General features: G+C 71.7%; 55 protein-coding genes and 3 riboswitches (2 of these 58 cut by a window edge). Of the genes, 15 read left to right on the top strand and 40 right to left on the bottom strand.

The window, feature by feature from the left end:
- Positions 1-1408, top strand: the 3' portion of a protein-coding gene (locus tag AB0N22_RS11210) for a cobyric acid synthase (RefSeq protein ID WP_364639740.1). Its footprint begins 77 nt before the window's first position; the window shows 1408 of its 1485 coding nt (coding positions 78-1485); its start codon lies off the left edge, out of view; it ends in the stop codon at positions 1406-1408.
- The gene (locus AB0N22_RS11205; protein WP_364639737.1) at positions 1405-2139 is read left to right on the top strand and encodes a cobalt-precorrin-6A reductase; all 735 of its coding nucleotides are present in this window, start codon (positions 1405-1407) and stop codon (positions 2137-2139) included. The genes AB0N22_RS11210 and AB0N22_RS11205 overlap by 4 nt, the downstream gene beginning before the upstream one ends.
- Positions 2140-2148: 9 nt before the next feature.
- Here the strand turns inward: AB0N22_RS11205 and AB0N22_RS11200 are convergent, their stop codons facing one another.
- On the bottom strand, positions 2149-3078 hold the full coding sequence (locus AB0N22_RS11200) for a cobalamin biosynthesis protein (RefSeq protein ID WP_364639734.1): 930 nt from the start codon (positions 3076-3078) through the stop codon (positions 2149-2151).
- Between the two features lie 59 nt (positions 3079-3137).
- Here AB0N22_RS11200 and cobU point away from each other — a divergent pair, with 59 nt between their 5' ends.
- Positions 3138-3668 (top strand): bifunctional adenosylcobinamide kinase/adenosylcobinamide-phosphate guanylyltransferase, encoded by a 531-nt coding sequence (gene cobU, locus AB0N22_RS11195; RefSeq protein ID WP_364639731.1) that lies wholly within the window; start codon positions 3138-3140, stop codon positions 3666-3668.
- A gap of 3 nt (positions 3669-3671) precedes the next feature.
- On the opposite strand, the gene AB0N22_RS11190 is transcribed toward cobU, so the two are convergent.
- From AB0N22_RS11190 to AB0N22_RS11145, 10 genes are all read right to left on the bottom strand, one after another.
- Positions 3672-4109, bottom strand: a complete 438-nt coding sequence (locus AB0N22_RS11190) for a GNAT family N-acetyltransferase (protein WP_364642734.1) — start codon at positions 4107-4109, stop codon at positions 3672-3674.
- A gap of 45 nt (positions 4110-4154) precedes the next feature.
- Complete coding sequence (locus AB0N22_RS11185; protein ID WP_364639728.1) at positions 4155-4910, bottom strand: adenosylcobinamide-GDP ribazoletransferase; 756 nt, start codon at positions 4908-4910, stop codon at positions 4155-4157.
- Positions 4907-5941, bottom strand: coding sequence for a nicotinate-nucleotide--dimethylbenzimidazole phosphoribosyltransferase (gene cobT, locus AB0N22_RS11180; protein WP_364639726.1), 1035 nt, complete (start codon positions 5939-5941; stop codon positions 4907-4909). Before cobT ends, AB0N22_RS11185 begins: the two co-directional genes overlap by 4 nt.
- Positions 5942-5952: 11 nt before the next feature.
- Positions 5953-6768: a CbtA family protein gene (locus AB0N22_RS11175; RefSeq protein WP_364639723.1), complete on the bottom strand. Its 816-nt coding sequence runs from the start codon at positions 6766-6768 to the stop codon at positions 5953-5955.
- A gap of 65 nt (positions 6769-6833) precedes the next feature.
- Complete coding sequence (locus tag AB0N22_RS11170; protein WP_364639720.1) at positions 6834-7046, bottom strand: CbtB domain-containing protein; 213 nt, start codon at positions 7044-7046, stop codon at positions 6834-6836.
- A gap of 44 nt (positions 7047-7090) precedes the next feature.
- Positions 7091-7174: riboswitch (adenosylcobalamin (AdoCbl) riboswitch) on the bottom strand.
- 10 nt (positions 7175-7184) lie between these two features.
- Positions 7185-7640 (bottom strand): phosphoglycerate mutase family protein, encoded by a 456-nt coding sequence (locus tag AB0N22_RS11165; RefSeq protein ID WP_364639717.1) that lies wholly within the window; start codon positions 7638-7640, stop codon positions 7185-7187.
- Entirely contained in the window at positions 7637-8626 is a 990-nt protein-coding gene (gene cobA, locus AB0N22_RS11160; RefSeq protein WP_364639714.1) for a uroporphyrinogen-III C-methyltransferase, read from the bottom strand. The genes AB0N22_RS11165 and cobA overlap by 4 nt, the downstream gene beginning before the upstream one ends.
- Positions 8617-11070: a cobyrinate a,c-diamide synthase gene (locus AB0N22_RS11155; RefSeq protein WP_364639711.1), complete on the bottom strand. Its 2454-nt coding sequence runs from the start codon at positions 11068-11070 to the stop codon at positions 8617-8619. Before AB0N22_RS11155 ends, cobA begins: the two co-directional genes overlap by 10 nt.
- Positions 11064-11678, bottom strand: a complete 615-nt coding sequence (gene cobO / locus AB0N22_RS11150) for a cob(I)yrinic acid a,c-diamide adenosyltransferase (protein WP_364639709.1) — start codon at positions 11676-11678, stop codon at positions 11064-11066. The genes AB0N22_RS11155 and cobO overlap by 7 nt, the downstream gene beginning before the upstream one ends.
- On the bottom strand, positions 11678-13735 hold the full coding sequence (locus tag AB0N22_RS11145) for a magnesium chelatase subunit D family protein (RefSeq protein WP_364639706.1): 2058 nt from the start codon (positions 13733-13735) through the stop codon (positions 11678-11680). The genes cobO and AB0N22_RS11145 overlap by 1 nt, the downstream gene beginning before the upstream one ends.
- Before the next feature lie 45 nt (positions 13736-13780).
- Positions 13781-13913, bottom strand: a riboswitch (cobalamin riboswitch).
- A 73-nt stretch (positions 13914-13986) separates the two neighbouring features.
- On the opposite strand from AB0N22_RS11145, the gene cbiE reads away from it, so the two are divergent.
- Positions 13987-15201 carry a precorrin-6y C5,15-methyltransferase (decarboxylating) subunit CbiE gene (gene cbiE, locus AB0N22_RS11140; RefSeq protein ID WP_364639704.1) on the top strand — a complete coding sequence of 405 codons (1215 nt, stop codon included), beginning with the start codon at positions 13987-13989 and terminating at the stop codon, positions 15199-15201.
- Complete coding sequence (cobM, locus tag AB0N22_RS11135; protein WP_364639702.1) at positions 15198-15956, top strand: precorrin-4 C(11)-methyltransferase; 759 nt, start codon at positions 15198-15200, stop codon at positions 15954-15956. The genes cbiE and cobM overlap by 4 nt, the downstream gene beginning before the upstream one ends.
- Here the strand turns inward: cobM and AB0N22_RS11130 are convergent.
- The 6 genes from AB0N22_RS11130 to AB0N22_RS11105 are packed head-to-tail and all read right to left on the bottom strand — an operon-like array spanning position 15917 to position 20530.
- The gene (locus tag AB0N22_RS11130) at positions 15917-16165 is read right to left on the bottom strand and encodes a hypothetical protein (RefSeq protein WP_364639700.1); all 249 of its coding nucleotides are present in this window, start codon (positions 16163-16165) and stop codon (positions 15917-15919) included. The two genes, cobM and AB0N22_RS11130, sit on opposite strands and share 40 nt — an antisense overlap.
- Positions 16166-16191: 26 nt before the next feature.
- Entirely contained in the window at positions 16192-17697 is a 1506-nt protein-coding gene (locus tag AB0N22_RS11125; RefSeq protein WP_364639698.1) for a precorrin-2 C(20)-methyltransferase, read from the bottom strand.
- Positions 17694-18344, bottom strand: coding sequence for a precorrin-8X methylmutase (locus AB0N22_RS11120; protein ID WP_364639696.1), 651 nt, complete (start codon positions 18342-18344; stop codon positions 17694-17696). Before AB0N22_RS11120 ends, AB0N22_RS11125 begins: the two co-directional genes overlap by 4 nt.
- On the bottom strand, positions 18341-19222 hold the full coding sequence (locus AB0N22_RS11115; RefSeq protein WP_364639694.1) for a nitrite reductase: 882 nt from the start codon (positions 19220-19222) through the stop codon (positions 18341-18343). The genes AB0N22_RS11120 and AB0N22_RS11115 overlap by 4 nt, the downstream gene beginning before the upstream one ends.
- A 43-nt stretch (positions 19223-19265) precedes the next feature.
- On the bottom strand, positions 19266-19988 hold the full coding sequence (locus AB0N22_RS11110) for a (2Fe-2S)-binding protein (protein ID WP_364639692.1): 723 nt from the start codon (positions 19986-19988) through the stop codon (positions 19266-19268).
- Entirely contained in the window at positions 19988-20530 is a 543-nt protein-coding gene (locus AB0N22_RS11105; protein WP_364639690.1) for a ribonuclease H, read from the bottom strand. The genes AB0N22_RS11110 and AB0N22_RS11105 overlap by 1 nt, the downstream gene beginning before the upstream one ends.
- Before the next feature lie 15 nt (positions 20531-20545).
- A riboswitch (cobalamin riboswitch) is annotated at positions 20546-20671 on the top strand.
- A gap of 25 nt (positions 20672-20696) precedes the next feature.
- Between AB0N22_RS11105 and cobN the strand changes: the two genes are divergently transcribed.
- Both cobN and cobF read left to right on the top strand, forming a co-directional pair.
- Positions 20697-24311, top strand: a complete 3615-nt coding sequence (gene cobN / locus AB0N22_RS11100; RefSeq protein WP_364639688.1) for a cobaltochelatase subunit CobN — start codon at positions 20697-20699, stop codon at positions 24309-24311.
- Positions 24308-25048: a precorrin-6A synthase (deacetylating) gene (gene cobF, locus AB0N22_RS11095; protein WP_364639685.1), complete on the top strand. Its 741-nt coding sequence runs from the start codon at positions 24308-24310 to the stop codon at positions 25046-25048. The genes cobN and cobF overlap by 4 nt, the downstream gene beginning before the upstream one ends.
- Positions 25049-25050: 2 nt before the next feature.
- Here cobF and ligD read toward each other — a convergent pair whose 3' ends face one another.
- The gene (ligD, locus tag AB0N22_RS11090; protein WP_364639684.1) at positions 25051-26016 is read right to left on the bottom strand and encodes a non-homologous end-joining DNA ligase; all 966 of its coding nucleotides are present in this window, start codon (positions 26014-26016) and stop codon (positions 25051-25053) included.
- 16 nt (positions 26017-26032) lie between these two features.
- A complete protein-coding gene (locus AB0N22_RS11085) occupies positions 26033-26869 on the bottom strand; it encodes a MarR family transcriptional regulator (protein WP_364639682.1) in 837 nt (278 codons plus the stop codon).
- A 50-nt stretch (positions 26870-26919) separates the two neighbouring features.
- Here AB0N22_RS11085 and AB0N22_RS11080 point away from each other — a divergent pair, with 50 nt between their 5' ends.
- Positions 26920-27957, top strand: a complete 1038-nt coding sequence (locus AB0N22_RS11080) for an NADP-dependent oxidoreductase (RefSeq protein WP_364639680.1) — start codon at positions 26920-26922, stop codon at positions 27955-27957.
- Here AB0N22_RS11080 and AB0N22_RS11075 read toward each other — a convergent pair.
- The 14 genes from AB0N22_RS11075 to AB0N22_RS11010 all read right to left on the bottom strand — a co-directional run bounded on the left by AB0N22_RS11075 (position 27954) and on the right by AB0N22_RS11010 (position 41695).
- Positions 27954-28406 carry a universal stress protein gene (locus AB0N22_RS11075; RefSeq protein WP_364639678.1) on the bottom strand — a complete coding sequence of 151 codons (453 nt, stop codon included), beginning with the start codon at positions 28404-28406 and terminating at the stop codon, positions 27954-27956. The two genes, AB0N22_RS11080 and AB0N22_RS11075, sit on opposite strands and share 4 nt — an antisense overlap.
- Before the next feature lie 20 nt (positions 28407-28426).
- Positions 28427-29806 (bottom strand): APC family permease, encoded by a 1380-nt coding sequence (locus AB0N22_RS11070; RefSeq protein ID WP_364639676.1) that lies wholly within the window; start codon positions 29804-29806, stop codon positions 28427-28429.
- A gap of 67 nt (positions 29807-29873) precedes the next feature.
- On the bottom strand, positions 29874-31088 hold the full coding sequence (locus tag AB0N22_RS11065; RefSeq protein WP_364639675.1) for a hypothetical protein: 1215 nt from the start codon (positions 31086-31088) through the stop codon (positions 29874-29876).
- A 106-nt stretch (positions 31089-31194) separates the two neighbouring features.
- Positions 31195-31557 carry a helix-turn-helix transcriptional regulator gene (locus AB0N22_RS11060; RefSeq protein ID WP_364642731.1) on the bottom strand — a complete coding sequence of 121 codons (363 nt, stop codon included), beginning with the start codon at positions 31555-31557 and terminating at the stop codon, positions 31195-31197.
- Positions 31558-31641: 84 nt separating this feature from the next.
- Complete coding sequence (locus AB0N22_RS11055) at positions 31642-32826, bottom strand: S8 family serine peptidase (RefSeq protein ID WP_364639672.1); 1185 nt, start codon at positions 32824-32826, stop codon at positions 31642-31644.
- Positions 32823-34229, bottom strand: a complete 1407-nt coding sequence (gene eccB / locus AB0N22_RS11050; RefSeq protein WP_364639669.1) for a type VII secretion protein EccB — start codon at positions 34227-34229, stop codon at positions 32823-32825. Before eccB ends, AB0N22_RS11055 begins: the two co-directional genes overlap by 4 nt.
- A 12-nt stretch (positions 34230-34241) precedes the next feature.
- Entirely contained in the window at positions 34242-34979 is a 738-nt protein-coding gene (locus tag AB0N22_RS11045; RefSeq protein ID WP_364639666.1) for a hypothetical protein, read from the bottom strand.
- A 53-nt stretch (positions 34980-35032) separates the two neighbouring features.
- Complete coding sequence (eccD, locus tag AB0N22_RS11040; RefSeq protein ID WP_364639663.1) at positions 35033-36382, bottom strand: type VII secretion integral membrane protein EccD; 1350 nt, start codon at positions 36380-36382, stop codon at positions 35033-35035.
- Complete coding sequence (locus AB0N22_RS11035; RefSeq protein ID WP_364639660.1) at positions 36379-37641, bottom strand: hypothetical protein; 1263 nt, start codon at positions 37639-37641, stop codon at positions 36379-36381. Before AB0N22_RS11035 ends, eccD begins: the two co-directional genes overlap by 4 nt.
- Positions 37638-38921, bottom strand: coding sequence for a S8/S53 family peptidase (locus AB0N22_RS11030; RefSeq protein ID WP_364639657.1), 1284 nt, complete (start codon positions 38919-38921; stop codon positions 37638-37640). Before AB0N22_RS11030 ends, AB0N22_RS11035 begins: the two co-directional genes overlap by 4 nt.
- Positions 38918-39460 (bottom strand): hypothetical protein, encoded by a 543-nt coding sequence (locus AB0N22_RS11025; RefSeq protein ID WP_364639654.1) that lies wholly within the window; start codon positions 39458-39460, stop codon positions 38918-38920. The genes AB0N22_RS11030 and AB0N22_RS11025 overlap by 4 nt, the downstream gene beginning before the upstream one ends.
- 84 nt (positions 39461-39544) lie before the next feature.
- Entirely contained in the window at positions 39545-39838 is a 294-nt protein-coding gene (locus tag AB0N22_RS11020) for a WXG100 family type VII secretion target (RefSeq protein ID WP_364639652.1), read from the bottom strand.
- Positions 39839-39862: 24 nt separating this feature from the next.
- The gene (locus tag AB0N22_RS11015) at positions 39863-40171 is read right to left on the bottom strand and encodes a WXG100 family type VII secretion target (protein ID WP_364639649.1); all 309 of its coding nucleotides are present in this window, start codon (positions 40169-40171) and stop codon (positions 39863-39865) included.
- A gap of 147 nt (positions 40172-40318) precedes the next feature.
- On the bottom strand, positions 40319-41695 hold the full coding sequence (locus AB0N22_RS11010) for a hypothetical protein (protein WP_364639646.1): 1377 nt from the start codon (positions 41693-41695) through the stop codon (positions 40319-40321).
- Positions 41696-41859: 164 nt separating this feature from the next.
- Between AB0N22_RS11010 and eccCa the strand changes: the two genes are divergently transcribed.
- Entirely contained in the window at positions 41860-45834 is a 3975-nt protein-coding gene (eccCa, locus tag AB0N22_RS11005) for a type VII secretion protein EccCa (RefSeq protein WP_364639643.1), read from the top strand.
- Between the two features lie 31 nt (positions 45835-45865).
- Positions 45866-46588 (top strand): hypothetical protein, encoded by a 723-nt coding sequence (locus AB0N22_RS11000; protein WP_364639640.1) that lies wholly within the window; start codon positions 45866-45868, stop codon positions 46586-46588.
- On the opposite strand, the gene AB0N22_RS10995 is transcribed toward AB0N22_RS11000, so the two are convergent.
- Genes AB0N22_RS10995 through AB0N22_RS10980 form a run of 4 tightly spaced genes read right to left on the bottom strand, consistent with a single transcriptional unit; the run spans position 46567 to position 49923 of the window.
- Positions 46567-47412: a hypothetical protein gene (locus AB0N22_RS10995; RefSeq protein ID WP_364639637.1), complete on the bottom strand. Its 846-nt coding sequence runs from the start codon at positions 47410-47412 to the stop codon at positions 46567-46569. The two genes, AB0N22_RS11000 and AB0N22_RS10995, sit on opposite strands and share 22 nt — an antisense overlap.
- Positions 47409-47807 (bottom strand): hypothetical protein, encoded by a 399-nt coding sequence (locus AB0N22_RS10990; RefSeq protein WP_364639635.1) that lies wholly within the window; start codon positions 47805-47807, stop codon positions 47409-47411. Before AB0N22_RS10990 ends, AB0N22_RS10995 begins: the two co-directional genes overlap by 4 nt.
- Positions 47804-49567 carry a WXG100 family type VII secretion target gene (locus AB0N22_RS10985; RefSeq protein ID WP_364639632.1) on the bottom strand — a complete coding sequence of 588 codons (1764 nt, stop codon included), beginning with the start codon at positions 49565-49567 and terminating at the stop codon, positions 47804-47806. The genes AB0N22_RS10990 and AB0N22_RS10985 overlap by 4 nt, the downstream gene beginning before the upstream one ends.
- 5 nt (positions 49568-49572) lie before the next feature.
- Positions 49573-49923 carry a hypothetical protein gene (locus tag AB0N22_RS10980; RefSeq protein ID WP_364639630.1) on the bottom strand — a complete coding sequence of 117 codons (351 nt, stop codon included), beginning with the start codon at positions 49921-49923 and terminating at the stop codon, positions 49573-49575.
- Positions 49924-50047: 124 nt separating this feature from the next.
- Between AB0N22_RS10980 and AB0N22_RS10975 the strand changes: the two genes are divergently transcribed.
- The 4 genes from AB0N22_RS10975 to AB0N22_RS10960 are packed head-to-tail and all read left to right on the top strand — an operon-like array spanning position 50048 to position 52091.
- On the top strand, positions 50048-50365 hold the full coding sequence (locus AB0N22_RS10975) for a hypothetical protein (protein WP_364639627.1): 318 nt from the start codon (positions 50048-50050) through the stop codon (positions 50363-50365).
- The gene (locus AB0N22_RS10970; RefSeq protein ID WP_364639624.1) at positions 50362-50661 is read left to right on the top strand and encodes a hypothetical protein; all 300 of its coding nucleotides are present in this window, start codon (positions 50362-50364) and stop codon (positions 50659-50661) included. The genes AB0N22_RS10975 and AB0N22_RS10970 overlap by 4 nt, the downstream gene beginning before the upstream one ends.
- A 60-nt stretch (positions 50662-50721) precedes the next feature.
- A complete protein-coding gene (locus AB0N22_RS10965) occupies positions 50722-51108 on the top strand; it encodes a MerR family transcriptional regulator (RefSeq protein WP_364639621.1) in 387 nt (128 codons plus the stop codon).
- Entirely contained in the window at positions 51105-52091 is a 987-nt protein-coding gene (locus AB0N22_RS10960; protein ID WP_364639619.1) for an aldo/keto reductase, read from the top strand. The genes AB0N22_RS10965 and AB0N22_RS10960 overlap by 4 nt, the downstream gene beginning before the upstream one ends.
- Before the next feature lie 25 nt (positions 52092-52116).
- Here AB0N22_RS10960 and AB0N22_RS10955 read toward each other — a convergent pair whose 3' ends face one another.
- Positions 52117-52752, bottom strand: coding sequence for a DUF2461 domain-containing protein (locus AB0N22_RS10955; protein WP_364639616.1), 636 nt, complete (start codon positions 52750-52752; stop codon positions 52117-52119).
- A 9-nt stretch (positions 52753-52761) separates the two neighbouring features.
- The gene (locus AB0N22_RS10950; protein WP_364639613.1) at positions 52762-53619 is read right to left on the bottom strand and encodes a helix-turn-helix transcriptional regulator; all 858 of its coding nucleotides are present in this window, start codon (positions 53617-53619) and stop codon (positions 52762-52764) included.
- 101 nt (positions 53620-53720) lie between these two features.
- Here AB0N22_RS10950 and AB0N22_RS10945 point away from each other — a divergent pair, with 101 nt between their 5' ends.
- Positions 53721-54728 (top strand): aldo/keto reductase, encoded by a 1008-nt coding sequence (locus AB0N22_RS10945; protein ID WP_364639610.1) that lies wholly within the window; start codon positions 53721-53723, stop codon positions 54726-54728.
- A 36-nt stretch (positions 54729-54764) separates the two neighbouring features.
- Here the strand turns inward: AB0N22_RS10945 and AB0N22_RS10940 are convergent, their stop codons facing one another.
- Positions 54765-55307 carry the 3' portion of an NADPH:quinone oxidoreductase family protein gene (locus tag AB0N22_RS10940; protein ID WP_364639607.1) on the bottom strand. Its footprint extends 420 nt past the window's final position, so the window shows 543 of its 963 coding nt (coding positions 421-963); the start codon falls outside the window, past its right edge — the gene reads right to left on this strand; it ends in the stop codon at positions 54765-54767.

Below are 55307 nucleotides of genomic sequence, written 5' to 3'. Positions count from 1 at the left end.
GTTCGCGCGACGCGGGATCAAGGTCGCGCCCTACAAGGCGCAGAACATGTCCAACAACTCGATGGTGTGCGGCGACGGCGCGGAGATCGGCCGGGCCCAGTGGATCCAGGCGCTCGCGGCCGGCGCCGTCCCTGAGGCAGCGATGAATCCGGTGCTCCTCAAGCCGGGCGGCGACCGCAAGAGCCACGTCGTGGTGATGGGCCGACCGGCCGGGGAGATCTCGTCCGCCGAGTTCATCGGCGGGCGGACGCATCTGGCAGCAGCGGCCCACGCGGCGTACGACGACCTGGCGGGTCGCTTCGACCTCGTGGTCAGCGAAGGCGCAGGCAGCCCGGCCGAGATCAACCTGCGGGCCGGCGACTACGTCAACATGGGCCTCGCCCGGCATGCCGGCATCCCGACGGTCGTCGTCGGCGACATCGACCGCGGCGGGGTGTTCGCGGCGATGTACGGCACCGTCGCGCTCCTCGGGCCCGACGACCAGCGGCTCGTCGCCGGGTTCGTGGTCAACAAGTTCCGAGGTGACGAGACGCTCCTGCGTCCCGGGCTCGACCGGCTCGAGTCGCTCACCGGCCGTCGTGTCTTCGGCGTCCTGCCATGGAGCCCCGATGTGTGGCTCGACTCCGAGGACGCCCTCGACCTCGAGGGGCGGCGGTCCGACGATCGCGACGCGACACTCCGGGTCGCGGTGGTCCGGATGCCGCGCATCAGCAACTTCACCGACGTCGACGCGCTGGGCCTGGAGCCCGGCGTCGACGTCGTGTTCGCCGGCAAGCCGCAGGACCTCAGTGGCGCCGATGTCATCGTGCTGCCCGGCACCCGCGCCACGATCTCCGATCTCGGCTGGCTGCGTTCCCGTGGCCTCGACCGGGCGATCCTGGCCCACGCGGCGGCAGGGCTGCCGGTCCTGGGCATCTGCGGTGGCTTCCAGATGCTCGGCCGCAGGATCGACGATCCCGACGGGGTCGAGGGCGAACCCGGTGCCTCGGTCGAGGGTCTGGGGCTGCTCGACGTCACGACGACCTTTCGCGCCGACAAGGTCCTGCGGCTGCCGTCCGGCACGGCGCTGGGCACCGAGGTCACGGGATACGAGATCCACCACGGACGCATCACGGCGGGAGCGGACGAGGCCTTCCTCGGCGGTGCGCGGTCGGCCCACGTGCTGGGCACGATGTGGCACGGCAGCCTCGAGTCCGACGCGTTCCGCGGTGCATTCCTGGCTGAGGCGGCAGCGCTGAGTGGTCAGGTCTACGAGCCATCGGACGTCAGCTTCGCTGCGAGCCGCGAACGGCGCCTCGACCTGCTGGGCGACCTCGTGGAGCGCCATCTCGACGTCGACGCCCTGCTCGCCATCGCCACCCAGGGCCCGCCCGTCGTGCCGGTCCTCCCGCCCGGGGCGACGGCGTGACGGTCCTGCTGCTGGGCGGCACGGCCGAGGCGCGCGAGCTGGCGGTGCTGCTCCAGGACGCGAACGTCCGGTTCGTGTCGTCGCTGGCCGGCCGGGTCGCCCGGCCGCGCCTGCCGGTCGGCGCCGTGCAGATCGGCGGGTTCGGAGGCGTGCCCGGCCTCCGGTCGTACCTCATGGAGATGCGGATCTCCGCCGTCGTCGACGCAACGCACCCGTTCGCCGAGGGAATGAGCGCGAATGCCCAGGCGGCGTGCCACGCCGATGGCGTGCCACTGCTCAGGCTGGAGCGTCCGGGCTGGTCCGACGCGCCCGGTGCCGATCGGTGGCACTGGGTCGACGACCACGACGAGGCCGCCGGCCTGACCGCGACGTTGGGCGATCGGCCGTTCCTCACGGTCGGTCGCCAGTCGCTGCACCGCTTCGTCGACGCGCTGGCCGGCAAGCCCGCGCTGGTCAGGGTCGTCGACGAGCCCGACTTCGCCCTGCCTGAGCCATGGACGCTGCTGCTCAGCCGCGGGCCCTACGAGCTCGAGGCGGAGCGGCAGGTCATGGCGGACGTCGACGTGCTGGTGACCAAGGACTCCGGTGGGTCCCACACCTGGTCCAAGATGCAGGTCGCCGACGAGCGTGGCCTCGAGGTCGTCATCGTCCGGCGCTCCGCGGTGCCGGCCGACGTCGAGATCGTCGGTGATCCGGCCGCCGCAGCCGCCTGGGTCACAGCCCTTCGGTGACGATCCTGGTCATCGGCGCTTGACGGCGATCCAGACGCTGACGGCCAGTGCGCCGAGGCTGACGGCGTCGGCCAGGCGCACGGCCCGATCGATGTCGTCCCGGACGGGCGCGGCTCCGATGCCCAGCTCGGGGCGGTGCTCGACCCGGTCGCCGTAGGTGTTGGTGCCGCCGAGCCGCACCCCGAGCGCCCCGGCGAACGCCGCCTCGACAGGTCCGGCGTTGGGACTGGGGTGGCGGTGGGCGTCGCGGGTCCAGGTCTGCAGCGCCGCGGTACGACTGCCGCCGACCAACGGTGCGAACGCCGCCGCGAGCAGCGCGGACAGGCGCGCCGGCACGAGGTTGAGCACGTCGTCGAGGCGGGCCGAGGCCCAGCCGAAGTTGCGGTAGCTGGCGCTGCGGTGGCCGACCATCGCGTCGAGGGTGTTGGCCGCGCGGTAGGCAGCGACGCCGGCGACCCCACCGAAGGCGCCGGCGAGCAGCGGGGCGACGACTGCGTCCGACGTGTTCTCGGCGACGGACTCGACGACGGCCCGCGTGACCTCGTCCTCGTCGAGCGTCGACGGATCGCGACCGACCAGGTGGGTCAGCTGCTCGCGCGCGGCCGGCAGGTTGTCGGCGTCGAGCCAGGCACGGACGTACGAGGCCTCCTGCGACAGCGAGCGACCACCCAGCGCGGCCCACGTGGTGGCGGCCGTGAGGAGCGTGCGCGCGACCGGCCTGCGGGCCGTGAGTCCCTCGGCGACGAGCCCGGCGGCGCCGACTCCGCTGACGAGCACCGAGGTGTAGGCGAGGCCCATCGTGCGGTCGTCGCGGTGGACCTGGCGCTCGACGTCGCGGGCCATGATGCCGAAGCCCGCGACGGGATGGAACCGGGCCGGATCGCCGAACAGTCGGTCAGCGGCGAATCCCAGGGCAAGTCCCACGGCTCGTGCGCGCATTCGGGCTCCTCAGGGAACGTTCGTGGTCGGTAGGGTGAGGTCGAGACTAGCGAGGTGTGATGAAGGTCCTGATCACTGGCGGGGTGCGGTCCGGCAAGTCGTTCCATGCCGAGTCGCTGCTGCTGGCCGAACAGACGGTGACCTACGTCGCCCCTGGGCCACCGGCGGACCCCGACACCGACCCGGAGTGGGCGGCTCGGATCGCGCGGCACCAGAGCCGCCGACCGACCCACTGGAGCACCGTCGAGACGACCGATCTCGGCGCCGCGGTCCGCTCGGCCGACGGCGCGGTGCTGATCGACTGCCTCGGCACCTGGGTCACCGCGATGATCGACGAGCTGGACGGCTGGGACGCCGTGCTCGAGGACTGGGAGCCGCTGCTCCACCAGCGGCTCGACGAGGCCCTGAGCGCGATCGCCGAGCACAACGGAACCGTCGTGGCGGTGACGAACGAGGTCGGCATGAGCGTCGTCCCGGAGCACCGGTCCGGCCGGGTGTTCCGCGACCTGCTCGGCACCGTCAACCAGCGGGTCGCCGAGGAGTGCGACGAGGTCATGCTCGTCGTCGCGGGCCGCGTCCTGCGGCTCTGACCGTCACAGGTCCTTGGCGAAGCAGAGCGAGATGTCGCTGTCGACGTAGTGGCCGAAGCCGGGGATGCGCTCGTATCCGGCCGACTCGTACAGCCCGATCGCCTCGGGCTGCGCGTCACCGGTCTCGAGCAGCAGCCTGCTCCAGCCCAGCGACCGCGCGTGCTCCTCGAGCCCGGTCAGGACGATGCGTGACAGGCCGCGACCGCGATGCTGGACCGGGACGAACATGCGCTTGATCTCGCCGCTGGTGGCGTCGATCGCCCGGAGGCCGCCGCACGCGACGGCTTCGTCGCCGTCGCGGAGCACGAAGAACGCTGCGATGTCGTCGGCCGTGGGCGCCGGGCCCGGCTCGCTGTCGGGCGTGCCGTAGCGGGCCTCGATGTCGATCCGCTGGGCGGCCCGCAGCGCCTCGGCGTCGGGGTCGGACCAGTCGCAGGGCATGAGCTTCACCCGCGCAGTCTCTCAAGCCCTGATGTCGGACCGGTTTCAGGAAGCGCACACCAGCATGGTGGCCAGCGTGACCTCGATCGCGGCCCCGAAGACGTCGCCGGTCACCCCGCCGAAGCGGGCGACGCAGCGGCGGGTGAGCGCGGCGCCGACCAGCAGCCCGGCTGCAGCGACGACGAGTCCACGCCACCACGGCCACCCGGCCCAGTCGAGCACGCCGGCACACAGCAGCGTGACGACGAGCCAGGTCACGACCGTCCACGTACGCCCGACCGTGCCGGCGTAGGTCACGGCCAGTCCGTCAGGACGTGCGGCCGGGATCCCGCGGGCGCAGCACACCGAGAGGATGGCCCGCGAGCAGCAGACGAGGATGCCCGCGACGACCGGGCCGCGAGGCGAGGCCAGGACGGCGGACAGCGCCGCGGCCTGGATCCCGAGGACCACGACGAGGGCTGTCGCGCCGGCGGGGCCGGCCGTGCCGCCCTTCATCACGTCGAGCGAGCGGTCGCGGTCGTAGGACGCCGTGAGCCCGTCAGCGACGTCCGACAGCCCGTCGAGGTGCAGCGCCCGACTGCCCAGCGCGAGCGCACCCACGGCGACGAGAGCGACCGCGAGCGGGGCGAGCTCGAGCTCGCGACCGGTCCAGCCGATCAGCCCCACCAGGACGCCGAGCGGCACCACCGCAAGGGGCGCGAGCAACATCGCCCGTCCCGCGACCTTCCGGTCGACGACGGCTGGGTGGCGCCACCTCAGCGCGGTGAGCGTGCCGACGGCGAGTCGCCAGGAGCTCGTCACATCAGGTCGGCGAGCAGCGCCACGTCGGAGAGCAGCAGTGCTGCCGAGCGTACGAGCGGCACGGCGGCGACGGCGCCGCTGCCCTCGCCCAGCCGCATGCCGACGTCGAGGATCGGCTCGAGGCCGAGCTTGTCGAGCGCCAGCGACTGGGCAGGCTCGGTCGAGCGGTGGCCCGCCGCGAACCACGCGGCCGCGCCCGGCGCGAGTCGGTCGGCCATGACGGCCGAGGCCACCGAGATGATTCCGTCGAGGAGCACCGGCACGCCGGCGCGCGCCGCCGCGGCCATGAAGCCGGCCGCTGCTGCCAGGTCGGCACTGCCCAGCGCGGTGAGCGTCTCGACCGGATCGGCCGTACGCTCGCCGGCTCGGTCGAGGGCCTGCTGGACGACGTTCATCTTGTGTACGAGGCCGGGCTCGTCGATGCCGGTGCCGCGGCCGGTGACCTCGGTGGCCGGCAGGCCCAGCGAGGCGGCGACGAGGGCCGCAGCCGGGGTAGTGTTGCCGATGCCCATGTCGCCGCTGATCAACAGCTGGGCGCCCGCCGCGATCTCCTCGGCCGCGACCGTCTCACCCGCGGCGATGGCCTGCAGGGTCTCGTCGGTCGTCAGGGCGTCCTCGAGATGGATCGCACCGCTGCCGCGGCGCACCTTGAACGCGGTGACCTCGGGTGCCACGCCCTCGAGGTCGTCGTCGACGCCGAGATCGAGCACGCGCACGGACACGCCGTGCTGGGCCGCTAGCACGGATACGCCCGCCTTGCCCATGAGGAACGTCCGGACCATGGCCGGCGTGATCGTCTTGGGGAACGCGGAGACCCCGTGGTCGGAGACGCCGTGGTCGCCGGCGAAGATCACGGCACGCACGCGCTCGACCGGCGCCGGCGGGACGACGCCCTGCGTCGCGGCGACCCACACGCCGAGGTCACCCAGCCGGCCCAGGGCGCCGGGTGGCGTGGCCAGACCGGAGAGCCGCTCGGCGGCCGCCGCCCGGACGTCCGGCGACGGCGCAGCGACCGGCTCGTACGCCTTCACGCGTTGCCCGCTCACAGGCTGGCCGCCAGGTCGCGGCGGGCCTGGGTCGCGGACTCCTCGGCGTACAGCTTGCCGATCAGTCCGGTGAGCACGATGCCGATGACGCCCCACAGCGTCGCGAGGGTCATGAGCGAGCCGCGGCGGAAGTACCAGAGCGTGTCGGCGGGGAAGTCGCCGATCTCGTTGACGGTCGGCATCAACGCGGCCGCGAGGACCGCGACCGCGAGGTAGGCCCCAGCGCTCACGAGCACGGCGGTGTAGGTGCCGACGCGTTCGAGGATCGCCCGGAACAGCAGGACCGCGGCGATCATCGCGACGACCGAGATCGCGAGCATCACGAAGTACTGCGTCGTGCGGGCACCGATCGTGTCGGCGTCGCCCACGGCCGGCGGGGTGGCGGGGTACTTGATGAACGGCACCAGTGCCACCGAGACGAACCCGAGGGCGGCGACGAGCGCGGTCGACTGGCTCGGCCGCAGGCGACCGATGCGACCGAGGGCGAAGGCGGCGGCCAGGGCCGTGATGCCGCCGAGGGCGATGCCGGTCGACACGGTGGCGGTCAGCAACCCCCACGTCGACTGGTTCTCGCGGGACACCTCGGTGCCGCCGTCCTCGCCGTGCGAGTGCGTCGCGGCTGCGTCGTCGTGCGAGTGTTCGTTGCCGTCGCCGTGGGAGTGCGCCGTCGTGCCGGCATCCTCGCCCTTGGCCTCGACCGCGATGGCCGCGTCGACCGAGGGCTCACCGGCAAGGTAGGCGACGGCGAACGTCAGGAGGCCGGCGATCAGACCGGCGAGGAGTCCTCGGACGAGGAAGTTGCGGGGGGTCATGTCAGTCCGTTCAGGTACGCCGAAGAGGCCGGACCGCACTGGCGGGTCCGGCTGGTTCGGTCAGGTCAGTGGCAGGGGAACCCGAGCAGGTGGCGTCCATCGTGGACCCACTCGTGGATGGCCGTGCCGGCCGGGATCGAGACCGCGCCCTGGTCGGCGCTGATGAAGAACAGGACGAACGTCCCGAGGAGGCCGAAGAACAGCGCCCAGGGGGCGAGCTCGCGCAGGGGGATCGACGGGATCTCGATCTCGGGTGTGGCGGTGGTGGCCTGTGACATGAATTCTCCTGACGGGATGATTGCGTCCCTGGATGGATGAACGTCCGAGGCCTTGGGTCTGGCTCCACCCGCAGGGGTGTCACAGTAGCGCGACTGCGCCGGAGTTCCACCGGCTTCCTTGGCCTCGGTGAAGTCATCCTAGGGCATCGCCACGGCGACCTGTCGAGTGTCGGGATCGACTTCGGTGACGGACCCGTTGGTCGGCAGCGACGGCAGTCGGCCGGTGAGGAGCTCGACGGCGTACCCGATGGTGTCGCCGTGGCTCACCGCCACCGTGAGGGCGCCGTCGTCGACCGCGAGGAGGCTCCGGATGCGGGACTGGACATCCGCCTTGGCCTCGTCGAGCCCCTTCTCCAGGAGCAGCGGCTCCTCGACCACGACCAGTCCGAGACGCGCAGCGATGATGTCGGCGGTCTGCCGGGCCCGGACGGCCGGAGAGCTCAGCAGTCGTACGACACCCCGGTCGGCGAGCAGCTCGGCCGTCAGCGCCGCCTGCTCGCGACCCAGGTCGGTCAGGGGCGGGCTGAGCTCGTGGCCCTGCATGCGCTCGATGGCGTTCCACGTCGACTGCCCGTGGCGCACCCAGAGGATCACGCCGGTGAGCCGTTCAGGCCCGGGATGTCGGCGACGTCCCCGATGACGGCGACCGCAGGAGCGCCGAGGCCGGCCGCTGCCTCGCCGATCGTCGCCAGCGTCGCGCGCACGACTTGCTGGCTCGGCATCGCACCGTCGGCGATCACAGCGGCAGGCGTCCGAGCCGGGAGCCCGCCGTCGGCCAGGGCCTCGCAGATCGCGCTCAGGGTGCGCACGCCCATCAGCACCACGATCGTCGTGCCCGCGGTCGCCAGGGCGGGGTAGTCGATCGTCGACTCGGGATGTCCGGGCGGCACGTGCCCCGAGATCACCGTGAACCCTTGCGTCAGGCCGCGGTGCGTGACGGGGATGCCGGCCAGCGCCGGCGCCGCGATGGCTGAGGTGACGCCCGGGACGACGCGCGTCTCGATGCCGGCGTGCAGGCAGGCCAGGAGCTCCTCGCTGCCGCGGCCGAAGACGAAGTTGTCGCCGCCCTTGAACCGGACGACGTTCTGGCCGGACTTCGCGTGCTCGACCAGCAGCTGGTTGATGTCGTCCTGGCTCGTCGACCGGCCACCGGGGATCTTGGCGACGTCGATGATCTCGGCGTCGGCGCGGGCCCAGGCGAGGGCGGCGAGCGGCGCTAGGCGGTCGGTGATGATGACGTCGGCGGACTCGATCGCCTCGCGACCGGCGACCGTGACGAGGCCGGGATCACCGGGGCCGCCACCGACGAGGGTCACGATGCCGGTGTCGAGGATGCGGTCGGGCCCGTGTTCATCGGCATGACCCGTGAGGACGACGCCGGCGGCGTGGACGTCGCTCATGGCAGCCTCGCGCCGGTGCCAGGTGATGAGTCCGCGGTCGGCGAGGTCCTCGATCGAGGCGGTCGCCTCCGGCGAGACGACCGTGACGTCGGCGCCGGCCGCGAGCAGCGCCGCGACCTGGCCGGCCGCGCGCGCGTCGCCGCCGATCACGAGGGCGGGAGTGCCCGGTGTCAGGTCCATGGCCCCTCGATCCGCAGCGTGGCGAGGAGCTTGCGGGTGGTGTCGGGCCGGCGCACGGCGATGCGTACCCAGGTGTCGTCGAGGCCCGGGAAGGTGTCGGCGCGGCGCACTGCATAGCCGGCGCTCCGCAGGCGGTCATGGGCGGTGCTGCCGACCTTGGCCAGGACGTAGGGCGCGGCGGCCGGGACGTGGTGGATGCCGAGCTCGGTCAGGCCGTCGGTCAGCACGCGGCGGTGCTGGCCGATGCGAGTCGTACGCTTCGCGGCCTCGGCGAGCGCCTCGGGCGTCGCGGTCGCGGTCATCGCGGCGATGGCTGCCGAGGAGACCGACCACGGCGCCTGGTGCCTCCTGAGCTCGTCGAGCAGCTGCGGCGAACCGAGGACGTAGCCCGCGCGGACGCCGGGGATCGACCACAGCTTGGTGAGGCTGCGGACGACCAGGAGACCCGGGTCGGTGATCGCGGCCAGGGAGTGCCGCTCGTCGGGCACCGAGTCCATGAACGCCTCGTCGACCACGACGACGCGGCCGGGCCGCACCAGCCGCCGCAGGGACTGCTCGGGGTGCAGGACGCTCGTGGGGTTCGTCGGGTTGCCGATCATGACGAGGTCGGCGTCGTCGGGCACCGTCGCGGGGTCGAGGACGAACCCGTCGGCGGCAGCCGTGACGACGTGCTCGGGGTGGTGCCCCGCGGCGGCGAGGGCGACGTCCGGCTCGGTGAACTGCGGGTGCACGACGACGGGACGGCGCCACGGCCGGGCGCGGGCGATGAGCCCGAACGCCTCCGCAGCACCAGCGGTCGGCAGCACCTCGTCGGTGCGACGACCGTGGCGCTGGGCGATGGCGTGCTGCGCCGGCGCGGCGTCGGGATAGGCGCCGACGTCGTCGAGGCTCTCGCGGAGGGCTGCCTCGAGCCACTCCGGGCGTACGTCGTCGTGGATGTTGACCGCGAAGTCGATGAGGCCGGGAGCGAGCTCCTGGTCACCGTGGAACGTCCAGCCCTCCGGCCCGGCGGACTTCGTCCGGCCCGCGCTTCGCGCGGACGTCTGGCTTCGCTCCGCCCGGCCCTTCATCTCGACCTGCGAGGTGGTCGGCCTGGGCGTGTACGCGTGCACGGCGTCGGCGAAGCGCTGGGCCATGGCGGGGTGACCGGCCCAGTGGGTGTGGAGGTAGGAGGCGTGCAGCGTCGCCGAGCCGAAGCCGTGCGGCGCGCCGTCGACGAGCCAGGCGGCGTCGGACGTGACCGGCTCGACCAGCCCCGTCCGGTGGAACTCATGACCGGTCACCCGCGTGCCCGCGGCGCCGGTCAGCTGGTCCGCCGGGACGATCGCGGTGCGGTAGGACAGCGTGAGCCGGGGCGTCATGACGGCCTCGGCGTCGACCGCACCGACCATCGGAAGGCCGTCGACCGAGCGGCAGAGATAGAGCAGCCCGGCGCACTCGGCGTACGTCGGCATGCCCGCATCGACCGCCGCACGGAGCGACCCGCGCAGCGGAGCGTTGGCCGACAGGCCGGCCGCGTGCACCTCGGGGAAGCCACCGCCGAGGTAGAGCCCTGCTGTGCCTTCGGGCAGCGCGGAGTCGGCGAGCGGGTCGAACGTCACGACGTCGCAGCCGGCCGCCCGCAGCAGCTCCTCGGTCTCGGCGTAGCGGAACGTGAACGCCCGGCCACCCGCCATGGCGACGACGGGTCGTGGCACGTCCGTGGGGGCGGCGACCTCGTGCGCTGCGGCCCAAGGCTCGGCGTCGAGGTCCGGTGCCGAGTGGGCGAGGGCCAGCAGCTGGTCGAGGTCGATCTTCTCGGCGATCTGTGCGGCGAGCCGGTCGAGCGCGTGGGCGGCGTCGTCCCGTTCTGCCGCCGGGACGAGCCCGAGATGGCGCGAGGGCGCGACGATCCCGTCGTCGCGCTGCAGGACGCCGAGCACCGGCAGCCCGGTCGACTCGAGGGCGCTGACGACCTCGCCGGCATGGCGCGGTGATCCCGCCTTGTTGAGGATGACGCCGACCACGCGTACCGACGGGTCGAACGCCACCATGCCCTGCACCAGCGCGGCGATCGAGCGCGACGCGTGCGAGATGTCGACGACGAGGACGACCGGCGTACGCGTGACCGTGGCGACGTGGGCGGTCGAGGCGAAGCCCTCGCCACCGATCTGTCCGTCGTACAGGCCCATGACGCCCTCGATGATCGCGAGGTCGGCACCGGCGGCGCCGTGCAGGAGCAGCGGCACGAGGCGCTGCTCGCCGACGAGGTGCGGGTCGAGGTTGCGGCCGGGCTTGCCGGTCGCGAGCGCGTGGTAGCCGGGGTCGATGTAGTCGGGGCCGACCTTGTGCCCCGACACGTCGTGCCCCGCGCGGGACAGCGCGGCCATGAGACCGGTGGCGACCGTCGTCTTGCCGTGGCCCGATGCGGGAGCGGCGATGACGAGGCGAGGCAGGCTCACCATTCGATGCCTCGCTGCCCCTTCTGGCCGTTGTCGAACGGGTGCTTGACGTGCTTCATCTCGGTCACCAGGTCGGCGATCTCGACGAGGCGGGGATCGGCGCCCCGGCCGGTGATGACGACGTACTGCCGGCCGGGCCGGTTGGCGAGCGTCTCGACGACGTCGTCGACGTCGACCCAGCCCCACTTCATGGGATAGGTGAACTCGTCGAGCACGTAGAGGTCGTGCGTCTCGGCCGCGATGCGGCGCTTGACCTCGGCCCAGCCCTCGGCGGCGTCGGCGGCGTGGTCCTCGTCGGAGCCCTCCTTGCGCGACCAGGACCAGCCGGAGCCCATCTTGTGCCACTCGACGGGACCGCCCTCGCCGGTCTCGTCGTGCAGGGCACCGAGGCGCTCGAGCACCGTCTGCTCGCCGATGCGCCACTTGGCGGACTTGACGAACTGGAAGACGCCGACGTTCCAGCCCTGGTTCCACGACCGGATCGCGAGTCCGAACGCGGCGGTCGACTTGCCCTTGCCGTCACCGGTGTGGACCATCAGCAGCGGCCGGTTGCGGCGCTGCCTGGTCGTGAGGCCGTCATCGGGGACGGCGGTCGGCTGACCCTTGGGCATCAGGCGGCTCCCGTCTCGTGGAGGCCGGAGCGGACGACGTCGGTGAGGGCCGAGGCGCTGACCTCGCCGAGGGGGACGTACTCGGCCATGAGGTGGTCGGCGAGCTGGTGCGCCAGTCCCATGCGGAACTTCCCGGTCTCGCAGTCGATGACCAGGCTCGCCAGGCCGCTCGCGCCGAGGTGCCGGGCGACCTGGTGCGCGCGAGGCAGGGCATTGTCGCCGTACGTCGCCCGGCCGTCGGTGATGACGACGAGCAGGGGACGCCGACGGGGATCGCGTACGCGCTCGAGCCGCAGCACGTCGGCGGTCTTGAGCAGCGCCTCGGCCAACGGGGTGCGCCCGCCGGCGGGCAGCTCGGCCAGCCGGCTGGCGGCGATGTCGATCGAGCCGGTCGGCGGCAGGGCGAGCTCGGCGCCGTCGGCGCGGAACGTGATGAGGCCGACCTTGTCGCGCCGCTGGTAGGCGTCCACCAGCAGCGACAGGATCGCGGTCTTGACCTGCTCCATCCGCTTGCGGGCCGCCATCGAGCCCGAGGCGTCGACGCAGAACAGGATCAGGTTGGACTCGTGCCCCTCCTTGACCGCGAGGCGCAGGTCGTCGGCGCGGAACCGCAGGCTGTCGACGCGGCCGCGGGCGTGCTGGTGCGGTGCCGCCGCGCGGATCGTCTCCATGAGGTGGATCGACCCGCCCTGGCCCGTACGCCGCTGGGCGCCGATGCGCCGCCCGGTCTCGGTGATCGCACGCGAGCGCTTGCCGGACTCGCCGGCGCCGGTGCCGCCGACGGTGAACAGCTTGGGGCGATAGGGCTGCTGTGGAGCGGCGACGGTGACCTCGGACGTCCCGCCCGGCTGCTGCTCGGCCTGCTGCTGAGGCTCCTGCTGAGGTTCCCGCTGGGAGTGACGTTCGGGTCGCGGCTCGCCGTCGGAAGCGGACGAAACGTCACTCTCATCGTTGCCTGCGTCGGCGGGGGAGTCGGGCTCGGAGGTCTGGGACTCCTCCGTCGTCTGGCTCTCGTCGGTGCCGTCGCCCTCGGGCTCCGGCTCCGGCTCGTCGTCGCCGAGGATCTGGTCGAGCAGGTCCTCGTCGATGCCGGGCGCGTCGAAGGGGTTGCGCCGGCGACGATGCGGCAGGGCCAGCCGGGCCGCTGCGCGGATGTCCTCGCGCAGCACGCTCGTGCGTCCGTTCCACGCGGCGTGGGCGGCGGCGGCGCGGGCCGTGACGATGTCGGCGCGCATGCCGTCGACCTCGAACGCGGCGCACACCTCGGCGATCTTGAGCAGCGCCCAGTCGCTGAGGTCGACCTGGTCGACGAGCTTCTGCGCCGACTGGATGCGATCGGTCAGCGTGGCCTCGTCCTCGGCGAACCGGGCGGCAAAGGCGTCGGGATCCGTCTCGTACGCCAACCGGCGGCGTACGACCTCGACGCGCGTGGCCGGGTCGCGCGGAGCGGCGACCTCGACCGTGAGGCCGAAGCGGTCGAGCAGCTGCGGACGGAGCTCGCCCTCCTCGGGGTTCATCGTGCCGACGAGGACGAAGCGGGCGGCGTGCTCAACGGAGACGCCGTCGCGCTCGACCGTCGACCGGCCCATCGCGGCGGCGTCGAGCAGCAGGTCGACGAGGTGGTCGTGCAGGAGGTTGACCTCGTCGACGTAGAGGATGCCGCGGTGGGCGCGGGCGAGGAGCCCGGGCTCGTACTCGGTGACGCCGTCCGACAGGGCCTTCTCGAGGTGCAGCGAGCCGAGCACCCGGTCCTCCGTGGCGCCGACCGGCAGCTCGACGAGGCGTACGGGACGGGTCTCGACGTCGGCGTCGGGGGCGAAGGGGCCGTCGGGGGACAGCGGGCGGGACTCGAGCGGATCGGTCGAGAACCGGTCGCCGGCGATGACGTCGATCGGCGGCAGGACCGAGGCGAGGGCGCGGACCATCGTGGACTTGGCTGTGCCCTTCTCGCCGCGCACGAGCACGCCGCCGATCGCCGGGGAGATCGTCGAGAGGGTCAGGGCGAGCGCCATGTCGTCGGATCCGACCACGGCGCTGAAGGGGTAGTGCTGTGGCATATGGGGCTCCCGCTCGATCTGCCATCGATGACGGGCACGGTTGCGCCCGTCAGTCAGCCTCGAGGCCGGTCTTCGGACTTCCCAGGTCTGGCCTGGGTCACCGCAGCGGGCCCTGTGCCGGATTTGCACCGGCTTCCCGATTCTCCCCGTGAGGGGCACCTCGAGACTGTGATCGCAAGACTAACGCTTGTCGTCGTACGCCCATAGGTCGCCGGTGAGGACCGGACGCCTCAGCCGATATCGTCAGCCGCATGAGCACACGGGTCACGGTCGTCGGGATCGGCGCGGACGGCTGGACCGGACTGACGGCCCGGGCCAGGGACCTGGTCGAGGCGGCCGACGTCGTGCTGGGCGGTGAGCGGCACCTCGCGATGCTGCCCCCGGCGGAGCAGGTGCGACAGGCGTGGCCGTCACCGTTGCGCGAAGGCCTGCCGGCCCTGCTCGAGCAGCACGTCGGCAAGGGTGTGGTGGCTCTCGCCTCGGGCGATCCGCTGGTCTCCGGCATCGCGACGACGCTGGTCGACCTGCTCGGCAAGGACGCCGTCGAGGTGGTGCCCGCGCTGTCCTCCGTCGCCCTGGCCCGCGCCCGCATGCGCTGGTCGGCCGAGTCGACCGAGGTCGTGACGCTCGTGGGGCGGGACCCGCACCTCGTGGCCCGCTCGTTGGCGCCCGGTCTGCGGCTGCTCGTGCTGTCGTCGGACGGGTCGACTCCGGCCGAGGTCGCCGGGCTGCTCACGACCGCGGGCTACGGCGCGAGCCCCATGACCGTCCTGGCCGACCTGGGCTCGGAGAGCGAGTCGCGGACGGACGGGGTGGCCGCGTCATGGGGCGACCAGCCCGCACCCGACCTCAACGTCGTGGCGGTCGAGCTCGTGAGCTCCGGTGCGACCGTCCTCGGCTTCACCGCTGGGCTCCCCGAGGGGGCTTTCGACCACGACGGCCAGATCACCAAGCGGGACGTACGCGCGTCGGCGCTGGCCCGGCTCGCGCCCCTGCCGGGGCAGCTGCTCTGGGACGTCGGCGCCGGTGCCGGCTCCGTCGCGATCGAGTGGATGCGCGCCCACCCGACCTGCCGGTCGATCGCGATCGAGGCGCGCGAGGACCGCTCGGCGCGGATCGTCCGCAATGCCTCGATGCTGGGCGTGCCGTCGTTGGAGGTGCTGACCGGGCACGCTCCCGAGGCGCTCGGCGACCTGGAGGCACCGCACGCGATCTTCGTCGGTGGCGGCGCGACCGAGGACGGTGTGCTCGACGCGTGCTGGTCCGCGCTCCGGCCGGGCGGCCGTCTCGTCGTGCACGGTGTGACGCTCGAGACCGAGGCGGTGCTGGCCGTCCGATACGCGCGACTCGGCGGCGAGCTGACCCGCCTGCACGTCGAGCACGCAGCGCCGATCGGCACCTTCACCGGCTGGACCCCCGCTCGCGCCATCATGCAGTGGGCCGTGACCAAGGGCGACGCGGCATGACCGTCCACTTCGTCGGCGCCGGGCCGGGGGCGGCCGACCTCATCACCCTGCGCGCCGTCGCGCTCCTCAACGCCGCAGACGTGTGCGTCTACGCCGGCACCTACATCGACCACGCCGTGCTCGACCACTGTCCCGACGGCGCCCAGCTCGTCGACACGCAGGACCTCGACCTCGACCAGATCACCGCGCGCATCGTCGAGGCCCACGCCGCTGGGCTCGAGGTCGTACGTCTGTGCTCCGGCGACCCGTCGATCTACTCCGCGCTCCACGAGCAGACCAAGCGGCTCGAGTCCCACGGCGTGCCGTGGGACGTGACCCCGGGCGTGCCGGCGTACGCGGCAGCGGCAGCCCTGCTCGGTGCCGAGCTCACGGTGCCCGAGGTCGTGCAGTCGGTCGTGCTGACCCGCATGCAGGCGCGCTCGACCGCGATGCCCTCCGGCGAGGCGTTGTCCGGCTTCGCGGCCACCGGCGCGACCCTCGTCCTGCACCTCGCGATCACCCGCACGCGTACGCTCGCCGCCGAGCTCGCAGAGTCCTACGGCGCCGAGTGCCCCGTCGCGGTCGTGGCGAACGCCAGCCAGCCCAGCGAGGTCGTGCTGCGCGGCACCCTCGGCGACATCGCGGACCAGGTCGAGGCCGCGGGGCTGCGTCAGGCTGCGGTGATCCTGGTGGGCCAGGCGCTCGCAGAGGACGTACGCGGCGGGGAGTCCTACCTCTACGACCCGGCGCGCGACCGGTCGGCCAAGCGGCGCTGACCTGCTGATCGCCAGGCGTCGCGCGCCAGGGTGAAGGCGAGCGGGAGCAGGATCGCCGAGAGCACGGCAGCGATGGCGAGGGTCGTCCAGACGTGGGCGTCGAGCAGCACGCCCAGGGCCAGGAACCCGGGTCCGCTCAGGGCCATCAGGGCGCACAGGGCGTAGCTCGCGAAGCGCCAGTTGCGCCCCGGGGGTGTCACCTCAGTCACGGTGACATCCTGTCATAAGGTGGCCGTCAGGTGGTGGAGCGGGGAGTCCAGACCTGGCCTGCGGCGGTCACCCGGGAGCCGGAGGCGCCGACGATCAGCAGGCACTTCATGTCGATCGACATCGGGTCGAGGTCGGCCAAGGTCGTCACGGTCAGCGACTCCTCGGCGCGGCCGATGTCGCGGCCGACGATCACGACGGTGTCTGCCGAACGATGCTCGAGCAGGACCCGGCGGGCGTCGGCGACCTGCGTCGTACGGGATCGGGAGGCGGGGTTGTAGACGGCCAGCACGAGGTCGGCCTCGGCGACGGCCCGCAGCCGCTTCTCGATCAGCGCCCACGGCTTGAGCCGGTCGGACAGGCTCATGACCGCGAAGTCGCCGCCGATCGGTGCTCCGGCGCGGGCGGCCACGACCTGGACCGCAGAGAGCCCCGGCAGGACACGGACCGGGACGTCGGCGTACTCCTCGTCCTCGGCGGCCTCGAACACGGCCGCGGCCATGCCGAAGATGCCGGCGTCGCCACCCGACACGACCGCGACGCGTTCGCCCTTGAGCGCCAGGTCGAGGGCGAGGCGGGCTCGGTCGACCTCGACCGTGTTGCCCGACGCGTGCCGGGTCAGGCCCTCGCGCTGCGGGACCCGGTTGACGTACGGCGCATAGCCGACGACGTGCTGCACGTCGGCAAGCGCGGCGGTCACCTCCGGGGTGATCCAGTGGTCCGGGCCCGGGCCGAGCCCGATGACGAGCACCTCGGCCGCTCCGCCGGCCGACGCTGTCGAGGCCTCGGGACCTTCCGACAGGGTCGAGGAGCGCTGGCCGGTGTCCCCGGGGACGACGATGAGCGAGAAGTACGGGACCGAGGCCGCGTCGACGTCGGCGACCGGCAGCCAGCGCTCCTCCGGCATCGAGGCGCGCTCGACGTACAGGGCGCCCTCGAGGCGGCCGGCCTGGCGGAGTGCCGAGACGACCTTGGGGAACGTGCGGCCGAGCTTCATGATGATCGCGCCGTCGGTGTCGGCGAGCCGTCGCGCGAGCTCGGGCTCCGGCAGCGTGCCGGGCAGGATCGTCAGCACGTCGGTCTGCCGCACGAGCGGCGCGGCGGTGGTCGCGGTGGCCGCGGCGAACGCCGGCACGCCCGGGACGACCTCGGTCTCGAACCGGTCGGCGAGGCGGTCGTGCATGTACATGTAGGACCCGTAGAACAGCGGGTCACCCTCGGCCAGCACCACGACCGACCGGCCGGCCTCGAGATGCACCGCGAGCCGGGCCGCGCACTCCTCGTAGAACTCGGCCATCGCGCCGGCATAGCCGCCGGGGTGCTCCGTCGTGCCGGTGGTCACCGGATAACGCAGCTCCTCCTCGATCGCGCCCTCGGGGATGAGGTCGGCGGCGATGCGCCGCGCGTTGGACTGCTTGCCGACGCCGGCGTGGTACGCGATGACGTCGGCCGCGGCGATGAGTCGCGCGGCCTTGAGGGTGATCAGCTCGGGGTCGCCGGGGCCGAGCCCGACACCGTGGAGCCGGCCGGTCACTCGCGCTCCTGGGCGAGGGCGTTGAGTGCCGAGGCGGCCATCGCGGAGCCACCGCGGCGGCCGTGGACCGCCAGGTAGGGGATGTCGAGCTCGAAGGCGGCAAGAGCCTCCTTGGACTCCGCCGCCCCGATGAACCCGACGGGGGTGCCGATGATGGCCGCGGGCCGCGGCGCCCCGTCGAGCAGCATCTCGAGCAGGTGGAACAGTGCGGTCGGCGCGTTGCCGAACGCGACGACCGCGCCCTCGAGCCGCTCCTCCCACAACGACACAGCGGCGGCCGAGCGCGTCGTCGCCCACTCCTTGGCCAGTGCCGGAACCCGCTCGTCGCGCAGCAGGCACAGGACCTCGTTGTCCTTCGGCAGGCGGGCCCGCGTGACGCCGGAGGCCACCATGGTCGCGTCGGTCAGGATCGGGGCGCCGGACTCGAGCGCGTCGCGCGCCGCGGTCACGAGGCCGGGGTGGATGTCGAGATCGCGGGTCAGGTCGACCTGTCCGCACGCGTGCACCATCCGTACGGCGACCTTCTCCGCATCCACCGGCAGGTGCGACAGCTCGGCCTCGGCGCGGATCGTGGCGAACGAGTCGACATAGATCGCGGGCCCGTCGGCGACGTAGTCGTAGCGGCGAGTCGGTTGCTTGGGGGTCACGGGGCGCTCTCCAGGTCGGGGATGACGATGCTGCGCCACGGCGTCACGATCACCTCGGAGCCGGCACGGCCCAGGATCTCGGCGGCGAGCTCGGGGGTGAGCAGGCCGTCGGGCACCGCCAGGTGCTCGGCGCTGCGGCCGTCGTCCTGCGCGATGATGCCGTACGGCGGCGGGAGGGCGCTGACCTGGGTCCGCAGGTCACGCGCGTGATGGATGCCGAGCAGCTCGGCGCCGCCCTCAGGAAGCTCGTCGACGTGCCAGAGGGCGGTCTCGCCGTCACCTCGCGACGCGAGGAACGCCGCGGCGTACGACAGCAGGGCACCGGGCGCCTCGTCCAGCGGGACCAGCGGTCCCCAGTGGTGGGAACCGGCCCGCAGCTGGGCGGTCTCGGCGTCGACCGCCATCAGGCCGAGGTCGAGGGAGCGCGACGAGACGTCGCCGCGGCCGTCGTCGAGGACGAACAGGAAGCGGCCGGCCAGGGCGGCGAAGTCGGGCTCCGCGCACAGCAGGTGGTCGAGCGTGCGCGCCGTCTCGCGCAGGTCGGCTCGGCCCGCGACCCGACCCGTGAGCGGCGACACCATGATGTTGCGCACGAGCTCATGGCTCGGCGACGGCAGGAGGCCGCTCTCGGCGATCGCGTCCACGAGCACCGCCGGCACGCAGCCGTCGGAGTGGTCGATGCCGCGGAGCTGCAGGTTGGTCCGCTTGGTCAGCAGGATCGTGCCGTCGGCGTAGTCGGCGGCGATGCCGACCAGGTCACGCAGGGCTGAGGTCTGCAGCACGCCGCCGACGAGCCGGAGCCGGACGATCGCGCCGTCGCCCGCGATCCACGGGCGCAGGACCCCGGGGCACCGGTCGGGGTGGGAACGATTCGTCACCCCGTCATGGTGTCACGGCCGTGCCGGACGATCCTGCGGCCGGTCATGCCGGAGTCGGCGCCTCGTCGAGGACGCAGTCACCGCAGATCCCGGCGCCCGGGACGCGGTAGAACAGGCAGCACGAACGACGTACGAACGTGGGCCCCGTGAGGTCGCCGGTGCCGGTGAGGGTGCCGTGCTCCAGGAGCTGCGTCACGAGCTGCGTCGCGATCGCGGCACGATCCGGGCGGGCGGTCCGCAGCATCGCCAGTGCGCCGGCGAGGCTCGATGTGACATTGCCCCACAGGACCTGCGAGGAGATCCCGAACGTACGTCCGAACGCCTCGAGGACCGGGGCGACGAGGTCGACCAGCACGCGAGTGTCGAGGTCCTCGGCGAGATCGCCGGTCGCCCGCGAGCCGTCGGTCGCGGAGCGCGCCAGCGGCCACGGGCCGCCGGTCACCGGCTGCCACCACAACGCGTCGAGGTGCAGGTCGGGAACCCGGTCGGCGAGGGCGGCGGCGGCGAACGCGGGGGACACGAGCCGGGCGGCCAGACCGAGGAACACGATCGAGGCCGTCGCGCGCTCCTCGATCTCGTCGACCGGGACACGCGACCGTTCGGCCAGCATCGAGCGCGCCGTGGTCACGCGCTCGGCGAGCACGTCGGGCCGGTCGATCAGCTCGGTCAGCGGGCGCCAGCCGGCATCGGCGATCCAGCGGTCGAGGACGAAGAAGGGCCCGACCTCGGCGGCGAGGTCGAGGGCCATGTCGTCCTCGTCGGGCATCAGCCGTTGGTGCCGCTGGGCAGCCCTGTCGTACGCACCTCGGCGACGTCGCCTCGGGCCGCACGGGCCGAGGCCTGCCCGGCCAGCGCGTCGGCGGCCACGTTGAGGGGCCACACCGTGAGGTCGGTCAGGTGCGCCTTGACCTTCTGGAAGAACACGGGAGCGCCGGCGTCGCGGCGCGCCTGCATCAAGGCGTAGATCGCCTGGACGATCTCGACGTTGGCGACCGTCTCCTTCTTGGAGTTGCGCCACCCGTTGCGGGCCCACCCGCTGGCCCACGTCGTCGAGCAGCCGATCGTGTAGGACGAGTCGGCCTGGATCACGAGAGGGCGATCGGCGAAGTCGCGCAACGCGTTCTCGACGGCCAGCAGCTCCCCGATGTTGTTGGTGCCCTGCAGCAGCCCGCCGCACGCCGAGGCGCCGTCGTCCGCGACGTACGCCCAGCCGGTCGGACCCGGGTTGGTGACGCACGATCCGTCGGTGCCGACGACGATGGCGCTGGGCTGGCTGAGGATGTCCGCGGCTGATCGGGTGAGAGTCACGTCGGCCAGTATGACTCCTGATCGGCCCGGTAGGCTGACGAGCACTTCCACGTCGCAGGAATCCGGTGCAACTCCGGAGCGGTTCCGCCACTGTGTCGCCGTCAGGCCAGCCAGACACTGGGCGTGGAGCAACCCACCAGACGGGGCGAGAACCCCGAGGAGGAACATGACGCGCATCGCGCTGTTGTCCACGTCCGACACCGACCTGCTGTCGGCCCGCGCGAGCGGGGCCGACTACACGTACGCCAACCCGGCCCGTCCGGGGCACCAGGAGATGGCGGCGGCGATCGAGTCGGCGGACCTCGTGGTCGCCCGCATCCTCGGGTCTCCGCAGGACCTGTGCGAGGGCTTCGAGCGCATCCGGGCGACCGGCAAGCCGATGGTCGTCCTGGGCGGCGAGCAGACCCCCAACGCCGAGCTCATGGAGCAGTCGACGGTGCCGATCGGCATCTGCGCCGACGCCCACGTCTACCTCGCCGAGGGCGGCCCGGCCAACCTCGCCCAGCTGCACGCGTTCCTCTCCGACACCGTCCTGCTGACGGGAGAGGGCTTCGAGCCGCCCGCCGTCCTGCCCGAGTTCGGGGTCGTGCCCCGGAGCTCGGAGGGCTTGGACACGTCTGGAAAGTCTCCCGAGCCCCACTCACGCAAGGCGAGAGTCGGCGTCTTGTACTACCGGGCGCACGAGGCATCCGGGAACAGCGCGTTCGCGCACCAGCTCGCCGACGCGATCGACGCGACCGGTCAGGCGTACGGCGTGCCGATCTTCTCGTCCTCGCTCCGGGCTGCGCCGGACGAGCTGTTCACCGAGCTCGGCACCCTCGACGCGCTGGTCGTCACGGTGCTGGCGGCCGGCGGCACCAAGCCCGGCACCGTCAGCGCCGGCGGTGACGACGAGTCGTGGGACGTCGAGCGCATGAAGGCCCTCGACATCCCGATCCTGCAGGGCCTGTGCCTGACGTCGAGCCGGGAGGACTGGGCGGCCTCCGACGATGGTGTCACCCCGCTCGACTCGGCCAACCAGATCGCGATCCCCGAGTTCGACGGCCGCATCATCACCGCGCCGTTCTCGTTCAAGGAGATCGACGAGGACGGCCTGCCGCGCTACGTCGCCGACCCCGAGCGCTGTGCCCGCGTCGCCGGCATCGCGGTCGCCCACGCGCGACTGCGCCACGTCGCGCCCGCGGATCGCAAGATCGTGCTGATGCTGTCGGCGTACCCGACCAAGCACAGCCGGGTCGGCAACGCCGTCGGCCTCGACACCCCGGTGTCGACGATCCGCCTGCTGCGCGAGATGCGCGACGCCGGCTACGACCTCGGCGCGCCCGGAGAGGTCCCCGGCCTGGAGCTGGACGACCTGACCGAGGCCGGCGACGCCCTGATCCACGCCCTCATCGCCGCCGGTGGCCAGGACGAGGAGTGGCTCACCCAGGTGCAGCTGACCGAGAGCCACGTCCGCATCCCGGCAGCGCAGTACGCAGGCTGGTTCGAGGGCTTCCACCCCGACCTGCGCGAGGCGATGCTCGAGGCGTGGGGCCCGGCGCCCGGCAAGCTGTTCGTCAACGACGACCAGGAGATCGTGCTGGCCACGATCCGGGCCGGCAACGTCGTGCTGATGATCCAGCCGCCTCGTGGCTACGGCGAGAACCCCGTCGCGATCTACCACGATCCCGACATGGCGCCGTCGCACCACTACCTGGCCGCCTACCGGTGGGTCGAGCAGGAGTTCGGCGCTCACGCGGTCGTCCATCTCGGCAAGCACGGGTCCATGGAGTGGTTGCCGGGCAAGAACGCCGCGCTCTCCGCGGCCTGCGGCACCGATGCCGCGATCGGCAACCTGCCGCTGATCTATCCGTTCCTCGTCAACGACCCGGGTGAGGGCGCGCAGGCCAAGCGTCGGGCCCACGCCACGATCGTCGACCACCTGATCCCGCCGATGGCGCGCGCGGAGTCATACGGCGACATCGCCAAGCTGGAGCAGCTGCTCGACGAGTACGCCAACATCGCGGCGATGGACCCGGCCAAGCTCCCGGCGATCCGGTCGCAGATCTGGACCCACATGCGGGCCGCGGAGATGCACCGCGACCTCGGCCTCGACGACATCCCGGACGAGGACGACTTCGACGACTTCATCTTCAACGTCGACGGGTGGCTGTGCGAGATCAAGGACGCGCAGATCCGCGACGGCCTGCACGTGCTGGGCCAGGCGCCGTCGGGTGAGGCGCGGGTCAACCTCGTGCTGTCGATCCTGCGGGCCAGCCAGATCTGGGGCGGCGAGACCGGGGCCGTCCCGGGGCTCCGGGCTGCGCTCGGCCTCAAGGCCGATGCGGCTCTCGGCGCCATCGACGAGGTCGAGGAGCAGGCCCGTGGCCTGGTGCAGGGCATGGAGGACGCTGACTGGGACCCGGCGGCTGCCAGGACGCTCACCGACGTGCCCGAGGTCGTGCAGGTGCTCGAGTTCGCCGCGACCGAGGTCGTGCCGCGACTGGCCAGGACCACCGACGAGCTCGACCACGTGCTGCACGCGCTGGAGGGCGGGTTCATCCCGGCCGGCCCCTCGGGCTCGCCACTGCGTGGCCTCGTCAACGTGCTGCCGACCGGCCGCAACTTCTACACCGTGGACCCCAAGGCCGTCCCGTCCCGGCTCGCGTGGGAGACCGGCCGTGCCATGGCCGACTCGCTGATCGAGCGGCACCTCGCCGACACCGGCGAGTACCCCCGCTCGGTCGGGCTGTCGGTCTGGGGCACCTCCGCCATGCGTACGTCCGGCGACGACATCGCCGAGGTGCTGGCGCTGATCGGCGTCGAGCCGGAGTGGGACCCGGCCTCCCGCCGGGTCAACGGCCTGCGGGTCGTCCCGCTCGACGAGCTGGCGCGGCCGCGCATCGACGTGACGGTCCGCATCTCCGGCTTCTTCCGTGATGCCTTCCCGCACGTCATCGGCATCCTCGACGACGCGATCCGCCAGGTCGCCGAGCTCGACGAGCCCGATGCACTCAACTACGTACGTGCGCACGCGCAGCGCGACCTCGCCGAGCACGGCGACGCGCGTCGCTCGACGACCCGGATCTTCGGCTCGAAGCCCGGCTCGTACGGCGCGGGGATCCTCCAGGTCATCGAGGCCGGCAACTGGCGCGACGACAACGACCTCGCCGAGGTCTACACCGCGTGGGGCGGATTCGCGTACGGCCGCGACCTCGACGGCGCTCCGGCGGCCGACGACATGCGGGCCAACTACAAGCGCATCGCGGTGGCCGCCAAGAACATCGACACCCGCGAGCACGACATCGCCGACTCCGACGACTACTTCCAGTACCACGGCGGCATGGTCGCGACGGTGCGCGCGCTCACCGGCTCCGACCCGAAGGCGTACGTCGGCGACTCGACGACGCCGGACGCCGTGCGCACGCGGACCCTGCAGGAGGAGACGACGCGCGTGTTCCGCGCCCGCGTCGTCAACCCGCGCTGGATCGGGGCGATGCAGCGGCACGGCTACAAGGGCGCGTTCGAGCTCGCCGCGACGGTGGACTACCTCTACGGCTTCGACGCCACGACCGGCGTCGTCCACGACTGGATGTACGACACGCTCGCCAAGGAGTACGTCCTCGACGAGGTCAACCAGGACTTCATGAAGAAGTCGAACCCGTGGGCGCTGCGCGGCATCATCGAGCGCCTCAACGAGGCGGCCGACCGCGACCTGTGGGCCGAGCCCGATCCCGAGGTCCTCGCGGCGATGCAGCAGGTCTACCTCGACATCGAGGGCGACCTGGAGGACCGGGCTTGAGGCGCATCCGGGTCATCGGGATCGGCCCCGGCGACCCGGACCAGGTGACGCTCGAGGCGGTCGCCGCGATGCATGCGGTGGCGTACTTCGTCGTGGCCGACAAGGGACCCGACGACCCGCTGCTCGCGGCCCGGCAGGCGCTGCTCACCCGGCATGTCGGGTCGGGCGCCCAGGTCGTGGCCGTGCGCGACCCGGAGCGCGACCGCGCAGATCCTGCCGACTATCGCGGCGCCGTCATCGACTGGCACGAGGCGCGCGCCGAGGCGTACGAGCAGGCGATCCTGGAGCGGCCCGGCGACGTCGGCTTCCTCGTGTGGGGCGACCCCGCGTTCTACGACTCCACGATCCGCATCGTCGAGCGCATCCTCGCGAGGGGCAACGTGGAGGCGGAGTGGGACGTGATCCCGGGCATCTCGAGCCTGCAACTGCTCGCCGCGCGGCACCGGATCGTCCTGCACGAGATCGGCCAGCCCATCACGGTCACGACGGCACGCCGGCTCCGCGCCGCGGTCGCTGCGGGCGCCGACAACATCCTGGTGATGCTGAGCGCCCGCATCGAGCTCGACGGCCTGGCGGACTGGCACATCTGGTGGGGAGCCAACCTCGGCACCTCGAGCGAGAGGCTCGTCGAGGGCCGGGTGGCTGACGTCGCGGCGCAGCTCGACGAAGCCCGCGCCGCCGCCAAGGCCGAAGCGGGCTGGGCCATGGACGCCTACCTCCTGCGTCACGAGGGCTGAGGTCAGTCCTCGGGGTCGACAGGCGGCTCGGCGCCTTCGCGCTCGTCCCGGTCGGCCCACTCCAGCAGCGGGGCGAAGTCGAACACCGCCTCGTCGATGCCGGCGTGGAGATCTCCGAGCTCGGCGAAGCGGGCCGGCACGGTTGCGATCGTGAAGTCGTGCGGATCGACGTCGTCGACCTCGTCCCACCGGATCGGCGTCGAGACCCGGCCGTCAGGGAACCCGCGCACCGAGTAGGCCGCCGCGATCGTGTGGTCGCGGGCGTTCTGGTTGTAGTCGACGAACAGCTGCGCGGGGTCACGGTCCTTGCGCCACCACGTCGTCGTGACGTCGTCGGGTGCTCGTCGCTCGACCTCGCGGGCAAAGGCGAGAGCTCCGCGGCGTACGTCCTTGAACTCGTGCTCCGGCTCGATGCGCACGTAGACGTGCAGGCCGGAGCCGCCCGAGGTCTTGGGGAAACCGGTCGCGCCGAGCTCGTCGAGCACCTCCTCGGCGACCCGGGCCACCCGCTGCACGGTGGCGAAGTCGCAGTCGGGTCCCGGGTCGAGATCGATGCGCCACTCGTCAGGCTTCTCGACGTCGGCCTTGCGGCTGTTCCACGGGTGGAACTCGACGGTGGACATCTGCACCGCCCAGATCACCGAGGCGAGCTCGGTGACGCAGAGCTCGTGGACGTCGCGGTCGAAGCGCGGGAAGTGCACGCTGACGGTCTTGACCCACGGCGGTGCGCCCGGCGGCAGCTTCTTCTGGTGGACCTTGTCGCCGGCGAGACCCTTGGGGAAGCGGTGCAGCATGCACGGGCGTTCGTACAGCGCGTTGACGATGCCGTCGCCGACCGCGAGGTAGTAGTCGACGAGGTCGAGCTTGGTCCAGCCGTGATCGGGGAAGTAGACCCGGTCGGGGTTGCTGACGCGCACGACCTTGTCGTCCACCTCGATCTCCACCGCCGGCGACGATGCCTTGGCCATGCCTCCACCGTATGGGCTAGGGCCGACGTACGCCCGTGGGATTGGGGTAGGACACCGCGCCAGAGGCCTCGACGGCCCGCGCCAGGCCCAGCAGCGGCTCCTCGATCGTGATCGTCCGGCCGGTCGCCTCGCGGTCGAGACCGGCGGCGCACACGCGATCCGTCGCGTCCTCGATCTGCTGGCGCGCCGATCGCCCGGTCTCGGTGATCGCGCCGTCGGGGTCGACCCAGCCGCGGGTCACCAGGCGGCTGGTCGCCGCCGCCCACTCGTCCTCGGTCCAGCCCCGCATGCTGCGCTGCTGCTCCCCGGCCAGGCCCGCCGCCACGGCGAGCGCGTTCGCCGCGGCGCCGTCGAGCCCTGCGGATGTCAGCACGGCGACGTGGCAGTCGCCGCGGTACTCGCGGATCACGGTGGCGGCATGCCACAGCCGGCCGGCGTCGTCCGCGGGCTCGGGCAGCGACTGGTGCGCTGCCGCGAGCGGCTTGCCGGCGAAGTCGATGCCTCGCGTGATCGCCGCCAGCTCGGCGGCGAGGTGGGCGGCGTCGGCACCCGACAGGGCCGTCGCGAGTGCCGCACGCGCCAGCTCGTACCGCGCACCCAGGATGTCGTCGCGCGACGCCATGGACCACGCATCCGGCAGCGCACGCTCGACCACCCGCGGGGCGAAGCCCTGGAACAGGGCGACCACGAGCTCTGGCGGAGGCGTGCCGACCGCTGCGGAGCGGGATGCCATGTAGCCCATCCAGTAGCCCTTGAGGCCGATCGCCTCGTAGCGCTGCTTGGCGTCGGGTGCGAAGTAGACGACGTCGTGGATCGCCTCGATCGACCGCCAGAAGGTCGTGCCCTGAGTCATGGCCCCATCCTGTCAGGGCTCGCTGGGGGCCGACGGTACGGTCGACGGTGATGACTGACGCCACGAACAACACCCGCATCCTGCTCGCCGCCCGTCCGCACGGTGAACCCACCTCGGAGCACTTCACGGTCGAGTCCGTGCCGGTGCCGGAACCGGCCGACGGCGAGGTGCTCCTCCGCACCATCTATCTGTCCCTCGACCCCTACATGCGGGGCCGCATGAGCGCTGCCAAGTCGTACGCCGCGCCGGTCGAGCTCGGTGCGGTCATGGAGGGCGGCACGGTCGCCGAGGTCGTGGAGTCTCGCGACCCGGGCCTGACGCCCGGCGACATCGTGCTCGCGTACACGGGCTGGCAGGCGTACGGCGTCGCGCCGGCGCGTCACGTGCGCAAGCTCGATCCCGCTCAGGCCCCGATCTCGACGGCGCTCGGCGTCCTCGGCATGCCGGGCTTCACGGCGTACGCCGGACTGCTCGAGATCGGCCGGCCGCAGCCCGGCGAGACCGTCGTCGTCGCGGCAGCGGCCGGACCGGTCGGATCGGCCGTCGGCCAGATCGCGCGCATCAAGGGCGCCCGCGCGGTCGGCATCGCCGGCGGACCCGACAAGGTCGCGTGGCTCGAGGAGCTCGGCTTCGACGTCGCGCTCGACCACCGCTCGCCGACGTTCGCCGACGACCTCGAGGCCGCGGTGCCCGACGGCATCGACGTCTACTTCGAGAACGTCGGCGGGCACGTGTGGGACGCCGTGCTGCCACGCCTCAACACGTACGCCCGGGTGCCGGTGTGCGGGCTGGTCGCGCACTACAACGACACCGAGCTGCCGCCGGGCCCCGACCGGTCCTCGCGCCTGATGTCCACGATCCTGACCAAGAGCCTCACGGTCCGCGGGTTCATCCAGACCGAGTTCGTCAAGACGCACCACGCCTCGTTCCAGTCCGAGGCCGCGGGTTGGTTGAGCGACGGCTCGCTGCGGCACCGTGAGGACGTCGTCGACGGGCTCGAGCAGGCGCCCGAGGCGTTCGCAGGGCTGCTCAAGGGCAAGAGCTTCGGCAAGCTGCTGGTGCGGGTCGGCGAGGACCCGACGTCCTAGCCCCGCAGGGGGCGCGTCGGCGAGCGGTGCACCAGCACGGGGCACGGGGCGTGGTTGAGCACCCGGTGCGCCACCGAGCCCATCAGCACGGCCTCGGTGAAGCTGCTGCGGCTGGCCATGACGATGAGTCCTGAGCCGAGCTCCCGCGCAGCCTTGACGATCTCGCCGGCCGGCGACCCGCCGCGTACGTGCGTCGTCGTCGACGGACCCCAGGCGGAGATCTCGTCGGCGATCGCGAGGGTCGCCCGCTCCGCGGCACGGCGGAACGACATGTCCTCGATGTCCTCGCGAGCCGGGTCCGCCTCGTTGGCGAACGGCACGGCAGCCATGGGGCTCACGACCGCGAGCACCGCGACGGCGTCGATCGACGTCGGGTCGGCGAACGTCATGAGGTGCCGGGCGGCTTCGAGCGACATCTGCGAGCCGTCGGTGGCGATGAGTACGTGCATGGTGTCCTCCTGGACCTGGGTCAGACCTCGAGTGCTGATTCGTCGAGGGGCGGCGGATCGCCCTTCGTGAAGTAGTCGTTGACGAAGTAGAGGGCGCCGCCGATCGCGAGGAGCACGGCGCAGTAGATCAGCGAGTCAGGCTTCTCGACGGCCGTGTAGACGAGCAGTGCGATGTTGCTGGCGATGCCGAGCACCAGGATCCACGTCGGGGCGGTGTAGTGGTCGTGCTTGACCGGCTGGCGGCGCAGCACCAGCGCCGAGAGGCACACCATGCCGTAGACCGTGATGAGGAACAGGACGGTCACGTCGGCGAGCGTGCCGATGTCGGTCGTGATCAGCAGGATGATCACGAGCATCGCAGTGAACAGGATCGACACCCAGGGGGTGCGCCGCGTGGCGTGCGTACGCGCGAAGATCCGCGGCATGACGCCTTGCCGCGCCATGCCGTACATGATGCGCGACTGGGCGACCAGCGAGGCGAGGGTCGTGTTCGTCACCGCGATGAGCGCGATGCCGGAGAACACGATCGCCGGGATGGCGATGGGGCCGGCCTCGACGACGGTCAGCAGGTTGCCGCCCTCGCCCTCGTCGGCAGCCAGGTCCTTGATCGGCGCGACCATCGACGCGATGAACGCGATGAGCAGGTAGAGCGCGCCGGCGAGGGCCATGCCGCCGAGCAGTGCCTTGGGGAATACCTTGCTGGGGTTGCGGGTCTCCTCGGCGAGGTTGGCGGCGTTCTCGAAGCCGGTCATCGCGAAGAAGGCGATCGCGGCACCGCCCAGCACCACGAGCGCCGGGTTGCCGTCGTTGAGCTCGAACGGCTGCGAGAGGTCGGCGTCGCCCTTGCCCAGCACGACGGCGCCGATGATGAGGATGATGAGCAGTCCGGCCGACTCGATCAGGGTCATGACGAGGTTGGCCCAGACCGACTCCGAGATGCCGCGGAAGTTGAGCAGCGAGAGCAGGACGATGAAGACGACCGCGACCAGCGTCGGCGGGACGTCCTCGATGAACGCCTCGAAGTACTCACCACCGAACGTCAGCGACAGCGCTCCTGCGGCCGAGATCGTCGCGGCCAGCAGGCTGAAGGTCACGATGAACGTGACGGGTCGCTTGCCGAAGGCCTTGTGGACGTACAACGAGGCCCCAGCTGCCTGTGGGTACTTCGTGATCAGCTCGGCGTAGGCGAAGCCGGTCATCAGCGCGATCGTCACGCCGACGACGAACGACAGCCAGAACGCGCCACCGACCTCGAACGCCATGATGCCGATGAGCGCGTAGATGCCCGAGCCGAGGACGTCCCCGAGGACGTAGAAGAACAGCAGCCGGCCGGTGACGGACCGGGTCAGGTCCTCGGTCGGTGCCGGTCGCTTGCGGGCGCTGCTGGTCGAGTCGGTCATGATCGTCCCCCGGGGCGTGTCATTCCAGACATGGTGCCACCGCCCCGGGAGACCTGCGACTCGAGCGCTACTGCAGGGTCATGCGCGGTTCGCCGGCGGACGAGAGTCCCGTGCCCGTGCGCACGCAGGTGCCGCTCCTGGGTGCACCGGCGTTGTACGCCTGACGCACGCACGACCGGGTCGCGAGCTGGCCCCAGTAGTTGGGGTGCAACGACTCCTGGATGTAGTACGGGCTGCTGCCGGCCGTCGTGACGGTCCGGATCTGGTTGACCCACTCCGTGCGGTCGACCGCCGTGGGTGCCGTCCAGCTGGCGAGGCCGACCTCCTCGTACAGGCCGACACCGCTCTCGCACAGCCGGCGGCCGTTGAAGGACGACGACAGGTCGAGGGTCCTGGCGTTCGTGATGCCGGCCTGACTGATCGCGCCGGTCACGGTGTTGTTGATCGTCGGCAGCGCGGTGCCGTTGGCCCAGTCGGCATCGGCGTTCCAGAACCCGCAGCCGCCGGTGCTCTGTCGCGTGTAGCCGCTCTGGCTGTAGCGGAAGCCCGAGCCGTTGGGGACCGGCGACGGGTAGTTCTGCACGAGCATGGTCCACGAGCTGTCGGCATAGCCGGCGTTGCGCATCGCGGTCCGGACGTTGGCGTACGCGTTCGCGATCCGCGCCTTGACCGCTGCGACGTTGGCTGTCGTGAAGTTGGCGACGACGCTGCTGTCGTCCTTGCAGTAGTCCTTCCACCACGACGGCGACGCGAGGAAGTCCGTCACGCAGGACTGCACGATGCTGGCGAAGTTGAAGTCGTTGCCGCCGATCGAGACCGTCACCATCTTCACGTTGTGGGTCGCGGCGAACTGCTGCAGCATCTTGGCCTGGCCCTGCTTGCCGGCGCCGTTGTCGTAGAAGTCGAGCCCGGGCTTGAACTCGCTGCCGTCGGACGTGGTCGTCCTGGCGCCGGAGCACGCGAGATTGGCGCTCTGCACCCCGCCACCGATGTGGATCTCGGCGCTCTTGCTGCGATGGCACCGGTTGATCTGCTCCGCGGTGCCTGAAGCGTTGTCGAAGTACGCCGTGCCGCCCAGTGCGTCTGCCCGCGAGGCGCTCGCGTTCGACGAGCCGGCCCAGCGCCCCGCCTCGCCGGAGATGTAGGAGTCGCCGACCGACACGACGTACGGCGTGCCGACGCCGGGGCCGTCGGCCTGCGCGGGTGCGGGCACGAACAGGAACCCGGCGAGGACCAGGCTCAGTGCTCCGACGAATGGACGTGCTCGGGTGACCAGCGACATGCGGTGCCTCCTAGGCGGACGTGCTCCCTCCGACCCTTCGGGCCCGGACCGAACCTAGTGGCGCACGTCACATCTTGGGAAGACGTGCGGGCGAGATGATTCGGCGTCAGCAGGCGCCCGGCCGCTGCCGGAGGGGACGGGTGAGCACCTTGGCGATGCACGCCGGGACGCCTTCCTCGTCGCCGTGCTCGCGGGCCCGGTACGCGCTGGGGCTCTCGCCGACGAGCTCGGAGAAGCGCGTGCTGAACGTGCCGAGCGAGGAGCAGCCGACCGCGAAGCAGACCTCGGTCACGGACAGGTCCCCACGGCGCAGGAGCGCCATCGCACGCTCGATGCGCCGGGTCATGAGGTAGCCGTACGGAGTCTCGCCGAACGCGGCACGAAAGCTGCGGGAGAAGTGGCCGGGCGACATGAGGGCGACGCGGGCCAGCGCCTCGACGTCGAGAGGCTTGGCGTAGTCACGGTCCATCGTGTCGCGGGCCCTGCGCAGCAGGACGAGGTCTTCGTTGGCCACGCGGTCATTGTTCCACCGGAGGCCGGGCGACGGTGGGCTTCAGCTCTTGCGGAGCTTGCGGATCCACGGCCGGAGCACGAGGGCGACCCCGGCGACGCCGAGGGACCCGATGGCCCACCAGAGCATCGCGGTTCGGGACGGCTGCATCGGGTCCGACTCGAGGCTGAGCGGCTCGATGCCGCCTCGGGCGGACTGCGCGTCGTCGGTGTCGGTCGTGCCCGGCTCGCTGCTGACGGACTTGGTCAGAGCGGCGTACGGCTGGATGACACCCCAGCCCTGCAGGTTGTCGCGACGGCTGCGCACCGGCCGGGTCGCGGTGTCGAGGATGCGGTTGGTGATCTCCTTGGCCGTGGCGTCGGGGAACTCCTCGCGCAGGGCGGCGGCCAGGCCGCTCACGTACGCCGTGGCCCAGCTGGTGTACGCGCGACCGTTCGCGCCCCCGAGGCAGTCGCCATTGCCGAGGAACGCGATGAGGACCTCTTCGCCGGGGGCGGCGACGTCGTTGTGCGGCCCGTGGATCGACCAGTCGTCGACGGTGCCGTTGGACCGCGTCGCGGCGACCCCGATGACGCCTGGCAGCGCTGCCGGGAAGCGCTTCTGGGTCAGCGGGGCGAGCTCGCCCTGGTTGCCGCCCGACGCGACGATGATCGCTCCGGTGCTGACGGCGTACTTCACGGCGGAGCGGAGCTCGGGCAGGGCCGTGTCGTTCGGGCCGGTGCTGACCGACACGTTGATGACATCGACGTCCTGCTCCGCCGCCCAGCGGATGCCCTTGGCGAGCAGCGCGGTGTCAGGGGTGTCCTCATAGGTGCGCACGGGCACGATCGTCGCGTCGGGGGCGGCGCCGACCAGGACCGAGCCCTCGTGGCGGCGGGCCGCGATGATGCCGGCGACCGCCGTGCCGTGGCCGAAGTCGTCGTCCTGCGCGCTGCCGCCGACGAACGAGCGACCCTTCTCGAGCGCGCCGGCGAAGTGAGCGTTGCCGGCGTTCACGCCTGAGTCGATCACCGCGACCCGGACGCCCTTGCCGGTCGCGATCTTCCACGCCTCGGGGAAGCCGAGCTGGTCCAGGTTGCGCGCGGCCGACGGGTCGTCGATGTACCTCGTGACGCCGGACTCGCAGGGCTGATCGCTCTCCGCCGCGGGAGCCGGGGCCGCCAGCACGACGGGGGTGATCGGCACCAGGCCGACCGCGAGGGCCACCGCGCACGCGCGCAGGCTCACGGTGTGGCCGCCTTGCCTCCCAGGGTGCGCAGCAGCGCGGGCCCGTCCTCGAAGGGTGCGACCCACGCCTGCGGGACGGCCTGGGGATCGACGTCGTGATAGCCCAGGGCGCTGCGGGTCGTCGGGCGGTAGTCCTGCGACTGCGGGTCGGCGGACGAGCCGACGGCGTACCGGGTGCCGAGCGAGTCCAGGAGGTAGAGCGGAGTCGCGTCGGTGGCCGAGCCCGTGGTCGTCGCGCGGACGAGTGCGCCGTGACCTGTCTGCACGTCGGTCACGACCTCGTTGCGGGTGGCCAGCGCGGCGTCGTTCGTCGGGCGGGCGAGGACGGCCCTCGCGGTGTCCTCAGGATCCTGGCCGGCGCGGAGCAGGAGGCACGGGGCGGAGCCGTTGAACGCCGTGACGTTCTCGCTGGGCCAGTCGGCAGGATAGGGCCGCTCGGACAGCGACGAGATCGTGTCGATCCCGGCGAGGTCGCCGGCACTGAGCTGGACCTCGGGGAGGTTGCGGGCCTCGGCCGCGTTCTTGTAGAGGGCGTAGGCGAAGTCGCTCAGCGGCAGCACGCCCTCGTCGACGAGCACGTAGCCGCGACCGTCGACCAGGACCGGGGTGCCAGCCTTCTGCAGCTTGCCCTGGGGATCGTCGACCGGGGCACCGAAGCCCGGGATGCGGAACGGCTTGAGCGGCGACCCGGGGGTCACGAGGTCGAGCCAGGCCGAGGACACCGGGTAGGCGGGCGTGCCGTCGAGCTGGAACGACCGCAGGACGTTGACGCCGTCGTCGCCCTTGGGCACCGGGTAGCGGTGGCTGCCGGCGATCACGAACTGCGCGTCGTCGGCGCCGCCGCGGACGAGGATAGCGCGGTTGGTCGCGGCCTCGGCTCCCGGCTTCTCGGCGAGCCGGACCGTCAGACCACGCTGCTCGTTGGTGCAGGCCGTCCAGCCCGTGTCGATGAGCTTGGACTCACCCGGCAGGACGTCCGGCGCATCGGGGATGCCCAGCGTCAGGCCCACGGGCCGCTTGGCGATCTCCTCGTCGGGGACGTAGATCACCTTGAGGGGTGTCCCGTCGGGCTTGGCGTAGGCCAGCCGGGCCGACGCGGTGTTGAGGACGGGGAACAGGGTCCCGACGTTCCCCTTGTCGCCGGGCAGGAAGCGTGAACCGCTCTCCTTGCCGACCACCATGACGCCGGGGTCCAGCCAGTTCTTGTCGACCGGCTGGGACAGCTTGCCGGACACGGCGGCGCCGGCCAGCAGGAGACCTGCCAGCACGACGCCACCGACCAGCATGCGGCCGTAGCGAGCGGGTTCGACCTCGCGGCCGCCCGGTGCACCGCTCAGGAACGCGGTGACCAGGCGACTGCGGTTGAAGCTGTGGGCTTCGACGAGGTCGCGCTTGCTGGCCATGTGGAGCTCTCGTCAGGCAGCGCGGTGACGAGCGACGCGGACGCGGCCGTGCGACAGGACGACGACACCGGCGATGACGAGCGCGAAGCCCGACAGCAGGACCATCATCGACGCCGGACCACCGGCATCCGGGAGGGTGCGGTCGGTGCCCTGGTCGGGAGCGGCCGGAGCCACGGCGCCGGCATCACCCAGGACCGGGTCGTCGGCGGCCGGGCTGGGGTCGCCGCCACCGTCAGCGCCGGTGGAGTTGCCGTCGTCGCTGCTGCCGGCGCCGTTGCCCCCGCCTGCACCTGCGCCGCCGTCGTTGCCGGTGCCGTTGTTGCCATTGCCGTTGTCGCCGTTGCCGCCCTGATCGGTCCCGGAGTCGGTGAGGACACCGTCGGTGGCGACCGCGGCGCCGTCGGCGACGACTGCGTCGCCGCTCACGGCGATGCCCTCGACCGCGACGCTGTCGGCTGCGACCGCGGCGCCCGGGCCGACGATCGCGGTTCCGTCTGCGTCGGCGTCCGTGCCGCCATCGGCGTCAGCGTCGGTCCCGCCGTCAGTGCCGTTGTCGGTCCCGACGACGTCCTCGCCGTCCTCGTCCGCGGCCGCGACCTGGACGACCGGACGGGTCTGCTCGATCGCGCTGGCGTCCAGCTCGTCCGCGTTGCCGTCACCCGCGCCGGCCAGGGCCGGAGCGCCCAGCATCACGAGGAACGTGCCGAGGGTGATGGCGATGGTCGCCAGGGGCTTGCGTGCGGGATGCATGGTTCTCCTTGATGGATGACTGCCGAGATCGTCGGCGAGAGATCGTACGTGATTCATGAGCGGACCGTCGAAACGAGTCCGATGGCGGTGATGACCAGAGGAAGCATGGCGACGAGGGCGATGACCTCGACGATCTCCGCAGTACGTCCGCGGGTGACCGACGGGGTCGAGGGCACCAGCGTCACGACCAGGGTGACGGCCGCGGTGGCGGCCAGGATCACGGCGAGCGACGGCCGCCAGTCGGGCTGCAGCACGAGGATGCTGACGGCGACCGACATCAGTCCGACGAGTCCGGTGCCGAGACCGGCGAAGACCTCGCTGCCGGCGCGGTGCTGCCGGGTGCGAAGGAGCAGGATCAGGCAGGCGAAGACCGCGGTCAGGGCTCCGGTGACGCCGAGCGTCACGGCGAGTGGCGCGATCAGGATGGCCAGCAGCCCGATCGTGATCGTCGAGGCCAGGAGGACGTCGTGGCCGAGGCTGGCGCCGTCGCGTACGTGGCGCTCCTCGACCGCGACCGGCTCGACGGGCAGGTCAGCAGGATTCTGGGGCTCAGGCGAGCGGTTGCCCGACGCGGCCAGGGCGATGATCGGCAGGATGCCGACGATGAGCACGGCAATCGTGAGCGCGACGGTGTAGACCGAGGCCGGCCGGAAGTCGGTGCCGGCGATGACGCCGCTGGAGCCGGCGGCGACCGCGCCGACGATGACAGCCGGGAGCATCAAGCTGCGGTGCTCGACCAGGCCGGCGAACGAGATCAGCCCGAGGACGAGCGCGACCCCACCGGCGACGGCGAGTGGCTCGGCCAGCAGTGTCGATCCCTCGACGGCGGTCAGCCCACTCACCGCGCCATAGGCGACCCCGCCCCAGGCGAGCAGCACCGCGACCTCGTGCTCCTTCTCGACGCGGGCCAGCACCAAGGCAGCGGCGGTCAGCAGGATCGCGACGACCCCGGCCAGAGCCCCCGCGACGACGCTGGGCCGCTGCAGCCCGGTGGCGAGTGCGCCGAGACCCAGCAGCACCCCGGCCGCGGCGAGGGCGGTGCGTCGGGCAGCACTCGGCTCCCACGGCTGCAGGTCGCGCTCGACGACATCGGCCATGGCCTCGACGACGTCGTCATACACCCGAGGCGGCTCGTCGTCGATGCCTGAGGTCAGCGTCAGCACGGCACCGTCGCGGACGTTCTGGAACGCCAGGCCGGTCGAGCCGCTGAGCTGCTGGCCGTCCACGGTGTGCAGGTGGAAGCCGGCGTGCACCGTGAGGGGGTCGAGCATGCCCAGGCTGCGGGCGAGCTCGGGCAGGAGGTCGGCGACGCTGACGGTCGCCGGGAGTGCGAGGTCGGTGCGACGCTCGCCCGCGGTCACGGTCACGCGCACCAGGCCGCTGACGCCGGTGGTGGTGCTCACTCGATCACTCCGGGCGCGATGTCCTCGTCCTCGATCCAGTCGTCCTCGAACCGGATGTGGTCGAGGGTCTGGTCGTCGTTCTTGTCGCGCTGCCCGGTTGCTCCCGCAGCCCCGGCCCCGCCACGTGCTCCGCCGCGGCCGCCAGCACCCGCACCAGCACCTGTCGTGCTGCGCCCGCTCGTGGTGCCACTGGCGCCAGTGGCGCCACGGCCACCCGTGGCACCGGCTCCGCGGCCGGTCGAGGAGGTGCCGGGCGTGCCGGCCGTACGTGCACCGGTCTGTCCGTTCTGACCGCCGATCACGGGACTTCCGGCGCGAGCGGCGCCTCCGGCTCCGCCGGGGCGGCCGGCGTTGCCGCCGACGGCCGATCCGCTCGACGGAACGGCACCGGGGACGCCGGCCTTGCCGCCCAGGACGTTGCGGAGCCCGCCGAGTGCAGCGCCGATCCCGCCAGCGGCGACCGCGCCGCCACCGACGGCGCCACCGACCTGGCTGCCGCCGCCGGTGCCGGAGCTTTCGGGATTCTTGCCGCCGGCGCCGATGAGTCCGACGCCGACCGCTCCGCCCCCGACCGTGCCGATGAGCTCGCCGTCAGCCGTGGCCGACGTGCCGCCGACCGTCCCGCCGATGACGGCCGTGCTGCCGTTCGCCGACCCCGAGCTGACGTGCGAGCCGGGCCTGGTCCCGCCGGGCGTCGTGCTGCCGGGCCCACCGGGTCCGTCGACCTGCGTGTCGTCGAGCTTGGAGGTCGGGTCGTAGGGCGCCGCGGTGCTGAGCAGCCGCCGCGCTTCGGCGAGCTCGGTGTCGAGCGTGTTGAGGATCTCGGCAGCCTTCGCCTCACGCGCCTGGATCCCGTCCTTGTGCGCGGTGACCCCGTCGTCGTAGTCGGCCTTGGCCGTGTCGGAGACCTTGCCGTCCGACCCGGGCTGCGGTGTGGTCGGGAGCGTGGGCACCGCCGGCAGGCTCGCGTTCTTGGCCCGAACGAGCGCTGCCTTCGCGTCACGAACGGCCTGCGCGGCATTCTTCATCAGGTCTGCGCGATCCGTCACCGACGTGGCGAGCAGGTCGAAGGCCGTCGAGGCCGCCTCGGAAGGCTTGCCCTCCCAGGCGGCGAGGAGCTCGCTCTTGGCCGAGGCAAGGGTCTCGGCGACGTCGCGCAACCCCTTCTCGCCCTTGGTCCAGCCCTCCTCGGCGTTGTCGAGGGTCTCGGGCCTGAGGGTGTCCGTCAGCCTGAGCTTGGCTTCGTTGGGTCCGGTCATGATCCCGCCTCCTCGGCAGTGCGTCGTGTCGTGTCGGATTCGGTCGTGCGCCGCCTCGCGATCATGGGAACGGCGATGATCGCGAGTGCCCCGATGATCGCTGTCGGCCACAGCCACGACGGCGTGCCGCCGCCCTCGTCGCTGTCGGACGCAGCGGACGCAGGACTCCGGTCGGGTTCGGGTGCCGGGGTCTGCCCACCCTCACCGGCAGCGGGGAAGTCTGCCATGGCCTGCTCCGGGCCCTTGAGCAGCGGATTGACGTCGGGCCAGGTGGTCGGGTCATGACGGAGCATCTCGGTGATGGAGGCGATGCCGAAGCCGTAGCGGACGTTCCAGTCCAGCTTCTCGTCACTCGTGTGGTGGATGAGGTGCTGGATGAGCTGGTTGCCCGTGGCCTTCGGGTGGGCCGACTTCAGCAGGGCCAGGAGTCCGGAGACGAGCGCGGTGGCGTCCGACGTCCCGGTCCGCGAGTAGCCGGACGTCCAGGTCCCGTTCTTGTCCATGGCCCCAGCGGGGAAGTCGACGCCCGGCGCGGACACCACGGGGAAGCCGAACTTCCAGCTTTCGGCGGAGTTGGTCGGCTCCATGTGTGGATTGCCCTTCCACGGGCGGGCGTTCTTGTCGACCGCGTACACCGCGACGACGCCCGGGATCGACGCCGGGGACGAGATGCCTTCGCCCGGCTTGCCGGCGCTGGCCACCACCACGATCCCGGCATCGACGGCTTGGCGGATGACGCCCTCGAGACCGAAGGAGCTGGTGGCTGAGTAGTTGATGATGTCGACGCCATCGCTGATGGCGCGATCGAAGAGCGTGACGGTGTCAGCCTCGTCGCAGTCCTGGTCGGTCTGCCGCGGGTCGGGCTCGTCGTTGTAGAACCGGACGGTCGCTCCAGGCGCGGCGCCGGTGATGCCGGCTTCGTCCAAGCCGTTGCCCCTGCCCTGACCGACGATGATCGTGCTCATGGCCGTGCCGTGGTTGGCGACGGGGTCACCGATCCGGGGCTTGGACCTCGTGTCGTTCGGCTCGCACGCTGCGCCGAACTCGATGTCAGCGCCCTCGAGGTCAGGGACCTTGGTGTCCACCGCGGTGTCGATGACGGCAACCGTGACGCCCTCGCCGGTGGTCTTCTGGTGCGCGTCCGACAGCCGCAGCGCTGAGAACCACCAGGGTTCGGCCGCCTTCGCCGACGCCGCTGGGGACGTGCCGGCCATTGCAGCCACCGACATCGTGGCTGCAGTGAGGGCGACGCCGACACGGCGCAGGGCGGTGGAGCTCATTTGAACGTGGGGTCCTCGCCGGGGTTGTCGACCGCCGGTCCGCTGGAATCGGGAGCCGCCAGGTCGACAGGCTCCGCGGCCGTGGTGGGCTGGTCGCTCTCGGGGGTCTTCAGGCTGTCGCCCTGCTCGTGGCGGGCGCTGTTCCAGGAGTTCGTGGTGTCGAGCGTGTCCCGGTCGGAGAACTTGTTGTCGACCGCTGCCAACGCCGCGGCGGCTGCGTCGTCGGTGTTCTCGTACTCCTTGGCCGAGTCGAGCAGCGCACCTTGGAACCTCTCGAGATCTCGAAGGACCCCGTCCATGGTCTGGGTGAACACCGCGACGGCGGCCTGGTGCTGCTGACCCAGTGACTGCGCCACGGGATAGGTGCTGAACGCCGAACCGTCGACATCGGCGCTGGAGAACTGCTGGGCCTTGGTCCGGGTCTGGTCCTGGAGATCGCCGAACGTCGAGTTGGCGATCTTGCGGATCTCCGCGATCGACACGTTGAGCGAGTCGGCCCGTGCGCGCGCGGCTGCGTCCTGGGCGTCGGGGTCAGCCATGATCTCTCCTTGAGGACTTCAGCGGAGCCGGGTGCTGAGGCACCCGGCTCCGCTATGTACGTCCGGAATCGTTCCGGTGGTGGGTCAGGCGAATCGAGAGGTGTTGCGGCTCTCGGTCGCCTGGTAGTCGGCGCTCGACGTCGAGACCTGGGTGGCGATGTCGACCAGCAGGAGGCGGATGTCCTCCATCGCGCCGTCCCACTTGGCCTTGGCCTGCTGGTAGGACTCCGAGGCGGCACCGGTCCAGTCGGCGCGCAGCGGGTTGAGCTCTGCTTCGAGCTGGTCGAGGCGGCCCTTGAGCTTGCCGGCGCCGCGGTTGATGTCGCCGTGGCCGCGCTCGAGGCCGCCGAAGTCGACAGCGAGTCTTCCGTTGTTCATGGTGATCTCCTTCTGTGGATTCGGTCAGCCGAGACGAGCGTTGAGGCGGCCGAGGTTGGCAGCCTGCTCTTCGTCGGCGGCGGTGTAGGTCTGGTCGGACGCCCGCAGGTTGGCCTCGAACTCGTCGAGCGCTGCGATGATCTTGCTGGAGCTCTCGTCCCAACGGGTCATGACGTTGGTGAAGCTTGCACCGCCGGAGCCCTGCCACTCGGTCTGGAGCGGGGCGATGGCACCGCGCAGGGCGTTGAGCTCGCTCGTCAGGTCACCGCGTGCCGACTGCACCATCTGGGCGCCACGTGTGAGGGCCTGTTCTTCCTTGCTGATGCTCGCCATGGCGAGCCTCCTTCCGGGCAGCGCTCTCGCGCGTCGTGCTGATGTGTGGTCACGCTCATGTTAGCGACACATGGTCTGTTTCGCCTACGGAACTCTAGTTCTTCTGGACTATGGACACCCACTAGTCATGGCGCGGTCCCCGGGGCGTCATGCCGCCCATTGACGGACTGTCTCGAAAAGTCCCGTCGCGAGAGGGATTGTGCCGATCAGGGCGATGACGCTGAGGGTGTCGAAGACCTCGGCGACCCGTCCCCACCACACCGATCTCCAACCACGCCCGAGAGCGAGTCCGGCGACCGCGACCAGGACCCCGGCGACGGTCGCCAGCACGGCGGCGGTCGGTTGCCACGACAGCCCGCTGTCGAACACGACGAGACCGACCGACGGGGCCAGCACCAGACCGCCGGCGAGACGCAGGGCGGTGCGGGGGATGCGCGCACGGAACGCGCGGGCGCCCAAGGTCAGGGAGATCCCGCCGGCCACGACCATGATGCGGGCGCCGAGGCGGGTCGACGCGTCGTCGGCCGACAGGAGCAGCAGGGCGGAGCTGGCAGCGCTGACGATCGCCACGGCGATCGCGCCGGCCGAGACCAAGGTGATGCCGTGGTGGGCGACGTCCGCGACGTCGTCGAGGCGCACGATGCCCCGACGTGCTCGCCGCGGGCGGTCGCGGGCGGACCACGCCGTGATCGCCAGTCTCTGGAAGTCGATCAGCACGTGGTCGGGCACGTCGACGGCGAACGCGGGCAGGACCCGTGCCGCGACGACCGCGACGAGCAGGAGCACGGCCCACGCCGCCGTGCCGCTGGACTCGAGCAGCAGGCCGGTGACCGCGACCGCGGCAACGGTGGCGCCGGAGGACAGCCAGACGATGAGCTCGTCGTCGGCCAGGCCCGGGGCGACGGCTCGCCCGTACGCTGCCGCGGCGGCCGCGGCCAAGCCGACGGCACCGATCATCAGGAGGTTGTCGCCGGGGCCGGTGCCGGCGGTGACCACGAACGCACCGGCGCCCGCGAACGCCGGTGCCGCCATGACCCACGGACGAAGCCGCGGCCGCATCTCGGCGATGAACGGCACCGAGACGGCGGCGAGGAACAAGCAGGCGGCGACTCCCATGCGTACGGGGCCGACGCCGAGCAGCGCTGCGGTGGACGCGGCCAGCACGGCGGCGACGGTCGCGATGATCGCGGTGACGGCCGGCACCCAGGGCGGGAGCGGCGCGGCCGTCTGCCCGCGAAGCGCGCGCACGTCGAGGAACGAGGTCATCTCGACGTCGTGGGGGTGCGTGTGCACTGCGATGAGGAGCTCACCGTGGCGGAGGCCGAGGCGCTGGATCGAGGCCGTGGTCTCGAGGACGCGTCCGGTCGAGGTCATGAGGGCGAGCTCCTCGCGCTCCCCGGTCTCGGCGGCGTAGCTCTCGAGCACCGTGGCGACGTCGGCCCACAGGGGTGCTGCGACGTCGAGCCGTCCGCGGGGGCCGTCGACGGCAAGCCGGACCGTGGACTCCACGATGCCGTCGCTCATCACACCCCCCTTGGTCGAACCCGGTGCGTTGGGATCGTACCCGCCATCCTGCCCGACGTCCCCGGACTCCCGGTCTCCCGGCACGGGCCGGGGCGCCTACAATCGTGGAGCCGACGCGCATCAGTGACAGTGCGTCATCCGACCCATAGAGCGCAGGGGGTGCTGTGGTCTCCACACTTCGTCGTGGCCAGCGCGTCGCTCCGCCGACGGTCCCGTCGGGTCGGATCGTCCTCCAGCCGCCGCCCGAGCTGCAGCCGCACGAGGGCGCCGGCGGCGCCTTGATGATGGCGCTGCCGATGCTGGCCAGCGTCGGGTCGATCGTCTTCGTCGCCTCGTCCGGGTCCAACGGCGGGCGCAGCTTCATCGCGGCCGGCATGTTCCTGGTCGCGACCCTCGGCTTCGTCGGGGTCAGCATCGACCGGCAGCGCAAGCAGCGGGCGCTCAAGGTCGGCGGGGCACGGCGGGAGTACCTCCAGTACCTCTCCGGCGTACGACGGACCGTGCGTGAAGCAGCCAAGCAGCAGCGCGACAGCCTCCGCTGGACTCACCCCGAGCCTGCGGCCCTGCCCGCGATGGCGCAGGACGGCTCCCGGATCTGGGAGCGTACGTCCGACGACGAGAGCCACCTGCACGTCCGCTACGGGACGTCGTCGCAGCCTTTGGCGCTGGAGCTGGTTCCCCCCGAGAGCGCCGCGATCGAGCAGCTCGATCCCGTCGGCGCCTCCGCGCTGCACCGACTGCTGTCGGTCCACCGCGTGCAGCCCGACCTGCCGGCCGCGATCGACCTCGCGGCGTTCAGCCGCATCGAGCTCATCGGGCTCGCCGACCCGGCCCGCAGCCTGGCCCGGGCCATGGTGTGCTCGGCGGCGACGTTCCACGCGCCCGACCAGCTGATCGTCGCGGTGCTGTGCGACGACGAGAGCGCGCCTCAGTGGGAGTGGCTCAAGTGGCTGCCGCATGCGCAGAGCCCGCGCGAGAACGATGCGATCGGACCGAGCCGCCTCGTGACCACCTCGATCGACGACCTCTCGGCGATGCTGCCGGCCGACGTGGTCGACCGTCCGCGCTTCGGTGCCGACCAGCCGCTGCCGGCCCCGCACGTGCTGCTCGTGGTCGACGGCGGCCGGTTGCCTCCGGGCAACCACCTGATGCCCGACGAGGGGGTCCACGGCGTCACGGTGCTCGACCTGCCGCACCGCTGGGACGAGCTCAACGACCCCACGCGGCTGCGCCTGATGATCGAGGAGGAGCTGCGGCACGACGGCCAGGCCATGGTCACCGCACTGCGGATGCGTGAGGACCCGATCCGCAGCACCGCCGACCAGATGGATCCCGCGACCGCCGAGGCCTGCGCCCGCCGGCTGTCGCCCCTCGGCGTCGTCGACGGCCCGGTGCGCGAGGACGCCCTGTCCAGCACCCCTGACCTCACCGACCTGATCGGGGTCGGTGACGTGCGCGGCTACGACGTGGACGACGCCTGGCGAGCCCGTCCGGCACGAGACCAGCTCCGCGTCCCGATCGGCGTCGGCCCGGCCGGCTCGCCGGTCTACCTCGACATCAAGGAGTCCGCCCAGCAGGGCATGGGACCGCACGGCCTGGTCATCGGTGCGACCGGATCCGGAAAGTCCGAGCTGCTGCGCACCCTGGTGCTCGGCCTGGCGATGACGCACTCGTCCGAGACCCTCAACATGGTCCTCGTCGACTTCAAGGGCGGCGCCACGTTCGCCGGTCTGTCCGAGCTCCCGCACGTCGCCGCGGTGATCACCAACCTCGAGGACGAGCTGACCCTCGTCGACCGCATGCAGGACGCGCTGTCGGGCGAGATGGTCCGTCGACAGGAGCTGCTGCGCCGCGCCGGCAACTACGCGTCCGTGCGCGACTACGAGAAGGCCCGCCTCGGCGGCGCGGCCCTCGAGCCGCTGCCGAGCCTGTTCATCGTGGTCGACGAGTTCTCCGAGATGCTGTCGGCCAAGCCGGAGTTCATCGACCTGTTCGTCGCGATCGGCCGCCTCGGCCGTTCGCTCGGACTGCACCTCCTGCTGGCGTCGCAGCGGCTCGAGGAGGGTCGCCTCCGCGGGCTCGAGAGCCACCTGTCCTATCGCATCGGCCTGCGGACGTTCTCCGCGGCGGAGTCCCGCGCGGTCCTCGGCGTGCCCGATGCGTACGAGCTGCCGTCCGTCCCGGGCCTCGGCTACCTCAAGGCCGACGGGGCGATGCAGCGCTTCAAGGCCGCGTACGTCTCCGGCCCCCCGCCACACCGATCGGCCGCCCGCAGCGAGTCCGGGACCCAGGCCACCCGCATCCTGCCGTTCACCGTGGGCCACGTGCTCGCCCCCGTGGTGCTCGAGGAGGACGGGTCGACCCGGCCCACCCCGGCACCCGTCGTCCAGGACGCCCGATCGGTGCTCGACCTCGCCGTCGACCGCATGGAGAACCGCGGGCCGCAGGCGCACCAGGTCTGGCTGCCACCGCTCGACGAGCCCGAGACGATCGACGAGCTGATGTCGGACCTCGCGGTCGACGAGCAGTGGGGCCTGGCGTCCAAGGCCTGGCGTGCGCGGGGCGGCCTCGTGATCCCGGTCGGTGCTCTCGACCGGCCGCGCGAGCAGCGCCGCGACGTGCTGACGGTGGACCTGTCCGGTGCCGGCGGCCACCTCGCGGTGGTCGGCGGTCCGCGCAGCGGCAAGAGCACGTTCCTGCGGACCCTCCTGTCGAGCATCGCGCTGACGTCGACGCCGCAGGAGGCCCAGTTCTACGTCCTCGACTTCGGCGGTGGCACGTTCGCCCCCATGGCCGCGCTGCCGCACGTGTCGGGCGTCGCGACCCGGTCCGAGCCCGACGTCGTACGCCGGGTCGTCGCCGAGATCGCCGGCATCGTCGATCGGCGTGAGGCCTACTTCAGGGCCCAGAACATCGACTCGATCGAAACCTATCGCGCCCGTCGCCGTGAGGGTCGGGCCGACGACGGCTACGGCGACGTGTTCTTGCTGATCGACGGCTGGAGCACCCTGCGCAGCGACTTCGACACGCTCGAGATGGACCTGCAGACGCTGTCGCAACGCGGCCTGACGTACGGCGTCCACTTCGTGACCGCGACGAGCCGGTGGGCCGACTTCCGCGCGGCGATGCGGGACATCTTCGGCTCCCGCTTCGAGCTGCGCCTCGGTGACCCCACGGACTCCGAGATCGACCGCAAGGTCGCGCAGCTCGTGCCGAACGGCCGTCCCGGCCGCGGTCTGGCGCCGTCCAAGCTGCACTTCCTCGCCGCCCTGCCCCGCATCGACGGCAAGGCGGACGCCGCCTCGATCGGTCCCGGCGTCGAGCACCTCGTCGAGAGCGTCCGCGCGGCATGGTCGGGCGAGCAGGGGCCCAAGCTGCGGCTGCTGCCCGACCGGGTCGAGCTCTCGCGCGTACGCCAGCAGGCCGGCGTCGCCGAGACCGACAAGCGGGTCCTGTTCGCGATCAACGAGCGGGACCTCGCCCCCGTCGCTCTCGACATCGACCGCGAGCCGCACGCCCTGATCTTCGGCGACAGCCGCTCGGGCAAGAGCGCGTTCCTGCGCACGTACGTCCAGGAGGTCATGCGGAGCCGGACGGCCGACGAGGCGCAGTTCGTGGTGGTCGACTACCGCCGCTCCCTGCTGGGAGAGCTGCCTGACGACTACGCCTTGAGCTATCACACGAGCGCCGTCCAGGCCGGTCCTGCGCTGGCCGAGCTGGCGGCGTACCTCGAGAAGCGCCTGCCCGGTCCCGACGTCACGAGCCAGCAGCTGCGCGACCGGTCGTGGTGGACCGGTGCCGAGGCGTTCGTCGTCGTCGACGACTACGACCTGGTCGCGACCCAAGCGGGTTCCCCGCTGGCACCGCTCGTGCCGCTGCTCCCCCAGGCGCGCGACATCGGCCTGCACCTCGTCGTCGCCCGCCGGTCCGGCGGCGCGTCACGTGCGCTCTACGAGCCGGTCATCCAGAGCCTGCGGGATCTCGCGATGCCGGGCCTGCTGCTCTCGGGCAGCCCGGACGAGGGGCCGCTGATCGGCACCGTCAAGCCGCGCCGCGGTGTCGCGGGTCGCGCGCAGCTCATCACCCGCGACCGGGGTGTCGAGGTCGTCCAGACCGCCTGGGTCGACCCGGTCGGCTGACCTGCACCACCTACTCGATCGGGGAACCAGCGTGGCGAGAACGGTGTGGCGTGGAGCCGTCGTCGGAGCAGCGATGGGCATCGTGGTCGCAGTCCTGCTGGGGCTCGTGGTCATCGGCACGGACGAGATCAGGGGCTTCGCCGACGTCGAGGACCTGCCCGGGCTCTACGTCGTCGCGGCGGTCATCGGTGCGCTCGTCGGCGCCGTGACGGGCGCCGTCGGCCTCGTGGTCGCCGTGCTCGTGGCCCGGTCATCGGCAGGAACGCCGGAGCGGCGCCGCCTGCGCGGCGCCCTGGCCGCGGCCGGAGTGTCCGCCGTGGTGTCCACGTTCACGTTGGGCGCGCTGTTCTTCGGCGCCGGGCTGGCTGCGGTGATCGTCGTGGGCGCCCTGGGTGGGTCGGCCGCCTGGCTGCTCCTGCCGTCGCAGCTCGACCTGTCGCCCGAGCCGGCTCCGCTCGCAACCTCTGGCGAGACGACTGCCGGCGCCGGACCGGAGCTGACGGTGGTGCGGCGAGGCGCCATCACCATCGCCGCCGGGGCGGTCGGCGCGTTCATCGCCACGAACGTCGTCATGGCGATCATCTCGAGCTTCGGGCACGTGGAGCGGGACGTGGCCGACGCGCTTGCTGTCGGAACCCTGGCGACCGCCTTCGTGGTGATCGCAGCGGTGGTCTGGCGGCACCTGGTCCGGCGTACGCCCTCGGGCGTGCTTCCGCACTCCTCGGCGACGGGTCAGGACGACGCCAGCTCGTAGGTGGAACCGCCGAGATCGGTCACCGTCCGGCTCGGTGTGACCAGCTCGAAGCGGCCGGGCTCGACCTCGACCGCACCGAGGTCGGTCGCGACCTCGGTGCTGATCCCGGTGACGTGCACGAGCGAGTGATCGCCGGCGCGCTGCAGCACGCGGACGGGCAGCTCGCCCACCCGGCCCGTCAGCACGGCCTCGAAGACCGCTTCGCACTCAGCCACATCGACTATGCGGCGGGAGACCGTGGGCCGGACCGGCTCGAACCCGGGCGGTGGCCCGTCACCGACGTGGACCAGCTCGATCTGGGAGGTGTCCGCACGGAATGCCGCCGGCAGGTCCTCGCCATTCCATCGAGCGCGAGGTCCCACCAGGTGGAGCGGTGGGAAGTAGGACGGGGCCTGGCGCCAGCCGGCGGCGGGTCCGTCGTAGACCAGCTTGAGGGCGGGGGCCTCACCCGTCCGGAGCCGCCAGAGCTCGGCCCCGGTCGGGACCCGGGTGAGGGCGAGGTCGAACACCGGGACGACGGCGTCGGTGGACGGGAGGAACCCGCGCGAGAACGAGGGCACGTGGTGGCCGCTGGAGTCTGAGGGAGTGGACGTCCTCATCAGAGGATGCATGGGAAAGCGGAGGACGTCCGTCATCTGCGGCGGGTCACCGTAGGGATGGCGGGCCTCCCAGCCCCAGGTTCGCAGGAGGTCCGCGGGATCGGACAGGGGCAGGTCGGCGGCCCGGACGACGGGCCCGCCGATGCTGCTGAGCCCGCTGTCGAGGATCCCCCGGACCTGGTGCGGCCAGAGCACCTTGAGCATCGTCTGGGTCGGCGGAGTCATGCGAGATCCCTCTCCCGGACGGTCACGCCGGTCAGCTCGTCGAGGGGGGCCGACCCGCCCCAGGACTCGTGCTGCGATCCGGAGAGGCCGTGGTCCCGAGCCCACTGCGGGTCTCCTTGGAAGGTGATGGCGGCCGAGCTGCCGTGCGTGCCGACGACGTACACCTGTTGCCCGTCCCAGACGGCCGTGACGTCACGTCGGTAGCGACGGTCGCAGGACGACGTCGGGAGCCGGACCCACGGGCCCTTGCCCGAGTCGCCGCGGTCGATCGCGTCAGGTGCGTCGAGACCGTCGTCGTGCACCGTGACGAAGTCGGGCCCGGCGATGATCTCCTCGAGCTCGCGCCCGCGGTAGACGCAGATGCGGGCGCTGGAGGGAAGTGCGGTGGGGCTCATCCGACCGGCACCCACTGTCCCGCATCGTCGAGCACGCCGACCAGTCGCTGGTTTCCGTTGTCGAGCACTTCCCACATCTCGGCTCCAGGGTTCATCTTCACGGTGGGTCCGCCGTTGGCCTGCGAGGGTTGCCACTCGGGAATGATGTCATCGCCGGCCTTGGTGAAGCCGTTGCCGGTGAACGGGTCGTCGAAGCCTGAATCGTACGTGCCAGGCCCCCCGAGCTCGCTGAAGCGGGGCGCCTCGAAGCTGTCGGGGGTGGTGAACCGGATGACGTGGGAGCTGCTGTCGCCCGGGGCGAACGGGCTGCCGGGGTAGTCGAGGCGCAGGCCGTCGTGCAGGGCGTCCGGGGTGCCGAGGTGCGCTGTGTCGTCCGCTCTCGTGACCGAGCCGCCGATCGTCGACGGGTCGAACCAGTCGGGGTGCGCGCTCGACGGATCGAGGAGGTAGCGCTGGAGCTGGTCCGGGGTGAGGACCTTCTGCATCACGGTGCCCGCGTCGGGGGACGGGATCGCGTCACGTACCTCAGCCAGCGCAGCACGTTCGGCCGCCGAGAGCTCCGAGACGGGGGTGTTGATCGTGTCGATGAGCTCGTCGCGCGACATCCCGACCTCGTCGAGCACGTCGTCGATCGAGGTGTTGTCGCCCAGCTGCTCGGGCGCGAAGTCAGTGCGGTGCACGCCGTCGTCGAACGTGTCGTAGATCCGACCACCGTCGCCGATCTCGTCCAGCTTGCCGAGGTCGCCGATCTCGTCGAGCTTGCCGAGGTCACCGAGGTCGTCGAGCTTGCCGATCGCGGCGAGGTCGTCGAGCTTGCCCAGCGCCTCGAGCCCGTCGATGCCGCCCTTGACGCCGCGCGTCGCGACCGCGCCGGTGCCTGCGGTCAGCACGGCGATGATGGCGTCCGGGAGGAGGTGGCCGAGAGCCCGTGCCGGGTCGTCGGCCCAGGTGTCCCAGTCGAGCATGGCCTTGCCGATGTTCTTGCCGAACTCGAGCGGGTCGTCCTTGAGGGCGCCAAGGATGTCACCGACCTGCTCGATGCCGAGCCGATACTTGACCGCCATCTCCTCGGGTGTGAGATGGCCGGAGGCCAGGTCGATCGAGTCCATGATCAAGCTGATGGGCGACCCCGGCAGGGTGACCAGGTCCCACACGGCCTCGCCGGCACCGGCGAAGAACCCGCCGATCGCGGCCAGCCCCGACTCCCACCACTTGCGCTTCTCCGGCGCCGCTGAGCAGCCGGCCCGCACGGCGCCGGCGCACACCTGGCCGGCGGCCTCGAGGTCGGCCCGCGCCGAGGAGTACGCCGAGAGGGCGCCGCTGCGGATCGACTCGCCGGGATCGCTGAAGGGCAGGATCGTCAGGGTCATCGTCTCGCCGCGCGCGCTCGCCGCGTCGACCTCGTTGCGCGCCCGGCTGACGTCGGCGTCGTACGACTGGCGGGCCGAGGTGGTGACCGAGTCGCCGCGGGTGTGCTCGGCCTCGGCCTCAGCAGCGCGCCGCTGGGCGTCCTCGAGCTCGGAGGCGAACGTCTCCAGTGCCGATGCGGCGGTGATGAAGCCGTTGCCGGCGTCACGCCAGCGGCTCGGCTCGGAGTCGAACTCGTCGCGGAAGTGATCGGCGGCCCGGCCGGTCCAGCCGTCGGTGCTGATGCGGTCGAGCGCGTCGCCCACCGCGACGAACGAGTCGCCCTTGGTGCGCATCGTCGCTGCGCGAGAGCGGATGCCTTCGGGATTGCCGCTGATCGAGAAGTCAGGCACGGGCGTCAGTCCATGATCCGCAAGGTCTCGACGTCCTTGGCCACGGCGTTGAGCGTCTCGTTGCCGGCCTTGTCGAACTCGGCGTAGTTCATCGCGATCTTGCCGAGTCGGCCGGCGACCTCCTCGACGTCCTTGACGAGGTTGTTCATGCCGCGCTCCCAGCGGTCCTTGAACTCGTCGAGTGCGTCCCACACCTCGTCGACGCCGACGTCACCCTCGGTCGGGACGAGGTCCTCGACGTCCTTGTCCTTGAACAGCTGCACGGACTCGGCGGTCCCCTGCGCGGCCTTGACCAGCGCCTGGAGGTCCACCTCGAAGTCGTACGACGGCACGTCGACCCCCTCGATCCTTGCCATCTGCCGTGGTCCCGACATGGTAACGCGAGGCGGCCGAAGGGATCGCCCCGCCGCTGTGGCCTGTCCGCCGCGGCCGGCCGGCGGCTGGCACAATCGATGGGACCACGAACTGATGGGGGGTCTCATGGCTGACACCGAGCTCGAGATCGGCGCACAGACCCGTGCCGCCGGGGTCCTGATCGACGCGATCGACCCGATCCGGACCGCGCTGCAGGACCTGGCCACGTCGCTCGAGTGCGCGGCAGGCGGGTTCAAGGGCGCGTCCGCCGGCGGGCTGGCGACGGCGGTGCAGGCCTGGTTCGAGGTGGCCACGGAGCTGCCGGCGATCCTCGACCTGTACGCGACCAAGCTCGTGGAGGTCGACTCGACCGAGGGTCGGACCGACCTGCAGCAACGCGAGGAGTACGGCCGGATCGCGACGAGGTTGGACGGCCCGCAATGAGCGAGATCTCCCTGATCGTGCGCCATGGCTCCCTCGAGGAGATGCAGACGGCCATGGCCGACGCTCACGAGACCATCACCACCGAGATCCAGGCCGCGCTGGACAAGGTCGACGCCGAGGTGTCCGGCTGGTCGACCGCCACGACGTCGCGGATCGCGCAGAGCGACTACCAGGAGCGCCTGCGCTCCGGGGTCGAGAAGCTGGCGGCTGCGCTCGAGGACGTGCGCACGGCGCTCGAGGACGTGGCCGGCAAGGCGCACGACGCCGAGGTCGAGAACGTCGCCATCATCGGCTGACCGGAGTCGACGGGCAGCACGACTTGACCTGGAGTGCGCTCCAGGGTGAATGCTGGCGGCATGACGACGATCGAGGTACCCGCCGAGGGCGTGACGATCAGCGGCGCCGCCGAGCTGAGCGGACTGAGCGTCGACACCCTCCGCTACTACGAGAAGGAGGGCCTGTCCCTCCGCCGTCCGGAGCGCTCCGCGTCGGGGCAGCGCCGCTACACCGAGGAGGACGTGCGCTGGCTCGGCACGCTCGTCATGCTGCGCCGCACCGGCATGCCGATCCGCGACATCCGTCGCTTCGTCGACCTCTATCGAGTCGAGGGCAGCGAGCCGGAGCGGATGGCGATCCTCGAGGCACATCGCGAGCACGTGCTCGTCGAGCTCGCCGCGGTGCAGACGCATCTCGCCGCGATCAACCGCAAGATCGACCACTACAAGAAGATGGTGAACGGATGAAGACCACCGCATGGGGGAGCCAAGGCCTCGAGGCCAGCGTCGAAGGACTCGGCGCGATGGGGATGTCAGCGTTCTACGGCGGCCGTGACGACACGGAGTCCGCCGCGACGCTCAACCGCGCGCTCGACCTCGGTGTCTCGATGATCGACACGGCCGAGATCTATGGGCCGTTCCTCAACGAACGGCTCATCGGCCGGGAGGTCGGGCACCGGCGTGACGAGTTCGCCATCGCGACGAAGTTCGCCAGCCACATCGAGGACGACGGCACGGTCGGCCCGGCCGACGGCAGCCCGGCGTACGCCCGCAAGGCGCTGGAACGCTCGCTCAGGAACCTCGGGATGGAGACCATCGATCTCTACTACCTGCACCGCGTCGACCCGGACGTCCCGATCGAGGAGACTGTCGGGGCGATGGCAGAGTTCGTCGCCGAGGGCAAGGTCCGATACCTGGGCCTGTCCGAGGCAGCCCCCGAGACGATCCGGCGTGCTCACGCGACACACCCGATCACGGCGCTGCAGACGGAGTACTCGCTGTTCGAGCGCAGTCCCGAGGTCAACGGCGTCCTCGACACGACTCGCGAGCTCGGCATCGAGTTCGTCGCGTACTCGCCGCTGGGTCGCGGCGTGCTGACCGGCGCGATCTCGTCGACGACTGATCTGGCCGAGGACGACTGGCGCCGCAACAATCCCCGTTTCGGTGACGAGGCCATGAGACACAACCTGGCCGTGGTCGACAAGGTACGGGCGTTGGCGGCTGCCAAGGGCGTGACGCCTGGCCAGCTGGCGCTGGCCTGGGTCCTGCACCAGGACGGCGTCGTCGCGATCCCGGGCACGAAGCGTCGGGTCTACCTCGAGGAGAACGTCGCTGCGGTCGACATCGAGCTCAGCGGCGAGGAGCTCACCGCTCTCTCCGACGCCGCGCCGGTGGGCGTCACGTCGGGCGAGCGCTATGACGAGGCCGGCATGCGGTCGGTGCACGTCTAGCTCCACGACGCGGTGTGCCGGGTGGCTAGGCCTTCGCGTAGTGCAGGACCCACTCGACGAACGGTGTCGCCTCGCGCCAGTCCGAACGTACGTGGTCGAGCAGCTCGGCGGTGTGGATGAAGGGCTCGAACCCGTAGCTCTTGCCGAGGGTCATCGACTTGTGCCGCAGCAGCTCGATGCGCGGGTGCTCGACGTCGTAGCCGCGCGGCGCGGTCTTGAGCCGGTCGCCGCCGAGCTCCCAGCCGGCCGCCTGCATCGTGGCGAGGACCTCCTCGAGCTCGCGGCCGCGCCGCTCGTCGGCGATCGCCTCACGGATGCTGACCAGCCGCGGCGACGACGCCTCGTAGAAGCCCACGCCCACGCGTACGCCGGGTGCGCCGACCTGGACGTAGTAGCCGGTCGACGGTCCCTTGGGCACGAACGCGCCCTGGTGCGTCTTGTAGGGGGTCTTGTCCTTCGCGAACCGCACGTCGCGGTAGGGCCGGAACACCTTGGCGTCGCCGAACTCCTCGGCGAGTGACGCGACCAGCGCCTTCATCGGAGCTGCGACCGCCTGGTCGTACGTCTCCCGGTGCGCCTCCCAGTAGGACTTGGTGTTGTCCATCTCGAGGTCGTCGTAGAAGTCGAGGGCCGCGACGGGGAATCCGGTGAACTCAGGCACGCTGCGAGGTTACTTCGGGACCGGTGCGCCCTGTCCTCCGAGGCTCTGCTCGCCCAGGACGTGCAGCAGCTCGAGCTTCCCGTACGTCTCGGAGCCGGGGGCCGCCCCCAGGATGACCAGGTTCTGGCCCTCCTCGGCCGTCGCCATGGTCTCGCAGTCGACCTCGAGCATCCCGACCTTGGGGTGGACGAGCCGCTTCGACGTCGGGTGCCGGAGCCCGACCTCGTGGCGCTCCCAGATCTCGGTGAACTCCGAGCCTGTGGCGAGCAGGGCCTCGACCAATGCCGTGACGTCCGGATCGTGCGGCCGACGGGACCACGTGGCCCTGAGGTCGGCGACGCGGATGCGGCTCTGCTCAGGCTGGTCCTCCTCCGGCATCGACCTGGTCTCGGGCTTCGCGAACCACCGCCACGTGGAGCTCGCCTCGACACCGGAGAGACCGCTGTGGTCGCCTTGGAGGAGTCGCGACAGCCGGTTCTGGGCGAGGATCACGGCGAGGTCCGAGACCACGAACGCCGCGCAGTCGTCGAGCTGGTCGATGACCCGCAGCAGCACCGGACGGACGTACGGCGATGAGCCGGTGCGGTCCGGCGCGGCGTGTCCGGAGAGTCGGTGGAGGTGGTCGGTCTCGTCGGCCGACAGGCGGAGCGTGCGGGCGAGGGCGCGCAGCATCTGGATGGACGGCTGCGGGCTGCGGGCCTGCTCGAGCCGCGCGTAGTAGTCGACTGACATCCCGGTGAGGTGCGCCACCTCCTCGCGGCGAAGACCAGGGGCGCGGCGCCGTGGCCCGACCGTGAGGCCGACGTCCGAAGGCTGCAGGGCTTCACGGCGGCGACGCAGGAAGTCGGCGAGCGAGGTGCGGTCCATGTGCCCATCATCGCTCGTCCGTGGAGCCGTAAACAGGGACCGCCAGTCCGTGGCTGAACGCTCCTCTCCCGCACGAGCCGGGAGCGACGCAGGCTGGAGGCATGACCACTTCGACACTCACCACCACCAAGACACTCGGCACCCTCGGAGCCACCCCGGCGATCGGACTGGGGCTGATGGGGATGTCCGCCCTGTACGGACCCGCCGACCGCGACGAGAGCATCGCCACGGTCCATGCCGCGCTCGACGCCGGCGTCACGCTGCTCGACACCGGCGACTTCTACGGCATGGGCCACAACGAGCTGCTGCTCGCGGACGCGCTCCGCGGCCGCGACCGCGACACCGTCGACATCAGCGTGAAGTTCGGCGCGCTGCGCGGTCCGGACGGCGCGTGGCTCGGCGCGGACGCCAGGCCGGCCGCCGTGAAGACCTGGCTCGCATACTCCCTCGTGCGGCTGGGGACGGACCACGTCGACATCTACCGCCCGGCGCGGCTCGACCCGGGCGTGCCGATCGAGGAGACCGTCGGCGCGATCGCCGAGCTCGTCGAGGCCGGGTACGTCCGGCACATCGGTCTCTCGGAGGTCGGCGCCGAGACGATCCGCCGCGCGCACGCGGTGCACCCGATCTCGGACCTCCAGATCGAGTACTCGCTGATCTCCCGAGGACTGGAGGGCGAGATCCTCGACACCTGCCGTGAGCTCGGGATCGGCGTGACGGCGTACGGCGTGCTGTCCCGTGGGCTGATCAGTGGCCACTACGACCCGTCGAGGACCAGCTCGACGGACTTCCGGGCGCACACGCCCCGGTTCCAGGGCGACAACCTCGACCGCAATCTGCGGCTCGTCGAGGCGTTGCGCGGCGTCGCCTCGGATGCCGGGATCACCGTCGCCCAGGCCGCGATCGCCTGGGTGGCCTCACGGGGCGACGACATCGTCCCGGTCGTCGGCGCCCGTACGCGCGAGCGTCTCGCCGAGACACTCGGGGCCGCCGAGGTCGTGCTCACCGAGGAGCAGCTCGCGGCGATCGAGGCCGCGATGCCGGTCGACGAGGTGGCCGGCACGCGCTACGCCGAGGAGCAGATGGCCATGCTCGACAGCGAGCGCTAGCAGCCGGTCTGCCCTGCTCGGTAGACGGCAGGGCGCTCAGGGAAGCAGCAGGACTTTGCCGGTCGCCCGCCGCTCCTCGAGGGTCAGGAGGGCCTGGGTCGCCTCGGCGAGCGGGAACGTCGGGCCGACCACCGGGCGGAGTGCCCCGCTCTCGAGATGGGGCAGCAGCGCCGCCCACTCGGAGGCGACGTGCCCGGGACGCGACAACGCGTACGCCCCCCACCCGACACCCACGACGGAGATGTTGTTGAGGAGCAGGCGGTTGACCTTGACGCTCGGGATCTCGCCCGCGGTGAAGCCGATGACCAGCAGTCGGCCGTCCTCCTTGAGGCACCGGAGCGAGTCGGTGAACCGGTCGTCGCCGCCCACGGGGTCCACCACGACGTCGACCCCGCCCTGCTCCTTGACGGCGTCCTTGAAGCCCTCGGCCAGCACGAACGCGTCGGCGCCGGCCTCGAGCGCGATGCCGCCCTTCTCGGCGGTCGAGGTCACGGCGGTGACGCGACCGGCGCCGAACGCCTTTGCCACCTGGATCGCTGCTGTGCCGATGCCGCCGGCGGCGCCGTGGACCAGGACCGT

This window comes from Aeromicrobium sp. NPDC092404 (genome assembly GCF_040684095.1).
GTDB lineage: Bacteria > Actinomycetota > Actinomycetes > Propionibacteriales > Nocardioidaceae > Aeromicrobium.
Note: the sequence above shows the minus strand (reverse complement) of the source record. Positions and strands in the feature narration are given on the sequence as shown.

What these genes read in the sequence shown, in the direction of transcription:
- AB0N22_RS11045 (WP_364639666.1), bottom strand. Translation starts at nt 34,979, where the DNA reads ATGCATCCCGCACGCAAGCCCCTGGCGACCATCGCCATCACCCTCGGC.
- AB0N22_RS10995 (WP_364639637.1), bottom strand. Translation starts at nt 47,412, where the DNA reads ATGACTCCGCCGACCCAGACGATGCTCAAGGTGCTCTGGCCGCACCAG.
- AB0N22_RS10950 (WP_364639613.1), bottom strand. Translation starts at nt 53,619, where the DNA reads ATGGACCGCACCTCGCTCGCCGACTTCCTGCGTCGCCGCCGTGAAGCC.
- AB0N22_RS10945 (WP_364639610.1), top strand. Translation starts at nt 53,721, where the DNA reads ATGACCACTTCGACACTCACCACCACCAAGACACTCGGCACCCTCGGA.
- AB0N22_RS11110 (WP_364639692.1), bottom strand. Translation starts at nt 19,988, where the DNA reads ATGCCCGACGAGGACGACATGGCCCTCGACCTCGCCGCCGAGGTCGGG.
- AB0N22_RS11075 (WP_364639678.1), bottom strand. Translation starts at nt 28,406, where the DNA reads ATGCACGTACTCATCGCCACCGACGGCTCGCAGATGTCGCTCGAAGCC.
- cobA (WP_364639714.1), bottom strand. Translation starts at nt 8,626, where the DNA reads ATGGACCTGACACCGGGCACTCCCGCCCTCGTGATCGGCGGCGACGCG.
- AB0N22_RS11155 (WP_364639711.1), bottom strand. Translation starts at nt 11,070, where the DNA reads ATGGTGAGCCTGCCTCGCCTCGTCATCGCCGCTCCCGCATCGGGCCAC.
- AB0N22_RS10975 (WP_364639627.1), top strand. Translation starts at nt 50,048, where the DNA reads ATGGCTGACACCGAGCTCGAGATCGGCGCACAGACCCGTGCCGCCGGG.
- AB0N22_RS11170 (WP_364639720.1), bottom strand. Translation starts at nt 7,046, where the DNA reads ATGTCACAGGCCACCACCGCCACACCCGAGATCGAGATCCCGTCGATC.
- AB0N22_RS11060 (WP_364642731.1), bottom strand. Translation starts at nt 31,557, where the DNA reads ATGGACCGTGACTACGCCAAGCCTCTCGACGTCGAGGCGCTGGCCCGC.
- cbiE (WP_364639704.1), top strand. Translation starts at nt 13,987, where the DNA reads ATGAGCACACGGGTCACGGTCGTCGGGATCGGCGCGGACGGCTGGACC.
- AB0N22_RS11085 (WP_364639682.1), bottom strand. Translation starts at nt 26,869, where the DNA reads ATGACTCAGGGCACGACCTTCTGGCGGTCGATCGAGGCGATCCACGAC.
- AB0N22_RS10990 (WP_364639635.1), bottom strand. Translation starts at nt 47,807, where the DNA reads ATGAGCCCCACCGCACTTCCCTCCAGCGCCCGCATCTGCGTCTACCGC.
- eccB (WP_364639669.1), bottom strand. Translation starts at nt 34,229, where the DNA reads ATGGCCAGCAAGCGCGACCTCGTCGAAGCCCACAGCTTCAACCGCAGT.
- AB0N22_RS11175 (WP_364639723.1), bottom strand. Translation starts at nt 6,768, where the DNA reads ATGACCCCCCGCAACTTCCTCGTCCGAGGACTCCTCGCCGGTCTGATC.
- AB0N22_RS11080 (WP_364639680.1), top strand. Translation starts at nt 26,920, where the DNA reads ATGACTGACGCCACGAACAACACCCGCATCCTGCTCGCCGCCCGTCCG.
- cobU (WP_364639731.1), top strand. Translation starts at nt 3,138, where the DNA reads ATGAAGGTCCTGATCACTGGCGGGGTGCGGTCCGGCAAGTCGTTCCAT.
- AB0N22_RS10970 (WP_364639624.1), top strand. Translation starts at nt 50,362, where the DNA reads ATGAGCGAGATCTCCCTGATCGTGCGCCATGGCTCCCTCGAGGAGATG.
- AB0N22_RS11190 (WP_364642734.1), bottom strand. Translation starts at nt 4,109, where the DNA reads ATGCCCTGCGACTGGTCCGACCCCGACGCCGAGGCGCTGCGGGCCGCC.
- AB0N22_RS11070 (WP_364639676.1), bottom strand. Translation starts at nt 29,806, where the DNA reads ATGACCGACTCGACCAGCAGCGCCCGCAAGCGACCGGCACCGACCGAG.
- AB0N22_RS11200 (WP_364639734.1), bottom strand. Translation starts at nt 3,078, where the DNA reads ATGCGCGCACGAGCCGTGGGACTTGCCCTGGGATTCGCCGCTGACCGA.
- AB0N22_RS10965 (WP_364639621.1), top strand. Translation starts at nt 50,722, where the DNA reads ATGACGACGATCGAGGTACCCGCCGAGGGCGTGACGATCAGCGGCGCC.
- AB0N22_RS11010 (WP_364639646.1), bottom strand. Translation starts at nt 41,695, where the DNA reads ATGAGCGACGGCATCGTGGAGTCCACGGTCCGGCTTGCCGTCGACGGC.
- AB0N22_RS10980 (WP_364639630.1), bottom strand. Translation starts at nt 49,923, where the DNA reads ATGGCAAGGATCGAGGGGGTCGACGTGCCGTCGTACGACTTCGAGGTG.
- cobO (WP_364639709.1), bottom strand. Translation starts at nt 11,678, where the DNA reads ATGCCCAAGGGTCAGCCGACCGCCGTCCCCGATGACGGCCTCACGACC.
- AB0N22_RS11025 (WP_364639654.1), bottom strand. Translation starts at nt 39,460, where the DNA reads ATGGCTGACCCCGACGCCCAGGACGCAGCCGCGCGCGCACGGGCCGAC.
- AB0N22_RS11020 (WP_364639652.1), bottom strand. Translation starts at nt 39,838, where the DNA reads ATGAACAACGGAAGACTCGCTGTCGACTTCGGCGGCCTCGAGCGCGGC.
- AB0N22_RS10960 (WP_364639619.1), top strand. Translation starts at nt 51,105, where the DNA reads ATGAAGACCACCGCATGGGGGAGCCAAGGCCTCGAGGCCAGCGTCGAA.
- cobN (WP_364639688.1), top strand. Translation starts at nt 20,697, where the DNA reads ATGACGCGCATCGCGCTGTTGTCCACGTCCGACACCGACCTGCTGTCG.
- ligD (WP_364639684.1), bottom strand. Translation starts at nt 26,016, where the DNA reads ATGGCCAAGGCATCGTCGCCGGCGGTGGAGATCGAGGTGGACGACAAG.
- AB0N22_RS11065 (WP_364639675.1), bottom strand. Translation starts at nt 31,088, where the DNA reads ATGTCGCTGGTCACCCGAGCACGTCCATTCGTCGGAGCACTGAGCCTG.
- AB0N22_RS11145 (WP_364639706.1), bottom strand. Translation starts at nt 13,735, where the DNA reads ATGCCACAGCACTACCCCTTCAGCGCCGTGGTCGGATCCGACGACATG.
- AB0N22_RS11015 (WP_364639649.1), bottom strand. Translation starts at nt 40,171, where the DNA reads ATGGCGAGCATCAGCAAGGAAGAACAGGCCCTCACACGTGGCGCCCAG.
- AB0N22_RS11035 (WP_364639660.1), bottom strand. Translation starts at nt 37,641, where the DNA reads ATGACCGGACCCAACGAAGCCAAGCTCAGGCTGACGGACACCCTCAGG.
- AB0N22_RS11030 (WP_364639657.1), bottom strand. Translation starts at nt 38,921, where the DNA reads ATGAGCTCCACCGCCCTGCGCCGTGTCGGCGTCGCCCTCACTGCAGCC.
- cobM (WP_364639702.1), top strand. Translation starts at nt 15,198, where the DNA reads ATGACCGTCCACTTCGTCGGCGCCGGGCCGGGGGCGGCCGACCTCATC.